Below are 57,125 nucleotides of genomic sequence, written 5' to 3' on the forward strand. Positions count from 1 at the left end.
TCAGTTGCACGGCGACTCCGGCGCCGACTCCGATTCCGGCGCCGCCATTCCCCAACCCGTCCGCGTGCCCTTCTGATGACATCTCATCTCCTGTTCCCGCACACCGCGCGCCTCCTGGCCTGTGCCGGCCTGACCCTCGCGCTGGCCGGCTGCGGCATGAAAGGCGATCTGCGCCTGCCCGACCCACCGCCGCCGGCCGACGCCGCGCTGGCGGCCCCGCCCACCGTCACCCCGGCGCCTGCGCCGGACTCACGCCCAGTTTCGCAGCCCTGACACCCATGACCGTAGACTCCCAGTTCCCCCTCCGGGACGGCATCCTGCATGCCGAGAACATCCCGCTGCCTGAACTCGCCGACCGCTACGGCACGCCGTTGTACGTCTATTCCCGCGCCGCGCTGCACGCCGCCTGGCACCGCTACGCGCAGGCCGTCGCCGGGCATGACGCGCTGATCTGCTACGGCGTCAAAGCCAATTCCAATCTGGCCGTCCTGCACGAATTCCAGCGCCTGGGCGCCGGTTTCGACATCGTCTCGGGCGGCGAGCTCGAACGCATCCTGGCGGCGGGCGCCAACCCCGACCGCGTCGTGTTCTCCGGCGTGGGCAAGCAGGGCTGGGAAATCCGCAAGGCGCTGGCCGCCGGGATCAAGTGCTTCAACGTCGAATCGGCCGCCGAGCTCGAACGCCTGGCCGACATCGCCCAGGAACTGGGCGTGCGCGCGCCGGTGTCCCTGCGCGTCAACCCCGACGTCGATGCGCGCACCCATCCCTACATCTCCACCGGCCTGAAGGAAAACAAGTTCGGCGTGGACATCCGCCGGGCCCCCGAACTGTACCGCCAGGCCTTGCAACACCCGGGGCTGGAGATCGTCGGCGTGGACTGCCACATCGGCTCCCAGATCACCCAGATCGAGCCCTACCTGGACGCGCTCGACAAGCTGCTGGACCTGATCGACACCCTGGCGGCCGACGGCATCGCCCTGCGGCACCTGGACCTGGGCGGCGGCCTGGGCATCCGCTACACCGACGAAACCCCGCCCGACCCGGCCGAACTGCTGACGCCGGTCTTCGCCGAACTGGCGGCCCGAGGGCTGGACCACCTGCAACTGATCCTGGAGCCGGGCCGCTCCCTGGTCGGTAACGCGGGCGTGCTGCTGACCCGCGTCGAATACCTCAAGCGGACCGAGGCGCGCAATTTCGCCATCGTGGACGCCGCCATGAACGACCTGATGCGTCCGGCCCTGTACGAAGCCTGGCACGGAGTCGTCCCGGTCGCCCCGCGCGCCGGCACGCCCGTCGAGACCTATGACGTCGTCGGCCCGATCTGCGAAAGCGGCGACTGGCTGGCGCGCGGCCGTGCGCTGCCCCTGGAACAAGGCGACCTGCTGGCCATCCAGTCCGCCGGCGCCTATGCCTTCTCCATGTCCAGCCAATACAATACGCGCCCCCGGGCCGCAGAAGTCCTGGTGGACGGCCAGGATTCCTGGCTGATCCGACCGCGCGAAACCCTCCAGGACCTGTACGCCCAGGAACGGATTCCCCACCGCCCCTGAACCGCCTAAACTTTCCCTGTTTCCGGACGTCAATCGACCATAGCCCCGGTTTGTGCGCGACCGAACCGGTCTTTGCCTAATCTTTCCGTTTCATGGCGACCAAGACGCTCCCTCCCCGCTCGCCCGGTCCCTTTACCCGCTCCGCCGCCGGGCGCGCCTGGTCGTACCTCCTGTATGTCGGCATTCCGGTCCTGATCGGGCTGGGGCTGCTCGCCGCGCTGCTGCAGCCGCGCCTCGGCGATTACGCCGGGCAGCCGCTGACCGCCCGTTTCCTGCACACCGACGTCAGGCTCGATCCGGCGCAGGCGCTGGAACAGCTCCTGTCGCGCCCCACCCGGCTCGCCGAATCCGCGCCGACCGGCCAGGTGTGGCTGCTGGCTGACTTGCCCGCCGCTCCGAACGCCGACGCGCCCGATCGATTTTCCCTGCTGCTGCCGATCCATCCAGCCGGTGCGCCCGAATGCCGGCTGACCCACAGCCAATCCGGCGCCGAACCCCCATCCAGCGCCGCGTCCCGGCGCACACTCAAAATCCAGGACAGTCCGCTCGGGCAGCAGATGCAACGGCCCCACGCCTCGACAGCCGACCAGATCCTGTGCCAGGTCAGCCTGCCGTTCCCCACCCGGCTCTCCATCGAATACTGGCAGCGCCAGGAACTGGCCGCCACCACGACGCACACGGCCCAGGCCACCGGCCTGCTGGAAGGCGGGCTGCTGATGCTGGCGGCCTTCCTGGTCGTCATTTCCCTGACCACACGCGAACACCCCTACCTCGTGCTGGCCTGCTGGATCCTCTGCAATCTGCGCCTGGGCGCCTGGGCGCTGGGCTGGGACCATCAATTCCTGGGCGCGGCCATCCCGCCTGACGCGCTGACCTGGATCCGCAAGCTGACCGTCCTGATCTACTACATCCTGACGATCCAGCTCTTCACGACCCTGTTCCAGCCCAGCCTGGACGCCGCCACGGTGCGCCGCCTGCGCCTGGTCGGCCGCTCGACGGCGCTCTGCCTGCTGCTGGCCCTGATGGCGCTGCCTTACGACTGGTTCCAGCTCACGACCTTCCTGACCGCCTGGCTGACGACGGCCCTGGTCACGATCACCTTGATTCATGGTCTGTTCCGCTTCAATACGCGCTCTCAGCTCTGGCATACGATCGGCGTCTGCCTGGCCCTGGCCGTGCTGCTGACGGGCCTGGTCCTGATCGGGCTGGGGCGCGCGACCCTGATCGCGCCCTTCCCGGGCGCGGCCGCACTGCTGCTCTGCAACCTGCTGATCGCCCTGGCGGCCGCCGACAAGATGCGCGAAGACCGGCAACTGCGCCTGCGACAGCGCAACGACCTGATTGCCCGCGACACGCTCACGCCGCTGGGCCTGTTCACCCTGGGCGCCACCCGGCACTTCGAACACCTGAATCCAAACGCACGCGAAATCCTCGATCTCTCCCCGGAATCGGACCTGCATGCGCTCGCCTGGAACGATTTCTTTCCCAAAGTGGACTGGCTGGAAATCTCCGTGGCCACGGAACAGGGCCGCGACACCGAGATCCAGCGCCTCCAGACCTCGGCCGACACGCCGGCGCGCAATTTCCTGCTGCGCGCCACGCTGGTCGGCAGCCGCATCGAAGGCTCCCTGCAGGACATCAGCGCGCGGACCGAGACCATCCGCAAGCTGCGCCTGATGGCCGACAACGATCCGCTGACCGACACGCTCAACCGGCGCGGGATCGAAAAGACCATGCAGAAGGCCATCGAAAGCCTGCAGCAGACCAACACCCCCTGCGCCCTGGCCTTCCTGGACCTGGATCACCTCAAGCGCGTCAACGACCTGTTCGGCCACTCGACCGGCGACACCTTGCTGCAAATGGTCTGCGAACGGCTGAAATACTCGCTGGCCGACGAGCAGCCCCTGGGCCGCATCGGCAACGACGAGTTCATCATTCTGTTCCCCGGCATGCGGGCCGGCGAGGCCCGCCGACACGCCCAGGACATGATCGAGAGCCTGAACGGTTCAGCCCTGTACGTCGGCGAACGGGCCTTCCAGCTCAAGAGCGCCATGGGGCTGATCGACATCGACCGCAGCATGACGCCCAAGGACGCCATCTCCGCCGCCAGCCGCGCCTGCCGCGACGCCCGCAAGCAGCATCAGGACGTCGTCCTGTACGAGGAAAACGCCCGCGAGCTGTTCGACCACATCGACGAACTGCACCTGTTCGAGCAACTGGAAAACAAGGGCACGTCCGAGGACGTCTTCCTGGAGATGCAGCCCATCATGTCGCTGCGCCATCCCCTGCAGACCCTCAATTTCGAGGCGCTGCTGCGGGTGCGCAACACCGGCGCGCGGCCGCTCCAGACCGGCAAGATCATCCAGGCGGCCGAGGACAGCGGCATGATCACCGCCATCGACAAATGGGTCTTCACGACCCTGCTCGACTGGATGTCCAAGCATCACCTGAAGCTCGGCCAGACCCGCCAGGTCAACGTCAATCTCAGCGGGGTTTCGCTGAACGACGACCGCTTCATCAACGTCCTGTTCGGCATCCTGAACCAGCAGCCGCAATTCACCCGGCGCCTGTGCGTGGAAATCACCGAAGGCGTGGCCTTGCAGGACCTGGAGCGCACCCGGCAGTTCATGCGGCGGCTGCAGCGCATGGGCGCCCGCGTGGCCCTGGATGACTTCGGGGCCGGCTACACCTCGTTCTCCTACCTGAAGGAGCTGCCGGCCGACATGATCAAGATCGACGGCACCCTGATCCGCGACATGCTGGCCAGCGAGGCCAACATCGCCATCGTCAACAGCATCGTGGACCTGGCCCACAACCTGGGCATGGAGTGCATCGCCGAGTGGGTCGAAGACGTCGCCACCCTGCGCGCACTGGCCGACATGGGGGTGGACTATGTTCAGGGATATGTGATTTCGGGGTCACGGCCGCCGCTGGACATCCTGGCCTGCGACAACATCATGCCGCTGGTCAAGGACCCGGCCGCCCGCGCCTACATCGAGGAAATCAGCGGACGGCGCCTGTCGTAAGGCTCGTCCAGACGGGAACGCCTACGGGGCTGCCAGAGGCAGCCCCGATTCAATCACAGCTCGCCGTACGAGTGCAGGCCCGACAGGAACATATTGACGCCCAGGAAGGCGAAGCTGGTCACCAGCAGGCCCGACAGCGCCCAGTAAGCGGACATGGCGCCGCGCAGGCCCTTCATCAGGCGCATGTGCAGCCAGGCGGCGTAATTCAGCCAGACGATCAGCGCCCAGGTTTCCTTGGGATCCCACTGCCAGTAGGTGCCCCAGGCGTCAGCCGCCCACAGCGCCCCCAGAATCGTCGCCACGGTGAAGAACGCAAAGCCCACCGCAATGGCCCGGTACATGATGTCGTCCAGGATTTCCAGCGAGGGCAGGCGCCGGGCGATCGGCGCGCGGAACGTCAGAATCGTGCCCACGATCAGCGCGCCAATGCCGAAATACAGCATCCAGGTGGCGGACAGTTCACGCGAGCCGAAGATCAGCGGCTCGGCGCACAGCACCGCGCCCAGGAGGAACACCGGCACCAGCGGCTTCCAGGTGCGGGTCTCGCCGTGCGATTTGACCAGATAGGCAAAGCCCACCATGGCCGCCAGGCTGAAGGTGCCGTAGCCGATAAAATTCGCCGGGACGTGCAGCTTCATCCACCAGCTTTTCAGGGCAGGCACCAGCGGCTGGATCTGGTAGGCGTCGCGGGTGAAGGAATACCACAGCAGGAACACCACCAGGGAGCTGATGACCAGCAGCACGAAACCGCCCAGGGCGCGCGTGGCGTAGCGGCGTTCGTAGTACAGGTAGAACAGCGCCGTGATCAGGCACAGCAGGACGAAGACTTCGTACAGATTGCTGACGGGGATATGGCCGATGTCGGGCCCCAGCAGATGGCCTTCGCGCCAGCGCACCAGCAGCCCGGTCACCCCGGCGTAGACCGCCGTCCAGGTCAGGACGCTGCCCAGCCAGGCCGCCGTGTTGCTGGCGAAGCCGATCCAATAGCAGATCGTCGCCAGCGCAAACAGGGCGCACATCCAGAGGATGGCCGACTGCGAGGAGATCAGGTATTTCAGCAGGAAGACGCTCTCGGCCCGCGACAGATCGCCTTGCAGCAACTCGCCCGTGGGGCTGTAGAGCCAGACCGCCAGCAGCGCCGTCAGGCCGGCGGCCACCATCAGGGTCCGCAGCGGCCGCCACAACCAGCCCATCCAGCTGAACAGGCCGACCGCGCCGATCAGGATCAGCTTTTCGTAGTAATCCATGAACGTGCCGTAGTCCGTCAGCACGTGGGCCGCGCCCGCCGCCAGCAGCAGGAAGAAGCCGAAATCAGTCCAGTCGGGCCGGCCTCGTCGGCCGCGTCGGTCGCCGCTGGCGTTCATGTCTTGCGGCCAGACAGCCGCGTCGCGTGCGGCGATGGAATCAGACGTCATGATCGTGTCCTCCGGACAGGCGGCGCAGGGCATCTCGCAGCCGTTCAAATTCGTGGTTGAAATCCAGGGTGCGCCGCTGAGTCGTCATGGCGGCCAGCCAGGCGCTGCCCCCATCCTGCGGCCGGATCCACACCCAGACGCGGCGTTCGCGGATGTAGAACATCGAGAACACCCCCAGCACCAGCAGCAGGCAGCCGATGTAGACGACGGTCTTGCCGGGGCTGCGCGCCACCTGGAAGACGCTGGCCTGAACCTGCTCGAAGCCGGTCAACTGCAGGGCCACAGGGGCAGGATAATCCGGCAGCGTCGCCAGCGCCAGCACGGCCAGGCGCATCCACTGGCGCTCGTGTTCCGCATTGGGGCCCAGGGGATCGAGCGCGGGCTCGCCGGCCCGTGCCCGCGCCAGGTCGCGCAATTCGGTCAGGCTGAGCTGGATCATGGGTACGGCGAAGTTGAGGATTTTTTCCCGCTGCTCGGCGGGCGCGGCGTCGATGATGCCGTTGAAACCGTCGCGCGCAAAGGTCCGCAGCGCCCCGCGCGCGGCCTGGAACATCAGTTCGCGCTGCTCGCCCTCGGGCGCGTTGTGGTCCGCGAACCGCTGCGCCGCCTGATCGCGCAGATCGGCGTCATCCAGCGCCGCGCGCAGCCGCATGAATTCCGCCACCGTGCCCTGGCCGTCCGCCGGGATGCGCAGATAGCGATAGGGCTCCGAAGCCGTATCCCGCACCCCCATCAGGAACACCGGAGCGTCGTCGATCTTGACCGGCAGCAGGTACTGGTTGAATTCGTGCGCCTGGCCGTCGGCGCCGATCAGCCGGTACTGCACGCTGGGTCCGACGTTACGCAGGCCGTCGTTGCGGGGCCGGGCCGCGCTGCCGGTCACGGCGGCCACGTGCGCGACCACGTCGGTCGGCTGCGGATTCTGGCTGTCGCCCATGTTCTCGACGTTGATCACGCGCAGGCCGGTGTAGTCCACCGTCTGCCCGCCCAGGCTGCCGGGCAGCTTCGATTCGCCGCCGACCTTGCCGGACACGTCCACCGGCTGCGCGGCGGCGCCCTGCAGGGGCCAGGCCTTCAGTTGCAGGCTGCTGCCGCCGTCGTCGAAGCTGGACTGGTAGACGGTGACGCCGCGATAATGCAGCGGCTCGTTCACCTGGATCGTCTGGTCGAAGGTCTTGCCGGTCGCCAGATCGGTCACCGTCACGTCGCTGCGAAAATCGCTGGGCATGCCGGTGTCGTAGTAGGCGATGTGGAATTTATTGAGCTTCAGCGTGAAAGGCAGCGGCTGCAGCAGCACGCCCTGGCCCGCCGACACGATGCCCACGCTGCTCTGCTTGCCGTCGGGCACCAGCATATTGGCGCGGAAGCTGGGATTGCGCGCCGACAGGCGGCCGGACTCGGGCACGTCGGAAATCAGCATATTGCCGATCACGGGCTGCTTGTCGAACAGCCAGGTCTGCAGCCGCACCGGCAGTTCGCTGTCCAGCAAGCCGCCCAGGCAGATCACGACGATGGCCACGTGCGCAAAGATGTAGCCCAGGCGGTTGGCCGCGCCCTTTTTCGCAGCCACCATGCGGCTGTCGCCGTCCGCGCGCACCCGGTAGCGAAAGCCCTGGGCCTGCAGCAGCGCGCCCACCTCGGCACAAGCCTGGTCGGGCGTGCTGCCGCTGTCCAGCTCGACCCGGTGATGAAAGGCCTTGAGACTGGAGCCGCGCACGTATTCCCGGAACGAGCGCATGTCACGCAGCATCTTCGGCGCATTGCGCAGCACGCACAGCGTGGTCGACACCACCAGAAAGGCCATGATCAGCAGGAACCAGGCGCTGTTGTAGATGTGCCAGATGGAGAACTGATCGAACACTTCGAACCAGAACGGCCCGAACTGATCCACGTAAGTATTGGTCCCCTGGTTCTGGGGCAGCACGGTGCCGATCAGGCTGGCCACGCAGATGAACACCAGCAGGCTGATGGCGAAACGCATCGAACCCAGCAGTTCGATGACATCAGCGCCCAAGGCGCGGGAATGGGTGGAAGACGCCACAGCAGCCCGACTCGCAAAAAAATAGGGGGTGCGCTTGCGCGTGCCCCCCTCGATTCAAAAGTTTTAAGTTTTAACGATACTCCGGTGCGCGCCGGGATCCCCCCAAGACCCTGTACGCGACCGGGACATGCGCCCGGAGCCGGGACTAGCGCAGGCCTGCGGCGTAGTCCGCGACGGCAGCCAGGTCCTTGTCGTTCATGCGGTCGGCGATGTCGTGCATGATGCTGTTGGCCCGGTCGCCCGAACGGAACAGCTTGAGCTGATCCAGCAGGTATTCGGGATGCTGGCCGGCCAGGCGGGGGAACTCGGCCGGCAGGCCGGCGCCATTGGCCGAGTGACAGGCGGCACAGGCCGGGACCTGGCGATCCGCGATGCCGGCGCGCCAGATGGTCTGGCCGCGTTCCATGGAGGCTTCTTTGCTGGCGGTGCCGGCTTTGTCCCAGTCCATCTTCTGGTGCGACAAGTACAGCGACACGTTCGCGATATCCTGAGCCGTCAGGGCGGGCGCGATGGTGGACATGATGGACGGCGCACCGTCAGCGCCCGTACGCACGGCGGGCTTGTCGCCCTGCGGCGCGAAATCACGCAACTGCTTGGCGATGTATTCGTGCGGCATCGCGGCCAGGTTCGGATTCATGGGGATCGTGCTGTTGCCGCCGTCCCCGTGACAGGTGACACAGGCCAGCACGCCACGCGCGGGATCGCCGTTGACGAACAGTTGTTCGCCCGCCTTGGCATCGGGTTTTTGCGCGTCTTCGGCATGGGCCAGGCCGGGCAGAGCGCCGGCGAGAATCAGGCTGCCGGCCATGAACACACTGGAAAGCGCACGCTTCATGAGATCCTCGGTGGTGATTCGTTCACGACGCCGGAGGCCGGCGCCTGACAGAGCCGGCGCGGGTATCCGCCCGGGATACGCGCTGCGCGGCAACATTCAATCTGAAATTATACAATAGGCTTCACCCGCCCTCCTTGTCGAGCTCACCCCCGTGTCTCTCCTCCATCGCGCCCGGTTCACGGTGTCCGCCGCCCGGCTGGACCAGTTGCCCCCCCCGACCACCGCCGAAGTCTGTTTCGTCGGCCGCTCCAACTCGGGCAAATCGTCGGCCATCAATGTGCTGACCAACCAGCGGCGGCTGGCTTTTTCCAGCAAGACGCCCGGCCGCACACGCCTGATCAACCTGTTCGGCCTGCCCGACCCGATCGAGCCGGACGCCTGGCTCGGCTTTCTGGTGGACCTGCCCGGCTACGGCTACGCCGCCGTGGACCGCGCGGCGCGCGACGAATGGGCCGAGGTCCTGGGCGGCTACCTGCACGAACGCTCCAGCCTGGCCGGCGTGGTGCTGCTGATCGACATCCGCCGGGGCGTCACCGACCTGGACCGGCGCCTGTCCCGCTGGATCGCCCTGCGCGGCCTGCCGACGCTGGCGCTGCTGACCAAGGCCGACAAGCTGCCCTACGGCCAACGCGTCCAGGCTGTCGCGCGCGCACGCAAAGACCTGGCCGACATCGGCACGCTGACCGCGCTGCCCTTTTCCGCCACCCATCGCATCGGCCTGGACGAGGCCGCCGTCCACATCGAAAACTGGATCTCGCCCCAGGCCGTGCCCTGAGCGCGCCGGCGTCCCCAGCCCTTTCATCGCCCCGCCCGCGCGGCGGGTGTTTTCCGGAGTTCCGCATGACCGCCTTCCTGCCTCCCGTCGACTTCCCCACCGCGCGCCTGCGCCGCAACCGGCGCGACGACTTTTCCCGCCGCCTGGTGCGCGAAACCCGCCTGTCCGCGGACGACCTGATCTATCCGGTGTTCGTCTGCGAAGGCCGCGACGTGCGCGATCCGGTGTCCTCGATGCCGGATGTGGTGCGGCAATCCCCGGACGTGCTGCTGCGCACGGCCGAACAATGCCTGGAACTGGGCATCCCCGTACTGGCCCTGTTCCCGCACATCGATCCGTCCCTGAAGACGCCCGACGGTCTGGAGGCCGCCAATCCGGACGGCCTGATCCCGCGCACCGTGGCGCTGCTGAAATCGAATTTCCCCGAACTGGGCGTGCTCACCGACGTGGCGCTTGACCCCTACACCAGCCACGGCCAGGACGGCCTGATCGACGCCGACGGCCAGTTGCTGAACGAGCCCACGGTCGCCATGCTGGTACGCCAGGCCCTGACCCATGCCCAGGCGGGCGTGGACATCGTCGCCCCCAGCGACATGATGGACGGGCGCATCGGCGCCGTGCGCCAGGCGCTGGACGCCCAGGATCGCATCCACACCCGCATCATGGCCTACTCGGCCAAGTACGCCAGCGCCTTCTACGGCCCCTTCCGCGATGCGGTGGGCTCGGCCGCCAACCTGGGCGCGTCGAACAAGTTCACCTACCAGATGGACCCGGCCAACCGCCTGGAGGCCCTGCGCGAAGTCGCCGCCGACATCCGCGAAGGCGCCGACATGGTGATGGTCAAGCCCGGCCTCCCCTACCTGGACGTGCTGCGCGAGGTCAAGAACGCCTTCGGCATGCCGACCTACGCCTATCAGGTCAGCGGTGAATACGCCATGATCAAGGCCGCCTCGGCCAACGGCTGGCTGGACCACGACAAGGTGATGATGGAATCCCTGCTGGCCTTCAAGCGCGCCGGCGGCGACGGCATCCTGACGTATTTCGCCGTCGCTGCGGCAAAGATACTGCGCGCGCAAGGCTAAAGCGCACTACGTCGGGGACGGCTCCGCCTCACCCCCGGCCTCCTCGGCCTCTTCGGCGCCGTGGACACAGTACCGGTTGCGGCCCTGAGACTTGGCCTGATAGAGCGCCTGGTCGGCATGCGACAGCAGCTTGGCCAGACCGGCCGGCGGGCCCTGCCGGTCGTGGACGATGCCGATGCTGACCGTGAGCCGCAGGGGCTCGTCGCTGTCGAGGTAGAGGCGGATCTTTTCCACGCAGGCGCGCAGGCGCTCTGCGATCTCGGCGGCGTCCTCGGGCGAACAATCGGGCAGCATGAGGCCGAATTCCTCGCCGCCCAGCCGCCCGAACAGATCCTCGGGACGAATGGCGTCGCGGATGGTGCGGGAAAATTCGCGCAGCACATTGTCCCCGGCGGCATGACCGTGCTGGTCATTGAGCAGCTTGAAATGATCAATGTCCAGCATCATCAGCCCATTGCCGTACGGGGCCGGGGGAACCCGCTGGAGATATTCCTGAGCGCCCCGCGTGAACGCCGGCCGGGACAAGGCCTGCGTCAGGTCATCGTGGTCCAGTGCGCGGTTCAGGGACACGATCAGGTCGCTGCGCGCGGCCAGCGCGCTGGACATGAGCAGCGGCACGATCATCAGCAACAGGACGCCCATCTGCAGCGAGATCCGGCTCCAGGCGAACAGCGACAGCAGGCCGCCCGGCACCAAGGCCCAGCCGGCCTCGAAACCGAGCAGGACGCCCAAGGCCGACAGCAGCGCCAGCCAGGCCGCCGTCCATTGCTGATACGCATGCGTACAGTACAGCAGGGCGGCGAACGGCAGCAGCAAAGCGCCGGGCCCGCCCAGCAGAAAACACAAGGCCAGGCTGGCCGCCAGCAGAAACCCCGGCATGCGCGCAGGCCAATCCCACAGGTGCTGCAGCAGTCCTCGATCCCGATGGCGGCGGTCGGCCCCGGACGGCGCCATCCCGGGCAGCAGCAGGATAGGCAGCAGGAACAGGCAATAGCCCAACCATTGGCCGAACACGCTGCCGACGATGTTTTCCAGAAGCGCCGTAGCAGGAGGCCGCCAGAAGCCGGTGAGCAGACCGAGGGCCACGGTGACCGCTGCCGCTGACAGGCCGGCCAGCAGCATCCGGACCACGGCCCGGGGCGTGCGCAGATTGTCCAGCGGCCAGAAACGCGCCAGGATGAGCCAGGCCACCCCGACGCCCGCCAGGTCCGCCAGGCCGCCGGCCAGGGCCTGGGCCGGGACCGCGCCCAGGCTCAGGCGCGCCAGCAGCAGGCCGACGCCCATCAGCGCCCACGACAAAGGGCGGACAGGCGCCCCGTGCCGCAGCAGCAGCCCCACCAGAATCGCATTCGCCGGCCACAGGGCCGCCCGGGCGAACGCCGGCTGGAGCAGCAGGCTGGCCACGGTCAGCAGAAACGCCGCAACAGCGACCCACGCTGCCTGAATGATCGTCGTATCGAGGGAAATGGTCTGCGGGCGCATCGTCCTCATGCCGTTCGGATGCCGCCTGAAGCCGTCCGCCGGACGGCCCCATCGACATCGCAACAGCCTTGTTCCGAATGTAACCGCCAATGATAGCCAGTTTCCGCCCTCGTGGAAATCACATTCGTAATGCGAAACGCATCCCCCGATGATGAAACCGGTTCCCGTCGATCAGCCGTCGCACATGCGAAAAGGCCGCCCCGAATTGGGCGGCCCGACATCAAAAAGACAGCGCTCAGTCCTCTCTGCGCCGCGACTGGGCCAGCATCAGCAGCCCGAGCGCCAGCAGCGTCGGCAGCAGCATCCATTCCGGCGCCGGCCGGTCGTTGGGCACCTCCAGGCCGGTGATCGAGTAGCCCTGGCCGACGCCCATCCGGTCCGCCTGGCTGCCGAAGCGCACGGCGATGATATCCAGCCGGTCGCCGTTGACCAAGGTGCGCAGTCCCGTTTCCTGCAGCCGCGCGGGCGCGGGTCCCGGCTTGCCCAGGGTCAGCAGGACGCCCTTGGAAATCAGCCTGCCGTCCAGGTCTTCGCCTTCGATCCAGAGCCGCAGCGGATGCTCCGCAGGCGCTTCCTCGACGACCGCCATGACGCGGCCGGCGGGTTCCAGCGTGTAGGGCGGAATCCACAGGTCCATCCAGAACCCCGGACGGAACAGCGAAAAGGCGATCACCAGCAGCGCCAGGGTTTCATACCAGCGGTTGCGTGCCAGGAACCACCCCTGGGTGGCCGCCACGAAGACCAGATTGGCCGCAATGGCGGAGGCGATCGTAATGGCCAATTGCACCGGACCGCCGATGTCGATCAGCAGCAACTGCGTGTTGAAGATGAACATGAACGGCAGCACCGCCGTCCGGATGCTGTAGCCAAACGCCGTCACGCCCGTCTTGATCGGGTCGGTGCGGGCGATGCCCGCGGCGGCGTACGAGGCCAATCCCACGGGGGGCGTGACATCGGCCATCAGGCCGAAGTAGAACACGAACAGGTGGACGGCGATCAGGGGCACCAGCAGCCCGCTTTGCGCACCCAGTTCCACCACCACGGGCGCCATCAGGGTGGAGACCACGATGTAGTTGGCCGTGGTCGGCAGGCCCATGCCCAGGATCAGGCAGATGACCGCCACCATGATCAGCATGATGAACAGATTGCCGCCCGAAATCAGCTCGACGAACTCGGTCATGACCAGCCCCACGCCGGTCAGCGTGACCGTGCCGACAATGATGCCGGCCGCCGCAGTCGCCAAGCCGATGGAGATCATGTTGCGCGCCCCGGTGACCAGTCCGCCGAGCAGATCGCAGGCGCCCCGCCGCAAGGGCGCAACCAGATCCTCTTGCCCCCGAAACCAGGCCGTCAGCGGGCGCTGGGTGAGCAGGATGAAGATCAGGAATATCGTGGCCCAGAAGGCCGACGTGGCGGGCGAGAGCTGCTCGACCATCAGGTTCCAGATCAAGGCCACCACCGGCAGCAGGAAGTACAGGCCGGATTTCAGGGTCGGCCCGATGTCGGGCAACGCCTCCAGCGGCTGTTCCGGGTCGTCCATCTGCAATTCCGGATAGCGCGTGCTGAATTTCAGCAGACCGACGTAGGTCAGCCCCAGCAGCAGGGCGGCGATCAGCACCGAGGCGTCGCCCGCAACGGTCTTGATCCAGCCAAAGCCGTAATACACGATCGCGGCCAGGATGATCAGGCCGCTGATCGTCATGCCCGTGGAGATCAGGCGCTGCCTCCAGGGAGCGATATGCGTGCGCGGAATCCCGTGGATGCCGGCTTTGACGGCCTCCAGGTGCACGATGTAGAACAGCGCGATGTAGGAAATCAGGGCGGGCAGGATGGCGTGCTTGACCACCTCGGAATACGGGATGCCGACGTATTCCACCATCAGAAAGGCGGCAGCGCCCATGACGGGCGGCATGATCTGCCCGTCGACCGAAGCCGCCGATTCGACCGCGCCGGCCTTGTCCGGCCGGTAGCCCACCCGCTTCATCAGCGGGATGGTAAAGGTGCCGGTGGTCACCACATTGGCAATCGAGGACCCCGAAATGACACCGGTGGCCGCCGAGGCCAGCACCGCCGCCTTGGCCGGACCGCCCCGCAGGCCGCCCAGCAGCGAAATCGCCGACTGGATGAAGTAGTTGCCCGCACCGGCTGTCTCCAGCAAGGCGCCGAACAGCACGAACAGGAAGATGAAACTGGTGGACACGCCCAGCGCCACACCATAGACGCCTTCAGTGGTCAGCCACAGGTGGGACATGCCCTTGTTCAGTGAAATCGCCTGGTGGGCGATCATCTCGGGCATATAGGGGCCGAGGAAGATGTAGCCGATGAACACCACCGCCATGATGACCAGGGGCATGCCCAGGGCACGGCGGGTGGCCTCCAGCAAGGTGAGCAGGCCGAGGACGGCCACGACCAGGTCCTGGGGGGTCGGCAAGCCCGGCCGGCCGGACAGGGCATCGTAGAACATATACAGATAGCCGGCGCAGAAGGCGCCCACGACGGCCAGCACCCAGTCTGCGACGGGAATCTGTCGGCGCGACGAACGCTTGAACGCGGGAAACAGCAGAAAGCCCAGGAAAACCGCGAACGCCAGGTGGACGGCGCGCGACTCGGTGGTATTCAGCACCCCGATGCCGAAGGTGAACGGCAGCGGCGAGGCAATCCAGAGTTGAAACAGCGACCAGGCCAGCGCGGTCAGCATGACGAAGCGGCCGATGACGCCCTGCGGGGAGCGTCCCCCCGTATCCGCTTCGGCCACCATCTGCTGCAACTGTTCGCGGCTCAGGCTCGGGGAAGCGGTTTCATGATCGTGTGGGAGGGCCAAACGTCAGTCTCCTGTGACAAAAGGCGCAGCCCGCGTCAGCAGACCGCACCCTGGGTAGATGGCGTGAAGCGGCGTGGAATTACATCCAGCCCTTTTCCTTGTAGTACTTGACCGCGCCTTCGTGCAGGGGCGCCGACAGACCGTCCTTGATCATGTGTTCGGGCGCCAGATTGGCGAAGGCCGGGTGCAGTTTCTTGAACTCCTCGAAATGCTCGAACACCGCCTTGGTCAACTGATAGACGACGTCGGGCGAGGCCTTGTCGGAAGTCACCAGCGTGGCCAGCACGCCGTAGGTCGTCACATCATCCGGATTATTGGCGTAGGTGCCGCCCGGGATGGTGGTGCTGGCGTAGTAGGGGTACTCGGCGACGAGCTGGTCGATGGCCTGCCCGGTGACATTGACCAGTTGGGCCGCGCACGTGGTGGTCACGTCCTGCAGGTTGGCGGACGGATTGCCCACCACATAGGCGAAGCCATCGATCTTGTTGTCGCACAAAGCCGCGCCGTGCTCATCCGCTTTCAGTTCGGACGCCAGGGCGAAGTCCGACTTCTGCAGGCCCAGCTTCGGCAGCAACTGGTCGACCGTGGCGCGCTGGCCCGACCCCGGGTTGCCGATGTTGAAACGCTTGCCCTTGAAGTCCTGGAACTGCTTGACCCCGGATTCCTTGCGGGCCGCGACCATGAGCGGTTCCGGGTGGATGGAGAAAATGGCGCGCAGGCCGTCCATCGCGCCCTTGTCCTTGAACTGGCCCTCGCCCTTGGTGGCGTTGTACTGGACGTCGGACTGCACGACGCCGATATCCAGTTCACCGGCGCGGATGGTGTTGACGTTGTAGACGGAGCCGCCCGTGCTTTCCACCGAGCAGCGGATCCCGGTCTGGGCGCGGTCCTTGTTCATCAAACGGCAGACGGCGCCGCCGACGGCGTAATAGACCCCGGTGACACCGCCCGTGCCGATCGTGACGAACTGGGTCTGAGCCGATGCAGGGGTGGCGCCAAGCGCAAGGCCGGCGGACAAAGCAGCAGCGGCCAGGACGTTCAGTTTGATCATGTCATCTCTCCCTCATGGATGGATTGAAACGTTTGTTGCGATGCAGCCCAGTTTACGCAACAAAAAATCCGCGTCCATCCGGGATTTCCAGATATCCGACACCTCAAAATAGGGATTTGCGTTTCCGCCCGGAAACGAAAACGCCGCCCTGAATGCACGGGGCGGCGTTTCGCATGAATCGGACTGGTGCCGGCTAGAGGAATCGAACCCCCGACCTTCTCATTACAAGTGAGCTGCTCTACCAACTGAGCTAAGCCGGCCAAGGATCGTCATTCTACAGGACTGGAATATCCTATTTGACGACCTTCAAGTGAGACGGCTTGGGGGCGTCCGGGCCGTCATCCGACGGGGCCGGGGCGACGCCGGGCGCAGGTTGCGGCGCGGGTTGCTCATCGCCGCCCGGGTAGGGGCGCGAGGCCACGACCTCGAAGCCCATGCCGGCGCCGGTTTCGCGGGCATAGACCGCTGACACGGCCCCCACGGGAATGAACAGGTGTTCCACCGCGCCGTTGAAGCGGGATTCGAATTCGATGTATTCGTTGCCCAGCGTCAGACGGTTGGTGGCCAGATGGCTGATGTTCAGCGTGATCTGCCCGTCGTGGACGTGGGCCGGCGGCACCACGGTATTGTCATCGACGGTGACCACCAGGTAGGGGGTGTAGCCGTTGTCCGTGCACCACTCGTGCAGCGCACGGATCAGATACGGTTTGGTCGAAGATTCCTGCATGTTCAGCGGCGCATGACCTTTTCGGACGGCGTGAGCGCCTCGATGTAGGCGGGACGCGAAAACAGGCGCTCGGCGTACTTCTGGATCGGCGCGGCGCTCTTGGGCAGTTCGATGCCGTAATGGCCCAGACGCCACAGCAGCGGGGCGACGGCCACGTCCAGCATGGAGAATTCCTCACCCAGCATGAACTTGTTCTTGACCAGCAGCGGGGCCAGTTGGGCGAGGCGGTCACGGATGTTGGCGCGGGCCACATCACGGACCTTTTCGTCGGTGATGCCGCGATTTTCCAGCGTGGACACGTGGACGAACAGTTCCTTTTCGAAGTTGTACAGGAACAGGCGGGTGCGCGCACGCATGATCGGATCGGCCGGCATCAGCTGCGGATGCGGGAAGCGCTCGTCGATGTATTCGTTGATGATGTTCGACTCATACAGGACCAGATCACGCTCGACCAGGATGGGCACCTGGCCGTAGGGGTTCATCACTGCGATGTCTTCGGGCTTGTTGTACAGATCGATGTCACGGATTTCGAAATCCATGCCCTTTTCGAACAGCACGAAGCGGCAGCGTTGCGAAAAGGGGCAGGTCGTTCCGGAATAGAGCACCATCATGTCGTGGGTTCCAATGCAAAAAAAGACGAAGAACGCGCGCGGTCCTGAAAACGCAAGCCAGGCGTGGCAACGCCTGGCTGGCATCCCGGCCCGCGCGGCCGGAGGGTCATGGCCCCGAAGAGCGCAGCGATCCCTTAGCGGACGTGTTTCCAGTATGCCGCATTCATGCGGATGGCGACAAACAGGAACAGGAACAGGAACAGCATGACCCAGACACCGATCTGCTTGCGCTCCAGTTGGCCGGGTTCCGCCATCCAGCCCAGGAAGTTGCTGAGATCGGCGACGTCGCTTTCGAACTTGCTGAAGGTCTTGGCGTCGGCGGAGTCGAAGCGCGTCACGTGCGAGGCTTCGCCGGTGTAGTCCTTCAGGGGTTCGGACTTGGCGGTCGGGATGCCATCGGCATCATAGACCGTGGTGGTGCGTTCCCAGTGCTCGTTGCCCTGGGCGTCGGCGACCTGATGGACCGCAATTTCGGTGAAGCTGCGCGGGCCTTCGAGCTCCCAGAGCACGTTGGGCATGCCGACGCTGGGGAACACGACGTTGTTCCAGCCGGTCTTCTTGGAGGAATCGCGGTAGAAGGTGCGCAGATAGGTGTAGATGTAGTCCACGCCGGACGGGCCGAAGTTGGCGTTCTTGGCGCGGGCGATCACCGACAGATCCGGGGGCGCGGCGCCGAACCATTTCTTCGCGTCTGCGGGAGTCATGGAGATCGTCATCAAGTCGCCGACCTTCTCGCGGGAGAAGAGCAGGTTCTTCTTGATCTCGTCTTCCGACAGACCCAGGTCCATGAGCTTGTTGTAGCGCATGGAATTGGCGCTGTGACAGTTCAGGCAGTAGTTGACGAACAGTTTGGCGCCGTTTTGCAGGGCCGCCAGGTCGGTGATGCGGTCCGGGGCGCGATCCAGGTGCGCACCGCCCTCGGAGGCGAGAGCCAGCGTGCAGGTCAGGGACAGGGCCAGGGCACCGAGCAGTTTTTTCAGCATGATCTTTCCGTGACAGTCAGTGGTTCGGCCTTCAGTGGGCCCGGAAGGTGACGCGGTCAGGCACCTGCTTGAAGGTGCCCAAGCGGCTCCAGACGGGCATCGCCAGGAAGAACGCCAGATAGATGACCGTGCCGATCTGGCCGATGAGCGTGGCGGTCGGGGACACCGGCTGCGTACCCAGCCAACCCAGGATCAGGAAGTTGACGATGAAGATCCCGTACAGCACCTTGTGCCAGTTGGGACGGTAGCGGATCGACTTGACCGGGGAATGATCCAGCCACGGCAGGAAGAACAGGATGACGACGGCGCCGCCCATGGACACCACGCCCCAGAACTTGGCGTCCAGGACCTTCAGCAGGATGGCGACCACGACCAGAATGCCGGGCACGACCAGGCGCCAGATGCCGGAGAGCTTGCCCTTGGCGAACAGCGCCACGGCAGCCAGCAGGGCGCCGGCGGCCAGCACCCAGGTGAAGTCGCTGGTGGTGGCGCGCAGCATGGTGTAGAACGGCGTGAAATACCAGACCGGCGCGATGTGCGGCGGGGTCTTCAGCGGGTCGGCCGGGATGAAGTTGTTGTACTCCAGGAAGTAGCCGCCCATTTCAGGGCCGAAGAAGATGATCGCGGCGAACACGATCAGGAAGCCCGCCACGCCCACGATGTCGTGCACCGAGTAGTAGGGGTGGAAGGGGATGCCGTCCACGGGGTGGCCGTGCTTGTCCTTCGGACCCTGCTTGATTTCGACGCCGTCGGGGTTGTTGGAACCCACTTCGTGCAGCGCGATGATGTGCGCCACGACCAGGCCGATCAGCACCAGCGGGATGGCGATCACGTGGAAGGCGAAGAAGCGGTTCAGGGTGGCGTCGGACACGACGTAGTCGCCGCGGATCCACAGGGACAGTTCCGGGCCGATGAAGGGGATGGCGGAGAACAGGTTCACGATCACCTGAGCGCCCCAGTAGGACATCTGGCCCCAGGGCAGCAGGTAGCCGAAGAAGGCTTCGCCCATCAGGCACAGGAAGATGGCCACGCCGAAGATCCAGACCAGTTCGCGCGGCTTGCGGTAAGAGCCGTAGAACAGGCCGCGCAGCATGTGCAGGTAGACCACGACGAAGAACATCGAGGCGCCGGTGGAGTGCATGTAGCGGATGAACCAGCCGCCCGGCACTTCGCGCATGATGTATTCGACGGACTCGAAGGCGAAACGCGCATCGGGCTTGTAGTTCATCACCAGGAAGATCCCGGTGACGACCTGGATCACCAGCACCATCAGCGCCAGCGAACCAAAGAAATACCAGAAGTTGAAGTTTTTCGGAGCATAGTATTCAGACATATGCTCTTTGAACATTTTGGTCAGGGGAAAGCGGTTGTCCACCCAGCCCAGCAACCCGGTCGTCTCGACGTTTTTATCGGCCATGAAAGGCTCCTAGATTCAATATCGCAAAAGGATGAACGCGGACGTCCATCAGGCCTTGTTGTCTTCGTCGACGCCGATGGTGATGCGGGTGCCATCGGCGGAGAAGACGTAGGGCGGGATTTCGAGATTGTCAGGGGCCGGCTTGTTGGCGAACACCCGGCCGGCCAGGTCGAACGTGGAGCCGTGGCAGGGGCACAGCCAGCCGCCGGGCCAGTCGCTGGGCAGACCCGGCTGGGCGCCGGTCTGGAAATGCGAGGTCGGCGAGCAGCCCAGGTGGGTGCAGATGCCGATGCAGACGAAGTATTCGGGGTTGCGCGAACGATATTCGTTCTTGGCCCATTCCGGCGTGTAGCCGGGACGGTCGGATTGGGGATCGGCCAGTTCGGCGTCGTGCTTGGGCAGGTCTTCGAGGGTGGCCTTGGTGCGGCGCACGATCCAGACCGGCTTGCCGCGCCATTCGACAGTCATCATCTGGCCTTCGGCCAGCCCGGAGATATCGGCCTCGACCGGCGCGCCGGCCGCCTTGGCCTTTTCGGAGGGCGCGAACGAACCGACAAAAGGCACGGCCGTCGCGACGCCGGCGACTCCGCCCAGCGTACAGGCCGACGCGACCCAGAAACGGCGCGAAGGATCGGGGGGCAGGTTCGGGTCGACTGCGCCCTGCTCGTCGGACTGTGTCGGATGCTGACTCATTCTGGTATCCCTGGTTGCCGCCCGGGGGCGGAGCGTTTTGAACGTGATCTGCCTGTGCGCGGGACTGCTCGGACGCCGTCCCACAAGGTTCTTCAACCGCGTATTATAGCGTTACGCCCAATGGGGTAAACGGATAGAGGGATACCAAAATGAGCGCAGCCAGGGGTTTTATCAAAGAATTCCGAGAATTCGCCGTCAAAGGCAACATGATGGACCTGGCAATCGGGGTCATCATCGGGGGCGCTTTCGGCAAGATCATCGACTCGGTCGTCGCCGATCTGTTCATGCCGCTGATCAATTTCGTCCTCGGCGGCAACGTCAATTTCGACAATCTGTTCTGGGTGCTGCGCCTGCCCGAAGGCTACGCCGGCGCCATGACGATGGCCGAACTGAGCAAGGCCGGCGCGGTGGTGTTCGCCTGGGGGCACTTCCTGACCATTTTCGTCAACTTCCTGCTGCTGGCCCTGGTGGTCTTCATGATGGTGAAGCTGGTCAACAACGCCCGGCGCCGCTTCGAGGCCGAACCGGCCCCCGAAGCCCCCCCGGCTACCCCCGAGGACGTTCTGCTGCTGCGCGAAATCCGCGACGCCTTGAAAAAGTAGGCCGCAGCCCGCTCACAATCACGCCCGCCACGATCAGGGCCGCGCCCAGCAGCGCCAGGGCCGGCAGCCGTTCCCCGGCCAGGCGCCCGATCACGCCGCCCCACACCGGTTCGCCGGCATAGATCACGGTGGCGCGCGTGGGCGACACCGATTTCTGCGCCCAGTTCATCGTCCACTGGATGACCGCGCTGGCGAGCCCCAGCCCCAGCGCGCTGCAGAACCAGACCCACGAAAAGGCGGGCACCGGCTCGCCCGCCAGCGGCATCAGCAGCAGGGACAGCGCGCCCGCCGCCAAAAGCTGGACGACCGTGACGCGGCGCGTATCGACGGTGGGCGCAAACCGGCTGATCAGGATGATCTCCGCCGCGATCGCCCCCGTCCCCGCCAAGGTGGCGATCTCGCCCGGGCTCAAGGAAAACGCCCCGGCTTGCGGCCCGGCCAGCAGCCACAGGCCGACGAAGGCAAACAGGATCCCCAGCCAGCCCATCGCATGCGGCGGGCGGCGCAACACCAGCCATTGCAGCAGCGGCACCATCGGCACAAACAACGCCGTGATGAACGCAGACTGGCTGCTGGGAATGGTTTGCAGCCCATAGGTCTGCAGCTCATACCCCAGAAAGATAGCCACGCCGATCGCCGCGCCCGCACCCATCTCGCGCCGCGTCAGACCCGCCAGGCAGCGGCGGAACACCAGGGCCATCAGCAGCCCGGCCGCCAGAAAGCGGATGCCCACGAAGAACAATGGCCCGCTGGTGCGCATGGCGAGGTGAATGATCAGATACGTGGCGCCCCACACCATGGTGACGGCCACCAGGGCCAGTTCCTGGCGGGACAGGCGCCATGCGGAGGATGTACGAGAGGGGGGATGCACTGGGAGCGGCTTGGCGGTGGCAGGCCGCATCCTAAACCGGATTGTCGATGTCCACAAAGGTGCAGGGCACCCCAAAGCGGGCCTCGACGGCCGCGCCCAGCGCCTGCACCCCATAGCGTTCCGTCGCATGGTGGCCGGCGCTGAGATAGGCCGCGCCCGTTTCGCGGGCCAGATGCACGGTGGGCTCGGAGATTTCTCCGCTGACATAGCAGTCCGCGCCGGCGGCCAGGGCCGCGTCCAGCATGCCCTGGGCGGCGCCGGTGCACCAGGCCAGCCGCCGCACGGGGCGCGCGGGATCGCCGATCACCAGGGGTTCGCGGCCCAGCCGACGGGCCACGTCGGCGGCCAGCGCGCCCACCGTCAGGTCTCGGGCGGGGGCGCCCAGCCAGACCAGATCGTCCGGCCCGCAGCGCCGGGGCGCACCGTCGGCACGCCGATCCGGCACCCAGTCCATGACGCGCGCCAACTGGGCGTTGTTGCCCCATTCCAGGTGGGCGTCCAGAGGCAGATGGTAGGCGAACAGATTGAGCTCGCGCGCCATCAAGGCCGTCAGGCGGCGATGTTTGGTGCCGCGGATGCAGGGGTCCTCGTTTTTCCAGAACCAGCCGTGGTGCACCAGGATGGCGTCCGCGTCCTGGGCGACGGCGGCTTCGATCAGGGCCTGCGAGGCCGTCACGCCGGTGACGATACGGCGGATTTCGTCGCGCCCCTGGACTTGCAGGCCGTTCGGGCAATAATCACGAAAGCGTTCCGGCTGCAACACGTCGTTCAGCCAGTCCGCCAGAACCTGGCGGGATACGTGGGCGCTCATAGGATGTCCTTTACTTTAGTATGTGCGTGTCGCCGCGTCCGAACGGCGGGCGACCACCCCATGACAAATTGAGATCATTCATGCTCATCAAGCGATTGTGGCTGATTTTCGCCCAGACCGTGACGATCTGCCTGGGCATCCTGTTCCTGGTGGCGACCTTGCGGCCCCAGTGGCTGCCGGGCGGCGCACCGATGCCGGGCGTTCTGGACGGCGCGCCTGCGGCCCCCCTGGCCGGCCCGGTCACCGCGCCGGCCAGCTACGCCGCCGCCGTGGCGCGGGCTGCGCCGTCGGTGGTCAACATCTACACCTCCAAGCACGTGGACGTGCCGCTGGTGCCGCTGCCGGCCGACCCGCGACTGGAGCAATTCCTGCGCGGCCTGCCGGGGTTCACGCGGCGCGAGGCATCCACCAGCCTGGGCTCGGGCGTGATCGCGCGGGCCGACGGCGCGATCCTGACCAACTACCACGTGATCGAGGCCGCCGACGCGATCGAGGTGCGCCTGCGCGATGGCCGCCGGGCCCCCGCGAAGCTGATCGGCGCGGACCCCGAAAGCGATCTGGCGGTGCTGAAGATCGACCTGCCGGACCTGCCCGCGATCGCCTTCGATCCCAACCCCTCGGTGCAGGTGGGCGACGTGGTGCTGGCCATCGGCAACCCGTTCGGCGTGGGCCAGACCACGACCCAGGGCATCGTCTCCGCCGTCGGGCGCAACCGCCTGGGGCTGAACACCTACGAGGACTTCATCCAGACCGACGCGGCCATCAATCCGGGCAATTCAGGCGGCGCGCTGATCGACACCCGGGGCGAGCTGGTCGGGATCAACACGGCGATCTATTCCGAAACCGGCGGTTCGCTGGGGATCGGGTTCGCCATCCCGGCGGCCTCGGCCCACCGCATCCTGGACGAGATCCTGGCGCACGGCCGCGTGCGGCGCGGCTGGCTGGGCCTGGAACCGCAAGACATCACGCCTGATCTGGCGCAGGCCTTTCACCTGAAAGACACGCGCGGCGCCATCGTCGCCCGTGTCCTGCCGGGCGGACCGGCGGCGCGCGCCGGCATCCGGGTGGGCGACGTCCTGCGCCAGTTGAACGACCAGCCCGTCGAAGACGCCTACGACCTGCTCAACCGGCTGGCGCCGCTGCCGGCGGACTCGACGGCCCGGCTGGCGCTGCTGCGCCAGGGCCGGACCCTGACGCTGGACGTCAAGGTCGGCATCCGGCCCGCGGCGCGCGGGCCGGCGCGCTGAGAACCGACACACGCCTGTCATCTCCCGTCCCTAGACTGCGGATTCCTCCCTCGTTTCTCCAGGAAGAGTCCATGCAGTTTCTCCGTACTCCCATTCTGGCCATGGTCGTCGGCTGCGCGCCCTGGGCCGTGATGGCCCAGCAGGCGGCGCCCGCCGTCCTGCAAGGCCACGCCGTGCTCCCGGCCGCCAGCTTCGTGGCGCCGCCCGCCGACGCGCCCGCCGATCTGACGGTATCCGGAAAATACACCAGCGGCATCCGGGTCGAGGCCCCCGGTTCGGTCATGGGCCTGTCGGCCGACCGCGCCACCGGCATCGCCCTGCCCGTCAAAGGCCAGATCCGCCAAGGCCATTCGGGCGTGAAGGTCATGCCCGACGGCACCGTCTGGGTCCTGACCGACAACGGCTTCGGCAGCAAGGCGAACTCCATGGACGCCATGCTGTACCTGAACCGGTACCGCATCGACTGGCAGGCCGGCACGCTGGCGCCGCAGGACACGATGTTCCTGCATGATCCGGACCGCAAGATTCCCTTCCGCATCGTCCATGAAGACACCGCCGAACGCTACCTGACCGGCTCCGACCTGGACACCGAAAGCTTCCAGCCGATCGGCGAGCATTTCTGGATCGGCGACGAATTCGGCCCCTACCTGGTGAAGACCGACCGCACGGGCAAGGTGCTGGCCCTGTTCGAGACCCAGGTCGACGGACGGACCGTCCGCTCGCCCGACCACTACGCCGTCGCCACGCCCGGCGCCCCGGGCCAGACCTACCAGGGCGTGACGCTCAAGCGCTCGAAAGGCTTCGAAGGGATGGCGGCGTCGAAGGACGGCAAGTTCCTCTACCCCCTGCTGGAAGGCCCGCTCTGGGACGAAAAGGCAAAGGCCTGGGAACAGGCGGACGGCAAGACGGTCCTGCGGATCCTGGAATTCAGCGTCGCGGACGAGCACTGGACCGGCCGCTCGTGGCGCTATCCGCTGGAAGGCGCGGATCACGCCATCGGCGACTTCAACATGATCGACGCCACGACCGGCCTGGTGATCGAACGCGACAACGGCGAAGGCACGCCCGACAAGGCCTGCGAAAAGGGCGCCGACACGAAGACCTGCTTCTCGAATCCGCCCCGCTTCAAGCGCGTCTACAAGATCGAGTTCTCGGACGCGAACGCGGGCCAGGCGGTGCGCAAGCCGGCCTACGTAGACCTGCTCGCCATCCAGGATCCCGACAAGAAGGCGCGCAAGCCCCTGACGGACGGCGTGCTGCAGTTCCCGTTCTTCACCATCGAGAACGTGGACGTCGTGGACGCCGAACACATCATCGTCGGCAACGACAACAACTTCCCGTTCTCCTCCAGCCGGGAACCGAACCGCCAGGACGACAACGAATTCGTCCTGCTGCACACCCCTGAACTGCTGCGGAGCCGATAAGCCATGAAAACCTTCGATCTCGACGACATCCCCGCCAACCCCTCGACGGCGGAACCCCTGGACCGGATCCTCGCGCGCCTGGACGGCCGCCGCCGCTTCCTGAAGGGCGGCCTGGGCCTGGGCGCCGTGAGCTTCCTGGGCGGCATGCTGCCGGTCGCGCGGGCGCTGGCGGCCGACGCCGGCCCGGCTTCCGCCCCCCTGGGCTTCCAGGCGATCCCCATGAGCACGGCGGACACCGTGGTCGTCCCGGAAGGCTACGCCCACGCCGTCCTCAACCGCTGGGGCGACCCGCTGACGGCGGCCGCGCCGGCCTTCAAGGGCGACGCGAGCGACGACGGCGAGGCCCAGGCCGCGCAGGTCGGCTACAACCACGACGGCCTGCATTTCTTCCCCATCGACGGCAAGGACGGCGTCTCGGGCAGCAGCACCGAGGGCCTGCTGGTCACCAACCACGAATACGTCACCCCCCACTACTTCTTCCCCAAGGGCGTGCAGCCTGGCGGGGCAGGCTGGTCGCCGGACTGGATCCGCAAGGCGCAGCACGCCCAGGGGGTGTCCGTCACCCACATCCGCCTGGATGCCCCGGGCCAATGGCGGCGGGTGCAGGATTCGTCCTATAACCGCATGATCCACGCCAACACCCCGATCCGCATGACCGGCCCCGCCGCCGGCCACGCCCTGCTGCGCACGCAGGCGGACCCCGAGGGCAATCAGGCGCTGGGCACCTTCGGCAACTGCGGCAACGGCTGGACGCCCTGGAACACCTACCTGACCTGTGAAGAGAACTTCACCGATTACTTCGGCACCGGCGCCCACCCGGCGGAACAGGCGGACTATCCGGACGAAGCCTACCGCCAGCACATGCTGCGCTACAAGGGCGGCGGCAAGACCGCCGATCCCGAATACGCCTGGGATACGCATGACGCCCGCTTCGACTGGACGCAAACGCCGAACGAATACCACCGCCACGGCTGGATCGTCGAGATCGACCCCTTCGACCCCTCGGCCGCGCCGCGCAAGCTGACCGCCCTGGGCCGCTTCAAGCACGAGAACGCCGCTCTGACGCTCGCCGGCGACGGCCGGGTGGTGATCTACATGGGCGACGACCAGCGCAGCGAATACATCTACAAGTTCGTCTCGGAGGACGCATACCGGCCCGGCGCGGACAGCAACCGGACGCTGCTGGAGCGCGGCACCCTGCACGTGGCCCGCTTCGGGGACGACGGCAAGGGCGTCTGGATCCCGCTGACGCTGGACACGCGCGGCACGGACGGCCGGCGCCTGGGCGAGCATTTCAACGAAAGCCTGGGCGAACTGCTGATCAAGACGCGGCAGGCCGCCGACGCCGTGGGCGCCACGCCCATGGACCGGCCGGAATGGATCGCCGTGCATCCGCGCACCGGGGAAGCCTACGCGACCCTGACCAACAACACCGATCGCGGCAGCGGCAAGGCGCGCTGGCCGGGCGGCCCGAAGCATCCCGGCGCGGACGCGGCCAACCCGCGCGACAAGAACATCTACGGCCACATCGTGCGCTGGCGCGAAGCGGGTCGGGATCCGCGCGGCACCGCGTTCGAATGGGACATCTTCGCCCTGGCCGGCAACCCGACCCGGTACGCGGACGGCGACCCGCGCCGGGGGTCGGCCAACATCTCCGCCGAAAACACCTTCAACAGTCCCGACGGCCTGGGCTTCGACGCCCAGGGCCGGCTGTGGGTCCTGACCGACGGCAACTACGGCAACGGCGGCGACTACGAAGGCCAGGGCAACAACCAGATGCTGGTCGCCGATCCGGTCTCGGGCGAGCTGCGCCGCTTCCTGACCGGCCCGAAGGGCTGCGAAGTCACCGGCATCACCTGGACGCCGGACCAGCGCTTCGTCTTCGTCAACATCCAGCATCCGGGCGAAGGGCCGGACCTGGACAAGGCCCAGTCCGACCCGCTCTCGGCCTCGACCTGGCCGGACGGCCCCCGGGCGACGCGGCCGCGCCCCGCGACGGTCGTGATCTGGAAAAAGGACGGCGGCACGGTCGGAAGCTAGCGGATCCGGACGATCCTTGACCCCCATCAATACGGGGAATCAATGACCATGTTCCCATTGTGGATATAACCACTCCACAAGGGGAACCTCATGAAACAACACGCCTCCCTCCTGCTGGCGGCCGGCCTCGCCCTGAGCAGCAGCACCGCTCTGGCCGCCGGCGCGCCCGCCGCCGACACGGTGCGCCAGACCGCAAAACAATTCTTCCAGCCCATTCCCACGGCCGAGGCCGTGATCCAGGAACGCCACATTTCCGCCGACAGCATCGAACTGGGCCGCTGGCTGTTCTTCGAGCCGCGCCTGTCGCGCAGCCACATCATCAGTTGCAACTCCTGTCACAGCGTCGGCACCGGCGGGGCGGACAACATCCAGACCTCGATCGGCCACGGCTGGCAACACGGGCCGCGCAACTCGCCGACCGTGCTCAATGCGCTGTTCAACGGCGCCCAGTTCTGGGACGGCCGCGCCGCCGACCTGAAGGAACAGGCCAAGGGCCCCGTGCAGGCCAGCGTCGAGATGAACAACACCCCGTCCCAGGTCGAGGAAACGCTCAAGAGCCTGCCGGAATACGTCGCCCTGTTCGAGAAGGCCTATCCGAAGGACAAGGACCCGGTGAATTTCGAGAACATGGCCCACGCCATCGAGGCCTTCGAAAGCACGCTGGTGACCCCCAACTCGAAATTCGACCAGTTCCTGGCCGGCGCCGACAGCCTGGACGACATCGAGATCAAGGGCCTGGACCTGTTCATGAACAAGGGCTGCGTGGCCTGCCACCAGGGCATCAACGTCGGCGGCCAGGGCTACTTCCCCTTCGGGGTGGTGAAAAAGCCCGGCGCGGACATCCTGCCGCCGGACGACAAGGGCCGCTTCACCGTGACGAACACCGCCAGCGACGAATACGTGTTCCGCGCGGGGCCGCTGCGCAACATCGCCCTGACTGCGCCCTACTTCCACAGCGGCGACGTCTGGTCGCTGGAGCAAGCCGTGGCCATCATGGGGTCCAGCCAACTGGGCCAGGAACTGAACGGCGACGAGGTCAAGGCCATCACCCGCTTCCTGCACACCCTGACCGGTGAGCAGCCCCAGGTCGTCTACCCCACCCTGCCGCCGAGCACGGACGCCACGCCGCGGCCGCAGAAGTAGGGTCCGGTTCCGCCCGCGCGCGCCGGTCCCGGAGGGCGGCAACTCCCTTTGCGCCCACGGGACAGGCTCGCGCAGGGCGGACCACCGTTGGTTCGCCTCGGGGACGGAATCTTCAAGACTTGTTCAGAACGCGCCGGCAGCAAGCGCGTCGCCGGACTTGAGCGTCGCTCGCAAGATGTCCAACGCCTTGTGCAAGGCATCCTGCGATCGCGGTGCGCCCACGTTCAGGCGAACGGCCGGGCAGGCTTCGTCAGCGCCCTCCAGCGTAAAAAGATCACTGCCCAGCACCGCAACCCCCCTGCGCCGAGCGGCCACGACGAAACGGGCCGTCGACCATCGTGCGGGCAATTTCAGCCAAGCATGCGTGGACGTGTGATACGTATTCAGATCAAACTCACCCAACATGCGGGTGAGCAACGCCTGCCGCTGAGCAAGTTCGGCCTTCTGTTGCCGGATGATGTCCCGCGCCAGCCCTGACTCAATCAGATAGGCCGCAATCCACATCCCCAGGGGATTGGCACACCAATTGTTGATACGCAACGCCGTGGCGATGGCTGCTGCCCCATCGGGCGGTGCCACGATGAAGCCCGTCCGCATCCCAGGGGCGATGCTTTTCGAGAAACCGCCGATGTAGTAGGTCTGTGCAGGCGCCAGACTGGCGAGGGACGGACCTGGATCATCGTGCAAGTCACGATAGACGTCGTCTTCAATAATCGGGATCGCGTGCTTTGCAGCGACCCTGACCAGTGCCTGGCGCCGCTCGGCGGACAGCGTGATCGCGGTAGGATTGTGCAGCGTGGGCACGAGTACGATGGCCTTGGGCCGTTCTACCCGGCAAGCCGCATCCAGGCTGTCGGGCATCATCCCTTCGTCATCCATGGCAACACCCACCAAACGGAGATGATGCATGGCACACAAACCGACCACGCCTTGGTAAGTCACCGCGTCGGCCAGGATATAGTCGCCCGGCCGGCACAGGCTGCGCAGGATGGCGTCGAGCGCGTGCTGCGCACCGGACGTCACCAGGATCTGCTCCTCGCGCACATGGCCCAGCCCCTTGGTCGCGCACAGCCAGCCAGCCAAAGCAGACCGCAACCAGCTTGCCCCTTCTGGGGGCTGGTAATCCTGCAAAGTGGCATGGCGGGGGTCTGACGGCAGAAATTTCAGGATGTCCGGCAATACCGTCAAAAACGCATCCGTTGCAGGACGGTTGACCGTCAAGTCCAGCATGTCCGGCTGAGGTGCAGAAGGATAGTCGGTACGCTCCGGCCCAGACACAGGCACAACGACACAAGAGCCTCGCCCCGCCTTGCTGACAATCAATCCCTTGCGACTCAACACACGGAATGCGCGAGTCACAGTCGTCAGATTGAGGCCCAAGCGCTGCGCAAACTCGCGTTGCGCAGGCAAGCGGTCGCCCACTTTGAGCTCACCTGACTGGATTTGCGACTCGATATGTTCCGCCAATGCGGCATAGAGCGGCTGGGCTCCATCTCGCTTCAGCACCAAGCTCGACACCGAGTCCGGCTTCATAAGCGTCTAGCCTCCCTTGTGGGGGTCGTTTCTGGATCTCGTTACCGGTAGGCGGCCAACCGTCCAGCGTGAGTGTGGTTCACAGCATAATGCATGACATTGCCCTAAATGTCATCCTACATGTTTACCCTATACCAGTCAAATAATGACATACATTATCTGTATTGCATGATAGATTAATAACCATGCCTGCCGCGTGAGTTCCGGTCGGCGTTATCCGTGACGGACACAAGGAGGAGATGCCATGTCAGTCTTGAAACACTCATTGAAGGCAGTATTCACGGGGCTCGCACTGGTCGCATTCGCGAGCTCGGCCTGGGCTGCAACAACGTTGCGCCTGTCAACGCTGGACAAACCCGGCTCCGATGGTGAAATCGCGGCTCAAGAGTTGGCAAAGCGAGTCGAAGCCGGCACCGATGGCCGAGTGAAGATCAAGGTCTATCCGGCCAGCCAACTGGGCGATTGGGTCGAGGTCCACGATCAGGTGGTGGGCGGCGCAGTCGATATCGCCATGCAGCCTCTGGCCACCTCGTCGGATCGGCGCTTGGCAATCGGCTGGTTCCCTTACCTGTACACCAGCTACGAAGAAGCTGAAAAGGCCAATATCCGTGGCGGCTTCGTCGATGAAATCGTCAGCCAGGTCACGGCCGATCAAGGGCTGAAGCTGCTGGGGATCTTCGGCGTCGGCATGGGCGGCGCAGGCTTTGCAAAGGACGTCGCCGATCCCGGCAATCCAGATGTGAAGCGCACGCTGAAGGTTCGTGTATGGCCAGGCGGCACCACGCACCGCGTCATGATGGAACGCTTCGGCTACAGCGTCGCCACCGTGCCCTGGGCGGAACTGTTCACCGCCATGCAGACCGGGGTGGTGGACGGGCAGATCGGCGGCACCGCCGAAATGACCTATGACAACCTCAAAGAAGCGACCAAGACCTGGGTCCAGTTCAACGACCACTTTGAAAGCAACTGGATTTTCATGAATGCCAAGCGTTTCCAATCCCTGGATCCTGCAGACCAGAAGGTGCTGGAAGACGTGGGGCAGCAAATCACCAAGGAACGCTTTGCTCAACTCAAGGTACGGGATGCCGAGCAATTGCAGCGCTTGAAGGACTTCGGCGTCAAGGTCGTGGAACTGGATCAGGCTCAACTCGACGCACTGTCCAAGGCCGTGCGCAGCGACGTCTGGCCAAAGATCGCCGATGAGCTGGGTGACGAGGCCTATCAACGCGTCAAGCAGGCGGTGGGTTCAGGCGGCTCCTGAACACCCCCGGCACAGGGCCGGGCCGTAGCCGGGCAGGCGCGGCCCACGAACCAATAGACCAGAGGAAGACGTGATGGAACCCTCCCCCTCAGGTGATCCCCTGTCCGCGATGCGGCTTGCTCGCGACCGGGTGCAGGCGCAGCGCGAACAGCGTGCGGCCCGCCCGGGCCGGCTGATCATGCTGCAACGCTGCGTGATGGTCGCGACCGGGGTCGCCGTAACCACGCTGATGTCCATCCAGATCGTCACGCGATACCTGTTCGGCTTCAGCATCTACGGCATCGAAGAATTGATGAGCTTCATCGCCGTCTGGCTCTATTTCATCGGCAGCGCACACGGCGCCTGGGGCCGGGGCCAGATTTCGGCCAGCCTGCTGGACGTCGCGCTGCCGTTCGGGCAAATGCAACAAGCCTGCCGCACGCTGGCCTGCCTGGTGACAACAGTGCTGTGCGGCTGGATGACCGTGTGGTCGGCGCAATATTTTCTGAACTCGGTGCACCGGCACCTGATGTCCCTGGAGGTCGGCATCCCCATGGCCTGGGTCAATATCTCAATGCCGATTGGCCTGGCGCTGATGACGTTTTACTTCCTGATTGAAACCCTGGAAGAATTCTCGATTTTGCGGGGACGCACATGAGCAGTCTGATCATCATCGACACCCTGGTGCTCATCGCGCTGCTTGTGATGGGCGTCCCGGTGCCCCTGAGCTTTGCCGGTGCCGTGCTGGTGCTGGTCTGTTTCGGCGACCTGGGCAATGCAGCTTTCCTGATCGGCGCGGGCTACGGCAAGGTTTCCTCGGTCATCGTCATCGCGCTGCCCCTCTACATCCTGGCCGGCAACCTGATGAGCCAGGGCGGGATCGCCAACCGGCTGATTGACTTCGCCGACAGCATCTTCGGCAGAATGCGGGGCGGGCTGGGCATCGTCGTGGTCATCACGACCGCCGTGTTCGGCGCCATCTCGGGCATGGCGACCTCGGCGGTCGCAGCGATCGGCACCATCATGATCCCGCGCATGGTCGAGCGAGGCTATGACCGCGCCTACGCCACCACCCTGGTAGCGGCTTCATCCGTCCTGGCCTTGCTGATCCCGCCCAGTGCGTCGATGATTCTGTACGGCTGGGTCACCGGCACCTCAATTGCGGCGTCGTTCCTGGCACCGATCATTCCTGGGCTGCTGCTGATCCTGCTGTTCATCTTCTGGAACCGGGTGTTCGCCAGCCGGATGAGGATCGAGCAGACCCAGGCGCCTGCCGGGATGACGCCGTTCCAGAACGTCCGCGCCAAGGGCCGCCGCGCAAGCTGGGCCCTGCTGATGCCGATGGTCATCCTGGGCTGCATCTACGGCGGTGTCACCACCCCGACCGAGGCGGCGGCCATCGCCGTCGTCTACGCGATCCCGGTCAGTCTGTTCATCTACCGCGACCTGAAACCGAAAGGCTTGTGGCAGGTATTCTGGTACAGCGCCGAGACCACGGGCGTCCTGATGATCCTGGTCTTCTTCGCAGCCATGTTCAGCCGCCTGCTGACCATGGAAAACGTCCCCCAGCAGATCCTGGAAGTCTTTCTGATGGTCAGCGACAACCCCATCGTGCTGCTTCTGCTGGTCAATCTCTTTCTGATCATGATCGGAATGCTGATGGAGGACGTCAGCGGGATCCTGCTGGCGGCGCCGATGCTGCTGCCCGTCATCAAAGAAATCGGCATGGATCCGGTACAGTTCGCGGCCATCATCGCCACCAATCTCGGTATGGGGCTGATCACACCGCCCACGGCACCCATCCTGTATTTCGCGGCACTGGTTGGCAAAGCCCCCTTGGCACCCATGCTGCGTTACATGCTGGTCTTCGTCTTTCTGGCGTACCTGCCCGTCGTGCTGCTGACCACCTACATCCCGGAACTTTCATTATTCCTGCCACGCCTGCTGCTCGGCAGATAACACACGATGCCACACACGACACCACACATGGCCTGGCCGGAACTGACCCCGGCAGGCGCGGATGACAGAAAACGGGTGGTCGTAGCGGGCGCAGGCTTGGTGGGACTGTCCTGTGCCCTCTGGCTGCAGCGCGCCGGTCACGAAGTCTTTCTCGCAGACCGCCACACGCCGGACGAAACCCAGGCGTACCGGCACTCGGCCAGTTACGGCAATGCCTGCACCATCGCCTTCGGCGCCTGCCTGCCCGTCGCCATGCCCGGCATCCTCGGCCAGGTCCCGGGCATGCTGCTGGACCGGGCCAGCCCTCTGTCCATTTTCTGGCGCGATCTACCGCAGCTTGCCCCCTGGCTGATGTCCTTCGTACACGCCAGCCGCAGGGACCAGGTTGACCGGATCGTCACGGTGCTGGGCGCCCTGCTGCGCGCCACGGAACCGGGGCTGGAGCCTCTGATCACAGCCGCCGGCGCCACCGGCTTGTTGCGGCGAACGGGTTGCCTGTACCTGTACCGCAACGAAACAGAATTTCTTCAGGCCCAGACAGGGATCGCCTTGCGTGAACGTGAAGGCGTGCGCATGAGCATCCTGAACGCGGCTGAAATCCAGGCACGCGAGCCACATCTGGCCCCGCTGTATCACAAAGGGCTCGAATTCCTGGACGCCTACAGCATCGATACGCCACGCGCCTATGCACTGGCCCTCTACACCCTGTTTCTACAGCAGGGCGGGCATTTTCTGCGCGGAGAGGTTCAGGGGGCGACACGCACATCTGAGGCGTTGACGGTCCTGTTGGGCGACCGGACACAGCAGGCCGATCGCCTGGTCATCGCCGCAGGTGCCTGGTCGGGCCGTCTGGCGGCCCGAGTGGGTGACCGCGTCCGACTGAACACGGAACGCGGCTACCACGTCCTGTTCCCGCACGCGGGCACGCTGCTGAGCGCACCGACATGCTACCCGGCACACGGCTTCTACATGACGCCCTTGGGCGAAGGGCTGCGGGTGGCTGGCACGGTCGAACTGGGCGGCCTGGATCAGCCCGCCCGCCGCGTCCGGACCGACGTGATCGCCCGCAAGACCCAAACCTTATTGCCGGATGTCGGGGCCGCAACCGATACCTGGCTCGGCTTCAGGCCCTCCATGCCGGACTCCCTGCCGGTGATCGGCCCCTCGCCGACGGACCCGCGCATCATTCACGCCTACGGGCACGGTCACATCGGCCTGACCCTCTCGGGCATCACGGGGCGCATCGTCGCCCACCTGATCAACGGACAGAACACACCCATCGACCTGCACCCCCTCAGGCCCAACCGGTTCTAAAGGAAAAACCAAATGCCGCGCTACATCGTCAGACGACAAGCGGAAAGCTATGGCCATGACATCGGCATCTTGCTGCTGGACTGCCGCACCCCCTTCATCCCCGGGGATGTGGGCAATGCGCGCACCTATGGATTCCCCGTCCTTTACCGGACGATGCCGGGCGTCACTCTGGACCGCCTGATCAACCAGGCGGATCGCTCAATGGAACAGGTGATCGTCGAAAATGCCCGCACATTGGAGCAATCGGGTGTCTGCGCCATCACCAGCGATTGCGGCTACATGATGCATTTCCAGGAAGTTGTCGCCGCCAGCGTGCAAATCCCGGTGATGCTCTCCAGCCTGCTCCAGCTACCGTTCGTCAGCGCCATGCTGGGTCCGGATCAGGCTGTCGGCCTGATCTGCGCCAACCGACAGCGTCTGACGGAGGATCTGCTGGCCCCCTTGCGTGCCTCAATGCGTTGCAACCTGCACATCACCGGCCTGGAACACGCACCGAACTTCCGTGGCCCCATCCTGGACGAAACCGACGTCCTGGACTCCGACGCCATCGAAGGCGAAGTGGTCGCGGCAGCGCTTGATCTGAAGCGCGAGCATCCGGAAATCGAGGCCTGGCTGCTCGAATGCTCCAACCTGCCGCCCTATGCACATGCGGTCCAGGCGGCAACAGGTAAGCCGGTCTTCGACTTCGTCACCATGATCAACTCGGTCCAGGCCGCCGCCCGGCGCCAACCGTTCAACGGATACTACTGATTCCGATCCGGCGCCAGCGCGCATTCGGCCAGGACTTCATAAAAAGACCCATCCGGGCGCGGCGCCGAGGCCGCCAGCACGCAGCGGCGCGGCGTCCAGTCCAGGGGCTCGGGTATCGGCAGCGCATCCAGATCGCCCGGCGCCGCCCGCCGCAACAAGGACACGTGCGGGCGGAAAGGTTCGTCCGGCCGGCCGAACCCCCGGCGCGCCAGCGCCCGCCACAGCCATCCATGCAGCGCATCCAGCCAGGGCGTCGTCGCCGACGGGCCGGCCCAGACGATCTGAGGGCCGCGAAAACGTCCGTAGCGGTCCAGGCGCAGGGTGCCGCCGATCAAGGGGGCTTCGTCCAGCAGGGCCGCCAGTTCCGCCACCCGGTCGTGGGGCACCAGACCCAGGAAAGCCAGGGTCAGGTGCAGGGTGTCGGGCTGCATGACACGCCCGCCGAACGCCGCATGGGCGCACTGCGCCCAGCCGGACAAGGCCTGAACGGTCGCTTCATCCGGCCACAGGGCGAAAAACACGCGGCGGCCGGCGGCCTCGCCCCGGGACGTACGGGTCGGACCGCCCGTCATGATCCCCCCGGCACAGGCGCGGACGCGGCGGACGGCGCGGCCTCGGTCGTCTCATCCTCGTGCAAACCGATGATGATCCAGCCAGCGACGGGCTGCAGTTCCTGGTCCAGCGTGAACGGCTGCGCGTAGCCCTTGGGATTCAGCGCAAAGAGCGGGATCACGGCATGGTCCGGGCGGGCGGCCAGGAACTGCGCGAAATCGAAGCTGTCCGACAGGCGCGTGGCTTTGATCCGGGCGCCGGCCGCCAGCCGGGCGGACAGATTCCAGTAGCCCAGATCGGGGGCGAACAAGGTGCGGCCGCGATAGGCCGCATCCAGCAGATGCTTTTCGGCCTGACCGGCATCCCGCGACCGGGGCAGGCTGAAGACCTTGCGCTTGCCGAACTCGTCGCGGGCGCGCGCCGTGATCACCTGATTGGCCTCATCGCGCGCCCCCAGGGCCAGCAGGCGGCCCAGGCCGGTGGTGTCGAGGTTGCGCTGGGCATGCTCGGAGACCGGATTGCCGTGATAGGTGGGCAGGCCCATCATGCGGGCAAGCGACAGGCTGTACCAGTCGCTGTCGCACAGGCGCACCGGCACGCCCTGCTCGTGCAGCGCCTGGCCGATGGCCCGGGCCACCGGGTTGGCGCCCGCGATCAGGAACCCCACCCGGTCCGGCTCGGCCGCCTTCAGCAGGCGCGCCACGGGCCGCGCGGTCAGGCTCTGCCAGATCACCGTGCCGATGATCAGCAGAAACGTCATCGGCAGCAGCCGGTCGGCGTGGGGCACGTCCATCTTCTCCAACCGCAGGGCGAACAGGGCGGACACCGCCGCCGCCACGATGCCGCGCGGCGCAATCCAGGCCAACAGGCTGCGTTCGCGCCAGTTCAGTCCCGATCCCCAGGTGGAAAACAGCACCTTCAGCGGCCGCCCGACCCACAGCATCACCACCAGCACCGCCAGCGCGGGCCAGCCCAGATCGAACAACTGGCTGGGCGCCACGCGCGCCGCCAGCAGAATGAACAGCGCCGACAGCAGGATCTGACTGAGCGTTTCCTTGAACTCCAGGATGTCGCGCACCGGCACGCCCGGCCGGTTCGCCAGCCAGATGCCCATGACGGTCACGGCCAGCAGGCCGGATTCGTGCTCCAGCGCGTTGGACAGGGCGAAAGCGCCGAACACCAGCGCCAGCACCGACAGATTGATCAGGGAGTCCGGCACCCAGCCGCGCCGCAGCAGCGTGCCCAGCAACCAGCCGGCGGCCACCCCGACGCACAAGCCCACGACCAAGGTGGCGCCGAAGGCCCAGAGGGCATGGCTCCATTCGTGGGTCATGCGCAGGGCCACCATCAGGTCGTAGGACACGACCGCCAGCAGGGCGCCGATCGGATCGATCAGGATGCCTTCCCAGCGCAAGGCATGGGCCACGGGCGCCACGGGGCGCACGGTCTTGAGCAGCGGCGCGATGACGGTCGGCCCGGTCACGGCCGTGATGGCGCCGAACAGGACGGCCAGGTCCCAGGGAAAATCCAGGAAGACATGCACCGCCACGGCCGCCACGGCCCAGGCGATCAGCGTACCGCCCGTCACCAGCCGCCGCACCACCCGCTCCAGTCCGCGCGTCTGGTGGAATTCCAGCGTCAGGCTGCCTTCGAACAGAATCACCGCCACCGACAGGGACACGAGGGGAAACAGCAGATCGCCGAACAGGGCGTCCGGGTCCAGCCAGCCGGCCAACGGCCCCACGGCAATGCCCGCCAGCAGCAGAAACAGAATCGCCGGCACCCGCAGGCGCCAGGCCAGCCACTGGGCCCCCATGGCGGTCAGGCCGATCCCGGCCAGCATCAGTTCAGGACTGGGCATCGTTCCGGTCTCCTCCGTCGGCGGACCGCCCGGCACCCAGCCAGGCCCGCCAGCCTCGCGTCTGCATCTGGCGCCAGCCCTTGAGCAGGCCGTAGGACAGGCGCGTCTTTTCCTGGCCGACCGGGATGTCGGGCCGCACCCGCATCCAGGATGACTTGGCGTATCCCAGGCGCTGGTCCGGATAGACGCTGCGGTGGCCGATGATCAGGTATGCGGCGATGGCCGAACCGGCCGCGTACAGTGTGCCGACCGCGCCGCCGAACAGTTCAACCCCCATCAGGATGGCGGCCAGCGGCGTGTTCGACGCGGCAGCCACCACCGAGACCAATCCCACGGCGGCGCCCAGCGTAGGACTGATGCCGAACAAATGCGCGAAGGCGTTGCCCGCCACGGCGCCGATGACGAACTGCGGCGTGACGATGCCGCCGTAGAACCCCGAGCCCAGCGTCACCGCCACCAGGATCGTCTTCCACAAGAAACCGGCGTAGGGCATGGTCTCGCCCGCCAGCGCCCGGTCCATGAGCGGCAGGCTCAGGCCCAGATAGTCCGTGGGAATGGCGAAGGAAACCAGCAGCGCCAGCACCAACCCCCCCATCAGCGGCATCAGCGGCGGCCATATGGCCCAACGGGCCTGCAGCCGATGGCAGGCGTTGCGCACGGCGTAGATCAGGTCCACGAACACGCGCGCCACCAGCCCGCACAGCATGCCGACCAGGATGGTGCGCAGGAACAACGACTCGGAAAACACCGGCAGCACGTCGACGGCGTAATGCTCGTAGGGAATGCCCAGCGCCTTGCTGACCTGGTACGAAGTCACCCCCGCGATCAGCGCAGGAAACAGGAAATCGTGCCGGATACGGCCGATGATCAGCATTTCCACCCCGTACAGGGCGCCGGCAATGGGTGTGCCGAACACGCTGGCGAAGCCGGCGCTGACACCGCAGGCCACGATGCGCTGGCGCAGATCGGCGTTCAGGCGGAACACCTGACCGATCACGGCGCCCAGGGACGCCCCCAGATGCGAGCAAGGGCCTTCCTTGCCGGCCGAACCGCCGCTGGCCAGGGTGATGACGGCCGCCACCGGCTTGATCCACAGGGTACGCCAGGGCATGCGGCCGCCCTGCTCGTGCACGGCGGCGAAAATGGAATCCTTCAGGCCCGACGCCTCCAGGCGACGGCGCGCATAGCCCATCAGCAGGCCGTTTGCCAGGCCCGCCAGGGGCAGCAGGAGCCAATAGATCCAAAGGGGTACGGACTGGGTGCGGCCGGTCGAGAAGAACAGCACATGCAGGAACAGGCTGGTGCCGGCACCGACCACCAGCCCGGTCAGGGAGGCCAGGATCAGCCATTGCAGCACCGTCGCCAGCATCACGGCGGGTTCCAGCAGATCGATACGGGGTGCGGAAGGCAGTTTCATGGGACGGGCGGCGGACGCGTCCGGTGCAGGCCTGATCCAGGGCAGTATAGCAATCCCCTCTTTTTTCTAGGGTGATTACGGAGTGGTGCGACGGGCGACCCTTGGTACCATGCAGGTTCTCATCCCCATCGCAACAGAAGAGGAACCCAACCATGTCCATCAACAAATGGCTGGCCGCGTGCGCGGTCGCGGTCACCACCGCCATCGCCGCCGCTCCCGCGCAAGCGGACACCAAGTTCATCAATATCCTGACCGGTGGCCAAAGCGGCGTCTACTACCCGCTGGGCGTGGCGCTGTCCCAGATCTACAACAAGCACATTCCCGACGCCAAATCCACCGCCCAGGTCACCAAGGCATCGGCCGAGAACATGAACCTGCTGCAGAGCGGGCGCGGCGAGCTGGCCTTCGCGCTGGCCGACACCGTGGCCGACGCCTACACCGGCAACGCCGAAGCAGGCTTCAAGGCCCCGCTCGACAAGCTGCGCGGCATGACCGGCACTTACAACAACTACATCCAGATCGTCGCCAACGGCGATGCCGGCATCAAGACCCTGGCCGACCTCAAGGGCAAGCGCATCTCCGTGGGCGCCGCCCGTTCCGGCACGGAACTGAACGCCCGCGCCGTCCTCAAGGCCGCCGGCCTGACCTATGCAGACTTCGACAAGGTCGAATACCTGCCCTTCGGTGAATCCGTCGAACTGATGAAGAACCGCCAACTGGACGTGACCCTGCAGTCCGCCGGCCTGGGCGTGTCCTCCATCCGCGACCTGGCGACCTCGGTCAAGATCGTGGTCGTGCCCATCCCGGCCGACGTCATCGCCAAGATCGGCAACGAAGCCTACCAGGCGGCCACCATCCCCGCCGGCACCTACGAGGGCCAGACGGCCGACACGCCCACGGCGGCGGTGCCGAACTTCCTGGTGACCGCGTCGACGGTGCCCGACGATCTGGTCTATCAAATGACCAAGGTCTTCTACGAACAGCTCGACACCCTGAAATCCGCGCACAACGCCGCCAAGGCCATCCAGCTCGACAACGCCCTGAAGGGCATGCCGGTGCCCCTGCACCCGGGCGCCGAGCGTTACTACAAGGAAGTCGGCCTGATCAAATAATGATCCGGTTCGTTCGGACACCGCCCCACCGCCGGGCGGGTCCTTCGGGGGCCTCGCGCCCCATGCCCTCCGGGCGGTTCGGACCTGCGTCTGAACCGCCTTTTCAGTTCTCAGGTTCCTGCTTATGAGCTCCCCCCACGACATTGCGGCCCAACCCCTGCCGCGCAGCATCTTCTGGATCGCCGTCGTCTTTTCATGCTTCCAGATCTGGACTGCGGCCTACAGCCCTCTGTCCAGCCAGGTGGTCCGCTGCATCCACGTCGGCTTCGTGCTGCTGATGGTCTTTTCCCTGTATTCCAGCGGCGGCCGCGCCAACCGGACGCTCGGCTGGGTCCTGGGCATCCTGGGCTTCGTCCTCAGCCTGTACCACTGGGTCTATGAATCCGACCTGACGGCGCGCGCCGGCCAGATGACCGACGCCGACATGGTCGTGGGCATCCTGACCGTGGTGCTGGTGTTCGAGGCCACCCGCCGCATGATGGGCTGGGCGCTGCCCATCATCTGCGGCCTGTTCCTGGCCTACGGCCTGTTCGGCCAGTACATTCCCGGCCCCTTCATGCACCGGGGCTACGGCTTTGACCAGATCGTCAGCACCCTGGGCTTCGGGGTCGAAGGCATCTACGGCACGCCGACCTACGTATCGTCCACCTATATCTACCTGTTCATCCTGTTCGGCGCCTTCCTGGAACAGGCGGGCATGATCCAGTTGTTCAGCGATTTTTCCATGGGCATGGTCGGCCACACGCGCGGCGGCCCGGCCAAGGTCTCCGTGGTCAGTTCCGGCCTGATGGGCACCATCAACGGCTCGGGCGTGGCCAACGTCGTCACCACCGGCCAGTTCACCATCCCGCTGATGAAGCGCTTCGGTTATTCCTCCGCCTTCGCCGGCGGGGTCGAGGCCACCTCCAGCATGGGCGGGCAGATCATGCCGCCGGTGATGGGGGCGGTGGCCTTCATCATGGCCGAAACGCTGAACATCCCCTACGTGGAAGTCGTCAAGGCCGCCCTCATCCCGGCCGTCCTGTACTTCACCACCGCCTTCATCTCCGTCCACCTGGAAGCCGGCCGCCGCGGCCTGCACGGCCTGGACAAGAAGGACTGCCCCGACCCCTGGAAAGCCGTCCGTGAACGCTGGTACCTGCTGCTGCCCCTGATCGGCCTGGTGGCGCTGCTGTTCTCCGGCTACACGCCGCTGTTTTCCGGCACCATCGGCCTGGGGCTGACGGTGATCCTGATCTTCGGCGCCGCCGTCATCCAGGGCGCCTCGCAGCCCGTGCTGCGCTACGTCTTCTGGCTGTTGCTGGGCATCGCCTGCGCAGGCTTCGTCCAGTTCGGCGTCACGGACTTCTTCGTCATTGTCGCCGTGCTGGGCCTGGCGCTGATGGTCCGCAAGCACGGCCGCGACACCCTGCGGCTGGCCCTCAATTCCCTGGCCGAGGGCGCGCGCAACGCCCTGTCGGTCGCGGCGGCCTGCGCGCTGGTGGGGGTCATCATCGGCATCATCAACCTGACCGGCGTGGCGGCCGAGTTCGGCGGCCAGGTCATCGCCATCGGCGAGAACAATCTGTTCCTGGCGCTGTTCCTGACCATGATCACCTGCCTGGTGCTGGGCATGGGCATCCCGACGATCCCGAACTACATCATCACCAGCTCGCTGGCCGCACCCATCCTGTTGAAGCTGGGCGTGCCGCTGATCGTCTCGCACATGTTCGTGTTCTATTTCGGCATCATGGCCGACCTGACCCCGCCGGTGGCGCTGGCGGCCTTCGCCGCCGCGCCCATCGCCCGGGAAAACGGCCTGAAGATCAGCATCCAGGCGCTGCGCGTGGCCGTGGCGGGCTTCGTCATCCCCTACATGGCCGTCTATTCGCCGGCCCTGATGCTGCAAGGCGGCGATGCGCTGGACGTGGTCTACATCGTCTTCAAGGCCCTGGTCGCCATCACGCTGTGGGCGGCCGGCGTCACCGGCTTCCTGCTGACGCCGATCGGCTGGTTCGCACGGCTCTACGTCATCGCCGCAGCTCTGCTGCTGGTGGCGGCGCTTCCGCTGACCGATGAGGTCGGCTTCGCGGCCACGGCGCTGTTCCTGGCCTGGCACGTGGTGCACGCACGCCGCGCACGCGCGGCCGCTACGACGACAGCGGCCTGATGGTGCTGGGCGCACTGGGGGTCTGCCTGACCCTGGCGGCGGCGCCCGGCGTGCCGCCGCGCTTCGTCCCGGTCCGAGCCTTCACGCTGGCCTGGACCCATTCGATCGAAAAGATCCGCTGGGAAGAGGACTACACCGTCCAGGCCGATCCGGACGGCCGCCCGCGCCTGGTCCCCGGGCAGGCGCGCATCCGGGGTTCGGGCGCGGGCATGGAGCCGCCGCCGGACGCCGTGCTGCGCCACGACGGCTGGTACGTCTACCAGCCGCATACCCGCCCGCTGGACGAACTGCGGCTGACACGCTCGCCCTACGTGGCCGACTACGACTGGTGCACGGACGGGCGCTGCGAACCCCTGCGGGCCGTCATGCCGACCGATGGGGATGTGACGCTGCTGCGGCCTTGCTCGGGGCCGCAGCCATCCGCACACAGCGGACCGGTTCAGTAGGTCGCCCGACCGCCTGAGGCATCAAAGGTGAAGCCCGTCGTGAAGGAGCACTCCGGGCTGGCCGCAAATGCCGCCACGGCCGCCAGTTCCGAAATCTGCAGCAGACGGCCCATCGGAATCTTGGCCTTGCTGCGCTCGATATGCTCCGGCGTCATCTGCCTGAGCAGATCTGTTTCGACCATGACCGGCGCCAGGCAGTTGACCAGAATACCGGTGTCGATCAGCTCACGAGCCAGCGATTTGGTCAGGCCGATCACCCCGGCCTTGGACGCCGCATAGGCGGCGATCCCCGGCACGCCTTCCTTGCCCGCGATCGAAGCCACGTTGACAATGCGCCCATAGCCGCGCGCCCGCATGGCGGGCACGGCCGCGCGGCAGCACAGAAAGACGCCGTCCAGGTTCACCCGCAGCACCCGCTGCCACTCCTGGAAGGCATAGTCCTCCACATCGGCGACCCGGCCGTTGATCCCGGCATTGTTGACCAGGATGTCGAGCCGACCCAGCCCGTCAAGGACGCGCCGCATCCCCGCGGCCACGGAGTCCTCGTCGGTCACGTCCACCTGATCGAGCCCGGCGGGCGAAAACCCGGCAGCCTCGGCGTCGAACCCCTCGCGGTCCACGTCCCAGAGCACCACCCGCGCGCCCTCCTGGGCAAGCCGCTGGGCGATGCCCAGGCCCACACCCCGCGCGCCGCCCGTGACGATGGCGACCTGACCGTCCAGTCTCATTCCGCGCCTCCCCATCCGGCGGTCACCGACACGGCCTGCCGATAATCCTCGATGGTGCCCGCAATGCCCTCATGCAGGCCGCGCGCCGACCAACCCGGCAACAGAGCGCCCGCCCCCTGAAGGCCATCGGGCAGCCGAATCGGCAAGGGCGGTCCCTCGGCACGCACGACGGCGTCGGGTACGGCCTCGCGGAGAGCCTCGATGACCTCTTCGGCCTGCACTCTCTGGCCCAGCAGATCGACATGATGCGCCTGCGTCAACGGGGCCTCCAGGGCGGCTTCGAAAGCCGCGGCGACATCATCGACATGGATGATGTCGAACACGCCGGTAAAAGGAATCACGTAGGGCTGTCCACGCGCCGCCGCACGGCAGGCCAGGCTGGGCCCGGCTGACAGGCCGTCTTCACGGCCCAGTCCGTACACCACGTAGGGCCGGAAGCCGACGCTCAACATCTGATCGTCTTCCCAGAACGCTGCGGCGCTGCGCTCCGCAGCCAGCTTGAACGCCCCGTAGTGCGTCGTGGGAGACGGCGCCTGCCCGCCATCGGGACCAAAAACACCGGCGCTGCTCATGTACAGGACCCGCTCGATGCCTTCGGCGCGAGCAGCCAGGAACACATTCAGCAGACCGATCAGATTGACCTTGGCGCCCAGCACCGGATCGGCGCGGCAGCCAGGGGTCAGCATCCCCGCCAGATGAATCAGAACGTCGCAACCCCGAGCAGCCGCGTGCACAGCCTCAGTATCCGCCACATCGGCCGCCACCCATTCGAAGCGATCCGCAACGGCCGCGCCGCAGACCAGGTCAATGATCTTGCGCTGGATGCGCAGATCGAAGATACGCACATTCACACCCTTGGCCGCCAGGCGCTTGGCGATCCAGGCGCCGATAAAGCCGCACCCTCCCGTCAGCAAGACCCGCATCAGGCAGCCCCCGACAGCGCGTCTGCATCCGACAACACATGCTGCGTGCGATACAAGGTCGCGACCGCGCTGTTGCGCTGGGCATCGGGCAGCGCCGTCAGGACTGCGGTCAGCGCCTCCTGGGTACAGTCCCGATCCAGGCCGTCGATCAGCAAGGCCAATGCCACGGTACGATCCGGCTCGCCACCGCTTTCACGGAATACTTTCTCCGCAGTCGGCTGCTGCCCAAGGCTTGCACTGCCGCGCAACACGTGCGCCCCCAGGATGCCGGGCGCTTCCGCCGCCTCATGCATCCTCGAGACCAGCCAGTCCTCATCGGGCGAGGCAGCCGCATCCCGGCCGAACTGCACGGTCGCCAGCCATCCGCCCGTCCCCCGGCCAGTGCTGGCCAGCACCTCGCACACCGTGCGCGACGGAGCGATATACACCGACAGGATGCGCCGCGTCCAGGGCGTCGGGTCATTGAGCCGGGCCAGATAGGGCGCGGAGACGAAGATCTGCGGCTCGTCGGCCTCGTACATCATGAAATAGCGCAATGACGCCGGCGTCCCGTCGACCGCCTGACAGCGCCGGCCGCGCCGGAAACCAGGCACGGACAACCGCTCGGGCATGTGCTCCAGACTGTGCCAGGCGTTGTAATCCACCTCGGAGGCGGCTTGCACACCTCCCCAATTGACCAAGACACCGCGACCCAGCAAGCCGGACATGGCATGTACTCCTTCGAAGATTCGACGACGTGTTCAATAGAACAGAGAGGGCAGGAACAGGCTGATCTGCGGCAGATAGGTCACCAGCAGCAGCGTGATCAGATTCACGACCAGGAAAGGCAGCGAGGCGCGCGCCAGCGCGAGGAGATCCACCTTGGCGATCACCGCCCCCAGATACAGGCAGTTGCCCACGGGCGGCGTCACCAGGCCGATCCCCAGGTTCATCACCATGATCACGCCGAACTGGATGGGATCCACGCCGACGGCCTGCACTACGGGCAGCAGGATGGGGGCGAACAGGATCAGGGCCGGGACCAGATCCATCACCATGCCGACGAACAACAGAAAGACGTTGATCGTCAGCAACACCATGATCTTGCCGAACTCCATGTCCTGGAAGAACCCGACCAGTTCCTGGGGAAACTGCTCGACGGCCACAATCCAGGCGGCGACCGAGGTGGCCGACAGCACGAAGACGGGAATCGCCGTATTGATGGCCGAATCCACGAAGATCCGGAAGAAGTCCCTGAGGGGATAGTCCTTGTAGACGAACCCGCCCAGGATGAAGGCGTAGACCACGCCGATCACGCCCGCCTCGGTCGCCGTGGTCAACCCGGTGATGATGGCGCCCAGCAGAAAGACCGGCAGCAGCAGTGACAGGATCGCCTCGCGGAATGCCTTCCACAATTCCGGCAGCGGCGCACGCTGGGCGCGCTGGGGCCAGCCTTTTTTCCTGGACATGGCATAGACCGCCCCCATCAGCATGACCCCGGTCAGCACCCCTGGCACCAGCCCCGCCAGGAACAGCGCGCCGATGGACGAGCTGACCGTCACGCCATAAAGCACCATGGGAATGCTCGGCGGGATCAAGATGCCGATCGGCGACGAGCAGATCGTGATCGCCCCCGCGTCACGGCGCGAATAGCCTTGCTTCTCCATCGCCGGGATCATCAGGCTGCCGATGGCCGCCGTATCGGCCACCGCCGAACCCGAAATGCCACCGAAGAAAATCGACGAGGCCACATTGACGTGCCCCAATCCGCCACGGACGTGCCCCAGCAGCGCATCGGCAAAACGGACCAGCCGCCCTGCGATGCTGGTCTCGCCCGCCAGTGCGCCGGCGAGGATGAACAACGGCACCGCCACGAGCGGAAAGGAGTTGACCGCATTGACCATCTTGTGGGGCACGATCTCCAACGGAAAGGAACCATCCAGGAAGATCGCGACCACTGTCGCAAAGCCCATGCCGAAGGCGATGGGCACGCCGATCACCAGCGTGATCAGAAATACGAGCGCAAGAGTGAGTATCATGATTCAGTCCCGGAGCCGGCGCACCGAGGCGCGCAACTGCCCCAGAGCGCTGATGATCATGAAGGCCGAGCACAACGGCAGGCAGGCGTAGAGATAGCCCTTGGGCATCTTCAAGGCATCCGAGAGGCTGTGCATCGTGTCCTCGACCACGACCGCACCGCTATAGGCCAGCACCGCGAGCAGCGCCAGCACCACCAGAATCACCACGCACTCGAGCAGCGCCTTCCGGCGCCCGCCCATGGCGTCGCCCAGCAACGTAAAGGCGATGTGTCCCCGCTCGTGAAAAGCCACCACGCTGCCGAGCATGACGATCCAGACCATCAGGAAGTTCGGCACCTCGGTCGCCCAATACAGGGATTCCCGCAACGCATAGCGGTAGAAAATCCCCAATGCGACCACACCGACCAGCATCACCATCAGCAGGCCCACGAGCACCCGCAAGGCCCGGCATAGCGTCGTCATGGCTTGCCTGCATCGACCACGGCCTGGATCAGCGCCGCCCCGATCACGTCGCCGTACTGGGCATAGGTCTTTTGAGCGCCTTCACGGAACGAATCCCGATCGACGTCATCGACGATCGTCATGCCCTTATCGCGAAGCTGGCTGATGAGGCCCGCATTGGACTCGCGCGACAGGCGGACCTGGGCGTCGCGGCTGACCGTCGCCGCCTGCATGACCGCCGTCTGCAGATCCCCGGGCAGTTTTTCCCAGAACCGGCGCGACACGACGAACTCGCAAGGAATGCTGGCGTGGTGCGTCAGGTTCATGTATTTCTGCACCTCGTAGAATTTCGAGGTGTAGATGATTTCGGGCGGATTTTCCTGTGCGTTGATCACCCCCTGCTGCAAGGCCGAATAGACCTCGGAGAAATCCATGGGCGTGGGATTGGCCCCCCATTGCTTGAAGGCATACAGCCAGGGCGCCACATTGGGAACCCGGATGTCGATGCCCGCCAGGTCGGACGCCTTGCGCAGCGGCTTGTCGCGCGTCGTGATGTCACGGAAACCGAGTTCGCCCCAGCCCAGGACCTTGTAGCCCTTGTCATACATGATCTGGTCGAGCTGCTGGTTCAGCGCCGAACCCGAACGCATGACCGCGTCCTTGTGGGCCTCGTCGCGGAAGATCATGGGCAGGTTCAACACATCCAGCCGGGGATCGATCTGGCCATGGCGGCCCACCACCGCGCCGTCCAGGGTGCCGAGCTTCATGCCTTCGAGATATTCGGTTTCCGTGCCGAGCTGCGCGCTGGGAAACGCCTTGACCTCGATCCGCCCGGGGGCCAGTTTGTCGAGTTCCGTCCGGAAGCCCTCGACCCATTTTTGATAACTGTGGCTCTCGGGCATGGCATGCGCCACCCGGAGGACGATGGCCTTGGCCGCGAAGGCGCTCGTCGAGGCCAGGCCCGCAACGCACGCGAGGGCCAGCCCTGCAATTCGCACTCTCATGTCTACTCCTGTTCCGTTCTTGTCACCCCCCGCTGTGGAGGCCTGTGGGCTAGATTATTAGCTGAGGTACTGTATGTCAATTGCTATTTTTACGGAACTTGGTTTTTCTTGACAGAACCATGCGCGCAAAAAAGAGCCGGGCTCCTTTCGGAAGCCCGGCCCCAGTAGCGAAATCCGCAGGTCGTCAAATCATCAGGGGATCACACAGGCCGCCCTATTCCGCCTCGGATGATTTCTTCAAGGCATTGAGCGCACGCGTGTAGTTGCCTGCCATGGCACCAATATGGCCGTCCAGCGCCTTGCGTAGCGCAGGACGATCCCCCCGGAGGAAAGCCGCCGCAATCTCCTGATGCTCGGCGAACGTGCGATCGCGATGCATTTCAAGGACGCCGGACAGATGCGCCCGCAGCGCCGTCACGCGCCCCGAACAGATCTCATACGCCTCACGGACGTAGTGATTGCCGCAATAGTCGAAGAAGACATTGTGAAACACGCGGTCGGCATCGGCGTATTTCATCGCGTCACCCTCTTGGCGCGCCTCGACCATCATCTGAATCGCGCGCTCCAAAGCTGCAGACGCCCCGTCGGGATCATGATCCAGGGCCATCGGAGCGGCCTGGGTTTCGAGCATCCATCGATACTGGACCAATTCAGCCATATCCCGCACGTCGGGTTTGAACACGATGCTGCCGCTTTGCGGAACGATCGTGATCAGGCCCTGCAACTGCAGCAGGGTCAACGCCTCGCGCACCGGCGTGCGGCTCACATTCATGGCCGTCGCGATTTTTTCTTCAGACAGCACCTCGCCCAGCGCAAGCTCGGTGCGAAAAATCGCCTCCCGAAGCCGCTCTGCCACAAGCACCGCAAGAGATTTCGGCCTCGAAATCTTGATCGCCTCCATCTGCTTCCCTTTCCTGCCCGCCATCACTCATTCTCCCCGCGCATGCCGCTCCAACCCCGCTATTCTAGCGAGAGGCGGCTGGAAGGCTTTCGAAACCGCTTGCCATTCCCATGAGAAAAGATGATAATCATTCTCATGTATATTTGTGTATGCAATGCGATCAGCGAACGCCAGGTCCAGGATGCCATCGCGCAAGGCGCGGCTGACCTGGGCGACCTCCAGGCCCACTTGGGCGTGGCGACTTGCTGCGGCTGCTGCGCCGAGACCGCGACGGAATATCTGCCCGGCGGCCGCTATGCGGCCGAGGTCGGCGCCGCCGCCGGCGGACTGACCGGCGAGGTCGAAGTCACCGTCCTGTCGCGCACCGCCGTCCGCCGCGTCGCCTGATCGGCGCTGCGCTCTTTTCCCGCCCCCCGTTCCCGGGGCGCGCGGGTCGTGCTAGCCTTGTCATTTAGGCCTGTCCGATTCCGGCCGGGCCGCGCACCAAGGAGGCACAGGCCATGCAAGGCGACAAAACCGTCATCCGCTACCTGAACCAGCAGCTGAAAAACGAGCTTTCGGCCATCAACCAGTATTTTCTGCACGCGCGCATGCTGCGCCACTGGGGCTTCGACGCGCTGGGCGAACACGAATACAAAGAATCCATCGGTGAAATGAAGCATGCCGATCTGCTGATCGAACGCATCTTCATGCTCGACGGGCTGCCGAACCTGCAGGATCTGCACAAGCTGCTGATCGGCGAGGACGTGCCCGAGATCCTGGCCTGCGACCTGAAGCTGGAAACCGCCGCCCAGGCCACCGTCAAAGAAGCCATGGCCTACTGTGAATCGGTGCAGGATTTTGCCTCGCGCGACATCTTCCTGACGATCCTGAACGACACCGAGGAACACATCGACTGGCTGGAAACGCAGATCGGCCTGGTCGAGCAGCTCGGCCTGCAAAACTACCTGCAATCGCAGATGTGATATTCGGATGGATGAGCTTGTCAGGCAAGGATAAGTCGGGACATAGGACAGTCCACTGTGGACTGTCCTATGCCAGACGAATCGGAGCGGCATACTAGCCGCGACGTGGGTGCCGGCCGCGAGGATTTGCAACGCCGCATGGCGAGCTCAGGCGCCGAATCAGAAACCGGATTTCTTCGCGGGGCAGTCGGCGACCTTCCCCCAGGCGCCGTTAGGTTCGCAATACTTGTTGCGAGCCGCCCACGCGCACGAAGGCCGCGAGAAGAATCCCAGCGCTTCGCAGGCCTTGAGTTCCTGCTGGAAGTCGGCCTGCCAATGGCCGCTGGTTGCGGCGGCCTGGGCCATCGCCGGAGGCGGCGGCTCCGTCGTGACGTCGATGGGCTGCACGACCTGGCTGCCCCCCAGGGCGCCGAACTGGGCGATGCCCTGCAGCCCGTCACCCAACTGGTTCTGAGACGCGAGCTCGATGGCCTCGTCCATGGAAATCGTGGTCGTCGCCAGCGCGATCGGCCTGCCGTCATGCATCAGGGAATCCTGCTGGACCTTCCAGTCCACGGGCGGGGCCAATTCCGGCACCCCCTGGCGGCCGTCCGGCAGCACTTGCGGAGCGGAAGCGACGTAGGGCTTGCCATTGGCGTCCAGCACGGCGCCCTGGTCCAGTTCGGGGTGCGGCGCCGGCATCTGGATCTGGGCCGGCCCGTGCGAGATCAGCCAATCGCCCAACTGCAGGCCGCCCCAGGCGGATGCGCCTGCGGCCAAGAGCAGAAAAGCGAAAATCAGACGCCAGGACATGGACGGATCGCCTCGTCGATCAATGCAGATTCTGCATTGTATAGGATGCCCCGTCGACGGCCGGAAACGGCTTGTGTCCGGCATGGGAAGCGCTCCCTCCTCGCGGCTTTATGCAAACACCCGTCCCGCATGTTCGCGCATGGCGTGGAATTCGATGTCGGGGTAGCGTTCCTGGGCGACCCGCAGCTGGGCGGGCGAACTGGCCAGGAAGGCGACCGCATCCACCACGTCATAGGCGATGTTGGCGGCGTTGGCGTCCATGAATTTCTTCAGGGCCTTGGGATCGGTGCTGGTGATCCAGCGCGCCATGTTGTAGCGCGCGGGCATCAGGCGCGCGTCCACGCCGTATTCGGTCTTCAGGCGATGGGCGACCACTTCGAACTGCAACTGGCCCACGGCGCCCAGCAGCAGCGCGCCGCCGGCGGCCTCGGGCCGGAACACCTGGATGGCGCCCTCCTCGCCCAGTTGCGTCAGGCCGGTGCGCAACTGCTTGGTCCGCAGGGGGTCCTTGACCTCGACCGCCTGGAACAGTTCCGGCGCGAAGAACGGCAGGCCCGTGAACGTCAGGGCTTCGCCCTCGGTCAGCACGTCGCCCAGTTGCAGGATGCCGTGGTTGGGGATGCCGATGATGTCCCCGGCGTAGGCTTCCTCGACGATCTCACGCCGCTGCGACAGGAAAGACACCACGTTGTTCGGGCGGATTTCCTTGTTGTTGCGGGCGACCTTCAGGCGCATGCCGCGATCGAACTTGCCGGAACTGACGCGCACGAAGGCCACCCGGTCGCGGTGCGCCGGGTCCATATTGGCCTGGACCTTGAACACGACACCGGTGAACTTGGGCTCGGTCGGCAGCACGCTGCGCTCCAGCGCGGCGCGCGGACCGGGCGCCGGCGCCAGTTCCACCAGGGCGTCCAGCACTTCGCGCACGCCGAAATTATTGATCGCCGAGCCGAAGAAGACCGGCGTCTGGCGGCCCTCCAGGAAGGCGGCATGGTCAAACTCCGGCACCGCGCCGGTGATCAGCTCGATTTCCTCGCCGGCCTTGGCATAGGCGTCGCCAAAGCGCGTCGCCAGTTCCGGATTGTTCCGTCCGTCGATGGTCTCGTCATCATCCCGGTGGCGCTCCGCGCCCGGGCGGAAGACCCGCATCCGGTCGTGGCGCAGGTCGAAGACTCCGCCGAACTGGCGGCCCATGCCCACCGGCCAGGAGAACGGGATCGCGTCCATGCCCAGATGGCCCTCGATCTCGGAGAGCAGTTCCAGCGGCTCGCGCACCTCGCGGTCGAGCTTGTTGATGAAGGTGATGATGGGCGTGTTGCGGGCGCGGCAGACCTGCAGCAGGCGGATGGTCTGGGGCTCGACGCCGTTGCCAGCGTCGATCACCATCAGCGCGGCATCCACCGCCGTCAGCACCCGGTAGGTGTCTTCCGAGAAGTCCTGGTGACCCGGGGTGTCCAGCAGATTGATGATGCAATCGCGGTATTCCATCTGCATGACCGAGGAAGCCACCGAGATGCCGCGCTGCTTTTCGATCTCCATCCAGTCCGAGGCCGCATGGCGGCTGGCCTTGCGCGCCTTGACGCTGCCGGCGATCTGGATGGCGCCTGCGAACAGCAACAGCTTTTCGGTCAGGGTCGTCTTCCCGGCGTCGGGGTGGGAAATGATGGCAAACGTGCGTCGGCGGGCGACTTCGTCGTTCAGGCTCATGGTCAGTCGGCCTTACGCAGCAAGGCGGAACGCCCGGACGAGCCCGGGCCCGAACGACCGTCCCGGCGCGGGGCCTGGGGTGCACCGCCTTCGCGGGCCGGGCGGCTGCCCGGGGCGCGGCCGCTGCCGCTGCTGCGGCGGCCGTCCGGGCCGGAGCGGCGGTCGGCCGAGGCCGGGCCCGAACCGGGACGACGCCCGTCACGGCCCGACCCATCACGGCGGCCGCCGTCGCTGCGCCGTCCGCCCTCGCCTCGACCGCCGCTGAAATCACCTTGCAGGCGCGCGATGGCGCGCTTTTCGCGAGCGTCAGGAGCGGAATCAGCCGTCACCATGGCCGGGTTCCAGCCTTCCACGGCGATCGGCTCGATGGTCTGCTTGATCAGGCGCTCGATGGCGCGCAGCAGCTTGACCTCGGACGTATCCACCAGGGACAGGGCGGAACCGGTGCTGCCGGCGCGGCCGGTGCGGCCGATGCGGTGCACGTAGTCCTCGGGGACGTTGGGCAGCTCGAAATTGACGACTTGCGGCAACTGGTCGATGTCCAGACCGCGAGCGGCGATGTCGGTGGCCACCAGCACGGCGACCTTGCCGTCCTTGAAGCCGGCCAGGGCCTTGGTGCGCGCGGCCTGGCTCTTGTTGCCGTGGATGGCGGCGGCGGTCAGGCCGTCCTTCACCAGCTTTTCGGCCAGGCGATTGGCGCCGTGCTTGGTGCGCGTGAACACCAGCACCTGATGCCAGCCGCTTTCACGGATGATGTGGCTGAGCAGGTCGCGCTTGTGCGACTGGTCGGTCATCACCACACGCTGGCTGACCAGCTCGGACGCGGTGTTGCGACGGGCGACGGAGACTTCGCCGGGGTTGCGCAGAATGCCCTGCGCCAGGCCGCGGATCTCGTCCGAGAAGGTCGCCGAGAACAGCAGGTTCTGGCGCTTGGCTGGCAGCAGCTTGAGCACGCGGCGGATGTCGTGGATGAAGCCCATGTCCAGCATGCGGTCGGCTTCGTCCAGCACCAGGATCTCGACGCCGGACAGGTCCAGCGTCTTTTGCTGCGCATGGTCCAGCAGACGGCCCGGGGTGGCCACCAGGATGTCCAGGGGCTTTTTCAGGGCGGAGATCTGGGGATTGATGTTGACCCCGCCGAACATCACCATGGAACGCACGGACGTATGCTGACCATACAGGCGCACGGATTCCTCGACCTGGGCGGTCAGTTCGCGCGTCGGCGTCAGGACCAGCACGCGGGGACGGCCGGCGCGGCGCTCGGCGGCGGGATGCGTCAGCAGGTAATGCAGGATCGGCAGCGTGAAACCGGCGGTCTTGCCCGTCCCGGTCTGGGCGGCGGCCAGCAGGTCGCCGCCTTCCAGCACGCGGGGGATGGCCTGGGCCTGGATCGGGGTGGGGTGGGTATAGCCCGCGTCGTGAACGGCGCGCAGCAGGGGTTCCGCCAGGCCGAGCGAGGCAAAGGTAATCGAAGTATCCAAGAAAATGACTCCAGCGACCGCCTATCGCTCGAGTCGAGAGATACCAATCAAGGCCGACGTATGAAGAATGCCAGGGGATGTGCCGCCGGCGGAGCGTATGCCCGCAGGGGCCGGTGATGTCGCGCGGCGACTGGTTGGCCGAGCGAAGCCTATGATTATAGCGCGTGAAGGCAGAGACCAACACTCATTTTGCACATGCCGGATTCGAGCGTGCCGGCCGATGCCATTCCGAAGGCCGCGCCCCGAACCGGGCCTTGAATGATTTGCTGAAGCCGGACTGATCCGCAAAGCCGCAGCGCCAGGAAATCGCCCCCAGGTTCGGGCAGGCGGCTTGCTCGATCATTGCGCGGGCGCGCTGCAGGCGCATGTCGCGCAAGGTTCCCATGATCGTGACGCCTTGCGCGGCAAAGGCTGCGTACAAACGGGTGCGCGAACAGCCGACGCCCTGAGCAATCGCCGCCGCATCCAGATCATGACGATGGAGTTCACGCGCCATGAAGCGCACCGCCGCCGCATGGCGGCCCCGGTTCAGGTCTTCCGTTTCGTCGGGCAGATCCATCCCATGGCGGCCCAGATTGCGCAAGGCCAGCAGCGCCAGCATCCGCGTGCTTTCCAGCAGGCCGGCGTATTCGGCGGCATCGATGCGGTGCGGCTGGCGCGTCATCCGCGCCAAGTGGTTCAACTGATCGGCCAGCGCCGGGACCAGGACGCAGTGTGCCGGCGCAATGGCCAGATTGCCGGGGTCACACCCCAACGCCGCCCGCACTGCGGATCGCGGCAAGGCCAGAAAGGCCTCACGCGATCCTTCGCTATACGCATAACGTCCCATGCGCCAGGGGTCGTACAGGCCCAGCGAACCCGGCCCGTTCCGCCCGCGTTCCCCAGGCGCGGCATCGCGCCGCAACTCGCCTGCCTGCATCAAGACCAGCACCACCATGTCTGGCGCATGCGCCAGACGGCGCGCCGCCGCTTTCATCTCGTAGGCTGTCGAACGCATCGTGCCGAACACGCTGCCGCCGCCGCGCAGCAGCGTCAGTTCGGCCTCCAGTTCGACCCCTGGTTGCGGGGGCAGCATTTCCACCCACTGGTGCGCGCGTTCGCGCCAGGCGTCGAAGCGCAGCGCCGGTTCCACGTCATGCGTATGGAGGCGCTCCAGGACGCACGGTTGCAGGGATTGGGATGACATGCTGCAGAATAGCAGGCCGCCCATGCGCCTGCCATGATTTTTATCGCCCGGATCGCAGTGCGAGTTCAGAACCTCACATTGAAATCCGCGCGCACGGACTGGCCGCTGACGCCGGAGCCGAACTGGCCGTCGTAGGCGATGCCCAGGGTGGCGTTCGGTGACAGGGCATAGTCCAGGCCGGCCCCGATCACCGCCGTGTCGCGGCCGATCGGCGCACCGCTGATGGTAAAGGCGTCGCCGCCTGCAAAGCGCATGGCCGCGTCCGGGGTGCGGTCGCCCAGGGCGTGACGCCAGCCGATCGTGCCCTTGGCGGTCACCGTGGCGCCGTTCAGGTCAACATGGGTCGAGGCGCGCAGGCCCACGGTCGAGAACGTCGCCCGGGTGCGGCCCGAATCGCCGGTCAAGGCCGCTGCGCCGCCCTGTTCCGTGAAGCCGTCGGTCCGGACGTTCACATGGGCCAGGCTGCCGAAAGGTTCCAGCGCGATCCGTCCGGCTTGTATTTGATAACCGAGTTCGCTGAAGACCTGCGTGGTGTGGGCGGTATAGTCGCCCTTCAGGCGGTCCGCGAGGCCGGGCAGGGCGATCGAGCGGTGGGTGCTCAGGTCGTGCAGGGTATAGGCGGCCCCGGCGCGCAGGGCCAGATTGCCCCAGGCAGTGCCGCCGTACAGACCAAGATGGTAGTTGTCGTCCGATCCGGAGGACAGCCGATCCTGCGCGTTGAAGTGCGTGCTGCTGATGCCCGCGATCACGCCCACGCGGCCGTGGCGCGACACCGAGGCATCGGCGCCGACGAAAAAGCCGTTGGTCTTGCGGCTGAGGGATGCGGCGTTGCCGTCGCTGCCGGTGCGGTCCCAGGCGCCAAAGCCGCGCCCCCAGAACACGGGGCGGTCGCTGTCCGCCGACACCGGCGTCGGCCGGCCGTCGGCATAGGTGACGACGGGATCGGCGCCTGCGCCCGTGCGGTCAAAGGCGGCCAGCAGGCGGTCATTGACGGCCTGGCGCAGGAAGCGACTGTCTTCGATCAGCGTGGTCCGGGCCGAGGCGTGGACTTCGCCGGATAGCTGGTCGAATGCCTGCCGGGTGGCGGCCGGGTCGGTGGCCAAGGCGACTGAGCGCCAGATGGCGCTGGTGCTGCCCAGGCTTTCGATGCCCCGGGCGGCGGCGCTCTGGTTGCGCGTGTCCCCGACCTGAGCAAAATCCAGATTGTTGCGCATGAGTTGCAGCGTGACGTCGTTGCCGTCGCCGCCTGCATAGTTGATCAGCGTATCGAGGAACAGCAGGTTTTGGGTGATCGGGTTGAACCTGCCCGTCACGGCGCCGACGCTTTGCTTGTCGATGATCGTGAAGGGGCCGGCCAGGGCTGTCCACCCCGAGGGGTCGGTCGGAGACAGCACCAGATCGAGGGTGGCGCCGGTGATGTCGACCGCGCCGCCGACGACGATCTGGTCGGCGGCCGTGGGGGTGGCCTCGATGCGCAGCATCCCGTGGTTGGCGTAGTCCCCCGCGATATGCTGCACGCCGATGGAGTTGCCGGGGGCATGCACCGCGCCGGGGCCGATCCACAGCAGCGAGCCGGCCGAGCCGATGGTGCCGGTGCCGCCCAACACGCTGCCGGCAGTCGTCGTCATGGATCCGCCCAGCGCGCCGTTGACGGACAGGGTGCCGCCGTTGACCGTCGTGGTGCCGGTGAATGCGGAAGAATCCCCCGTCAGCATCCAGGCCCCCGCCCCGGATTTGAACAGGGAGCCCGGGCCGGACAGCGCGCCGCCGAAGCTGCCGCCGCCGGCCTGGTCGATCGTCAGCGCGGCCCCGCCCAACGCCACCGTCCCGCCTGTACCGGATAACGAGGACATGGTCAGGTGATGCCCAGCGAGGTCCAGCGTGCCGCCGTTGACCACATAAGCCGTATGGTCGACGAAACCGCCGGCCGAGCCGGCGACCAGCCTTCCGCCGTTGACGGTCGTTCCGCCGGTATAGGTATTCGTGCCGCTGAGGGTGA

At 65.9% G+C, this 57,125-nt stretch carries 50 protein-coding genes and 1 tRNA gene (2 of these 51 cut by a window edge); 21 read left to right on the forward strand and 30 right to left on the reverse strand.

Features of this window, described 5'->3' with window-relative positions:
• From ACFO0J_RS12140 to ACFO0J_RS12155, 4 genes are all read left to right on the forward strand, one after another.
• A protein-coding gene (locus ACFO0J_RS12140) for a penicillin-binding protein 1A (RefSeq protein WP_376813352.1) crosses the window boundary here: on the forward strand, positions 1-76 show its 3' portion. It extends 2,381 nt beyond the left edge of the window; only the last 76 of its 2,457 coding nucleotides appear in the window; its start codon lies beyond the left edge, outside the window; the stop codon is at positions 74-76.
• On the forward strand, positions 76-273 hold the full coding sequence (gene lptM / locus ACFO0J_RS12145) for an LPS translocon maturation chaperone LptM (RefSeq protein WP_376813353.1): 198 nt from the start codon (positions 76-78) through the stop codon (positions 271-273). The genes ACFO0J_RS12140 and lptM overlap by 1 nt, the downstream gene beginning before the upstream one ends.
• 5 nt (positions 274-278) lie before the next feature.
• The gene (gene lysA, locus ACFO0J_RS12150) at positions 279-1,550 is read left to right on the forward strand and encodes a diaminopimelate decarboxylase (RefSeq protein WP_376813354.1); all 1,272 of its coding nucleotides are present in this window, start codon (positions 279-281) and stop codon (positions 1,548-1,550) included.
• Between the two features lie 92 nt (positions 1,551-1,642).
• The gene (locus ACFO0J_RS12155) at positions 1,643-4,576 is read left to right on the forward strand and encodes a putative bifunctional diguanylate cyclase/phosphodiesterase (RefSeq protein WP_376813355.1); all 2,934 of its coding nucleotides are present in this window, start codon (positions 1,643-1,645) and stop codon (positions 4,574-4,576) included.
• A 53-nt stretch (positions 4,577-4,629) separates the two neighbouring features.
• Here ACFO0J_RS12155 and ccsB read toward each other — a convergent pair whose 3' ends face one another.
• From ccsB to ACFO0J_RS12170, 3 genes are all read right to left on the reverse strand, one after another.
• Positions 4,630-5,940, reverse strand: a complete 1,311-nt coding sequence (gene ccsB, locus ACFO0J_RS12160; RefSeq protein WP_376813537.1) for a c-type cytochrome biogenesis protein CcsB — start codon at positions 5,938-5,940, stop codon at positions 4,630-4,632.
• A 40-nt stretch (positions 5,941-5,980) separates the two neighbouring features.
• A complete protein-coding gene (locus ACFO0J_RS12165; protein ID WP_376813538.1) occupies positions 5,981-7,972 on the reverse strand; it encodes a cytochrome c biogenesis protein ResB in 1,992 nt (663 codons plus the stop codon).
• Positions 7,973-8,177: 205 nt separating this feature from the next.
• A complete protein-coding gene (locus tag ACFO0J_RS12170; RefSeq protein WP_376813356.1) occupies positions 8,178-8,867 on the reverse strand; it encodes a c-type cytochrome in 690 nt (229 codons plus the stop codon).
• Between the two features lie 151 nt (positions 8,868-9,018).
• Between ACFO0J_RS12170 and yihA the strand changes: the two genes are divergently transcribed.
• Together yihA and hemB are read left to right on the forward strand one after the other, a co-directional pair.
• Positions 9,019-9,642: a ribosome biogenesis GTP-binding protein YihA/YsxC gene (yihA, locus tag ACFO0J_RS12175; RefSeq protein WP_376813357.1), complete on the forward strand. Its 624-nt coding sequence runs from the start codon at positions 9,019-9,021 to the stop codon at positions 9,640-9,642.
• 65 nt (positions 9,643-9,707) lie between these two features.
• Positions 9,708-10,724: a porphobilinogen synthase gene (gene hemB, locus ACFO0J_RS12180; protein ID WP_376813358.1), complete on the forward strand. Its 1,017-nt coding sequence runs from the start codon at positions 9,708-9,710 to the stop codon at positions 10,722-10,724.
• 6 nt (positions 10,725-10,730) lie between these two features.
• Here hemB and ACFO0J_RS12185 read toward each other — a convergent pair whose 3' ends face one another.
• The 9 genes from ACFO0J_RS12185 to petA all read right to left on the reverse strand — a co-directional run bounded on the left by ACFO0J_RS12185 (position 10,731) and on the right by petA (position 20,509).
• Positions 10,731-12,206, reverse strand: coding sequence for a GGDEF domain-containing protein (locus ACFO0J_RS12185; RefSeq protein WP_376813359.1), 1,476 nt, complete (start codon positions 12,204-12,206; stop codon positions 10,731-10,733).
• Positions 12,207-12,441: 235 nt separating this feature from the next.
• Positions 12,442-15,027, reverse strand: a complete 2,586-nt coding sequence (locus tag ACFO0J_RS12190; protein ID WP_376813360.1) for a TRAP transporter permease — start codon at positions 15,025-15,027, stop codon at positions 12,442-12,444.
• A gap of 79 nt (positions 15,028-15,106) precedes the next feature.
• Positions 15,107-16,078: a TAXI family TRAP transporter solute-binding subunit gene (locus ACFO0J_RS12195; RefSeq protein WP_376813361.1), complete on the reverse strand. Its 972-nt coding sequence runs from the start codon at positions 16,076-16,078 to the stop codon at positions 15,107-15,109.
• Between the two features lie 184 nt (positions 16,079-16,262).
• Positions 16,263-16,338: transfer RNA gene (locus ACFO0J_RS12200), tRNA-Thr, on the reverse strand.
• 32 nt (positions 16,339-16,370) lie between these two features.
• Positions 16,371-16,805 carry a ClpXP protease specificity-enhancing factor gene (locus ACFO0J_RS12205; RefSeq protein ID WP_376813362.1) on the reverse strand — a complete coding sequence of 145 codons (435 nt, stop codon included), beginning with the start codon at positions 16,803-16,805 and terminating at the stop codon, positions 16,371-16,373.
• A 2-nt stretch (positions 16,806-16,807) separates the two neighbouring features.
• Positions 16,808-17,416: a glutathione S-transferase N-terminal domain-containing protein gene (locus tag ACFO0J_RS12210; RefSeq protein ID WP_376813363.1), complete on the reverse strand. Its 609-nt coding sequence runs from the start codon at positions 17,414-17,416 to the stop codon at positions 16,808-16,810.
• Positions 17,417-17,550: 134 nt separating this feature from the next.
• Positions 17,551-18,399 carry a cytochrome c1 gene (locus tag ACFO0J_RS12215; RefSeq protein ID WP_376813364.1) on the reverse strand — a complete coding sequence of 283 codons (849 nt, stop codon included), beginning with the start codon at positions 18,397-18,399 and terminating at the stop codon, positions 17,551-17,553.
• A gap of 31 nt (positions 18,400-18,430) precedes the next feature.
• Positions 18,431-19,816 (reverse strand): cytochrome b, encoded by a 1,386-nt coding sequence (locus tag ACFO0J_RS12220; protein WP_376813365.1) that lies wholly within the window; start codon positions 19,814-19,816, stop codon positions 18,431-18,433.
• A 48-nt stretch (positions 19,817-19,864) separates the two neighbouring features.
• Positions 19,865-20,509 carry a ubiquinol-cytochrome c reductase iron-sulfur subunit gene (gene petA, locus ACFO0J_RS12225; protein ID WP_376813366.1) on the reverse strand — a complete coding sequence of 215 codons (645 nt, stop codon included), beginning with the start codon at positions 20,507-20,509 and terminating at the stop codon, positions 19,865-19,867.
• 149 nt (positions 20,510-20,658) lie between these two features.
• On the opposite strand from petA, the gene mscL reads away from it, so the two are divergent.
• Positions 20,659-21,111, forward strand: coding sequence for a large conductance mechanosensitive channel protein MscL (gene mscL, locus ACFO0J_RS12230; protein WP_376813367.1), 453 nt, complete (start codon positions 20,659-20,661; stop codon positions 21,109-21,111).
• Here the strand turns inward: mscL and ACFO0J_RS12235 are convergent.
• Together ACFO0J_RS12235 and ACFO0J_RS12240 are read right to left on the reverse strand one after the other, a co-directional pair.
• Positions 21,056-21,910, reverse strand: a complete 855-nt coding sequence (locus ACFO0J_RS12235; RefSeq protein WP_376813539.1) for a DMT family transporter — start codon at positions 21,908-21,910, stop codon at positions 21,056-21,058. The two genes, mscL and ACFO0J_RS12235, sit on opposite strands and share 56 nt — an antisense overlap.
• 103 nt (positions 21,911-22,013) lie before the next feature.
• The gene (locus ACFO0J_RS12240) at positions 22,014-22,793 is read right to left on the reverse strand and encodes a Nif3-like dinuclear metal center hexameric protein (protein WP_376813368.1); all 780 of its coding nucleotides are present in this window, start codon (positions 22,791-22,793) and stop codon (positions 22,014-22,016) included.
• 86 nt (positions 22,794-22,879) lie between these two features.
• Between ACFO0J_RS12240 and ACFO0J_RS12245 the strand changes: the two genes are divergently transcribed.
• The 4 genes from ACFO0J_RS12245 to ACFO0J_RS12260 all read left to right on the forward strand — a co-directional run bounded on the left by ACFO0J_RS12245 (position 22,880) and on the right by ACFO0J_RS12260 (position 28,647).
• Positions 22,880-24,040: a S1C family serine protease gene (locus ACFO0J_RS12245; RefSeq protein WP_376813540.1), complete on the forward strand. Its 1,161-nt coding sequence runs from the start codon at positions 22,880-22,882 to the stop codon at positions 24,038-24,040.
• A gap of 71 nt (positions 24,041-24,111) precedes the next feature.
• A complete protein-coding gene (locus tag ACFO0J_RS12250; protein WP_376813369.1) occupies positions 24,112-25,464 on the forward strand; it encodes an esterase-like activity of phytase family protein in 1,353 nt (450 codons plus the stop codon).
• Between the two features lie 3 nt (positions 25,465-25,467).
• Positions 25,468-27,504 (forward strand): PhoX family protein, encoded by a 2,037-nt coding sequence (locus tag ACFO0J_RS12255; protein WP_376813370.1) that lies wholly within the window; start codon positions 25,468-25,470, stop codon positions 27,502-27,504.
• 90 nt (positions 27,505-27,594) lie between these two features.
• The gene (locus ACFO0J_RS12260) at positions 27,595-28,647 is read left to right on the forward strand and encodes a cytochrome-c peroxidase (protein WP_376813371.1); all 1,053 of its coding nucleotides are present in this window, start codon (positions 27,595-27,597) and stop codon (positions 28,645-28,647) included.
• A 123-nt stretch (positions 28,648-28,770) separates the two neighbouring features.
• Here ACFO0J_RS12260 and ACFO0J_RS12265 read toward each other — a convergent pair whose 3' ends face one another.
• Positions 28,771-30,180: an aminotransferase-like domain-containing protein gene (locus ACFO0J_RS12265; protein WP_376813372.1), complete on the reverse strand. Its 1,410-nt coding sequence runs from the start codon at positions 30,178-30,180 to the stop codon at positions 28,771-28,773.
• A gap of 244 nt (positions 30,181-30,424) precedes the next feature.
• Between ACFO0J_RS12265 and dctP the strand changes: the two genes are divergently transcribed.
• From dctP to ACFO0J_RS12290, 5 genes are all read left to right on the forward strand, one after another.
• Positions 30,425-31,441, forward strand: a complete 1,017-nt coding sequence (gene dctP, locus ACFO0J_RS12270; RefSeq protein WP_376813373.1) for a TRAP transporter substrate-binding protein DctP — start codon at positions 30,425-30,427, stop codon at positions 31,439-31,441.
• Positions 31,442-31,514: 73 nt separating this feature from the next.
• Positions 31,515-32,078, forward strand: coding sequence for a TRAP transporter small permease (locus ACFO0J_RS12275; protein WP_376813374.1), 564 nt, complete (start codon positions 31,515-31,517; stop codon positions 32,076-32,078).
• On the forward strand, positions 32,075-33,379 hold the full coding sequence (locus tag ACFO0J_RS12280) for a TRAP transporter large permease (RefSeq protein ID WP_376813375.1): 1,305 nt from the start codon (positions 32,075-32,077) through the stop codon (positions 33,377-33,379). Before ACFO0J_RS12275 ends, ACFO0J_RS12280 begins: the two co-directional genes overlap by 4 nt.
• Positions 33,380-33,406: 27 nt before the next feature.
• Positions 33,407-34,693, forward strand: a complete 1,287-nt coding sequence (locus ACFO0J_RS12285; protein ID WP_376813376.1) for an NAD(P)/FAD-dependent oxidoreductase — start codon at positions 33,407-33,409, stop codon at positions 34,691-34,693.
• A gap of 12 nt (positions 34,694-34,705) precedes the next feature.
• The gene (locus tag ACFO0J_RS12290) at positions 34,706-35,443 is read left to right on the forward strand and encodes an aspartate/glutamate racemase family protein (protein ID WP_376813377.1); all 738 of its coding nucleotides are present in this window, start codon (positions 34,706-34,708) and stop codon (positions 35,441-35,443) included.
• Here the strand turns inward: ACFO0J_RS12290 and thpR are convergent.
• The 3 genes from thpR to ACFO0J_RS12305 are packed head-to-tail and all read right to left on the reverse strand — an operon-like array spanning position 35,437 to position 39,273.
• Entirely contained in the window at positions 35,437-36,015 is a 579-nt protein-coding gene (thpR, locus tag ACFO0J_RS12295) for an RNA 2',3'-cyclic phosphodiesterase (protein WP_376813378.1), read from the reverse strand. The two genes, ACFO0J_RS12290 and thpR, sit on opposite strands and share 7 nt — an antisense overlap.
• Positions 36,012-37,856 carry a cation:proton antiporter gene (locus ACFO0J_RS12300; RefSeq protein WP_376813379.1) on the reverse strand — a complete coding sequence of 615 codons (1,845 nt, stop codon included), beginning with the start codon at positions 37,854-37,856 and terminating at the stop codon, positions 36,012-36,014. Before ACFO0J_RS12300 ends, thpR begins: the two co-directional genes overlap by 4 nt.
• A complete protein-coding gene (locus ACFO0J_RS12305; protein WP_376813380.1) occupies positions 37,843-39,273 on the reverse strand; it encodes a chloride channel protein in 1,431 nt (476 codons plus the stop codon). The genes ACFO0J_RS12300 and ACFO0J_RS12305 overlap by 14 nt, the downstream gene beginning before the upstream one ends.
• Positions 39,274-39,425: 152 nt before the next feature.
• Here ACFO0J_RS12305 and ACFO0J_RS12310 point away from each other — a divergent pair, with 152 nt between their 5' ends.
• The 3 genes from ACFO0J_RS12310 (at position 39,426) to ACFO0J_RS12320 (ending at position 42,980) form a co-directional block, all read left to right on the forward strand.
• The gene (locus ACFO0J_RS12310) at positions 39,426-40,385 is read left to right on the forward strand and encodes a TAXI family TRAP transporter solute-binding subunit (protein WP_376813381.1); all 960 of its coding nucleotides are present in this window, start codon (positions 39,426-39,428) and stop codon (positions 40,383-40,385) included.
• Between the two features lie 124 nt (positions 40,386-40,509).
• Positions 40,510-42,534: a TRAP transporter permease gene (locus ACFO0J_RS12315; RefSeq protein WP_376813382.1), complete on the forward strand. Its 2,025-nt coding sequence runs from the start codon at positions 40,510-40,512 to the stop codon at positions 42,532-42,534.
• Entirely contained in the window at positions 42,534-42,980 is a 447-nt protein-coding gene (locus tag ACFO0J_RS12320) for a DUF1850 domain-containing protein (RefSeq protein WP_376813383.1), read from the forward strand. Before ACFO0J_RS12315 ends, ACFO0J_RS12320 begins: the two co-directional genes overlap by 1 nt.
• Here the strand turns inward: ACFO0J_RS12320 and ACFO0J_RS12325 are convergent.
• The 7 genes from ACFO0J_RS12325 to ACFO0J_RS12355 all read right to left on the reverse strand — a co-directional run bounded on the left by ACFO0J_RS12325 (position 42,974) and on the right by ACFO0J_RS12355 (position 48,995).
• Positions 42,974-43,708: an SDR family NAD(P)-dependent oxidoreductase gene (locus ACFO0J_RS12325; protein ID WP_376813384.1), complete on the reverse strand. Its 735-nt coding sequence runs from the start codon at positions 43,706-43,708 to the stop codon at positions 42,974-42,976. The two genes, ACFO0J_RS12320 and ACFO0J_RS12325, sit on opposite strands and share 7 nt — an antisense overlap.
• Positions 43,705-44,631 (reverse strand): NAD-dependent epimerase/dehydratase family protein, encoded by a 927-nt coding sequence (locus tag ACFO0J_RS12330; RefSeq protein ID WP_376813385.1) that lies wholly within the window; start codon positions 44,629-44,631, stop codon positions 43,705-43,707. Before ACFO0J_RS12330 ends, ACFO0J_RS12325 begins: the two co-directional genes overlap by 4 nt.
• Positions 44,631-45,338: a hypothetical protein gene (locus ACFO0J_RS12335; RefSeq protein ID WP_376813386.1), complete on the reverse strand. Its 708-nt coding sequence runs from the start codon at positions 45,336-45,338 to the stop codon at positions 44,631-44,633. Before ACFO0J_RS12335 ends, ACFO0J_RS12330 begins: the two co-directional genes overlap by 1 nt.
• 33 nt (positions 45,339-45,371) lie before the next feature.
• Entirely contained in the window at positions 45,372-46,649 is a 1,278-nt protein-coding gene (locus tag ACFO0J_RS12340) for a TRAP transporter large permease (protein WP_376813387.1), read from the reverse strand.
• 3 nt (positions 46,650-46,652) lie between these two features.
• Positions 46,653-47,111, reverse strand: a complete 459-nt coding sequence (locus ACFO0J_RS12345) for a TRAP transporter small permease (RefSeq protein WP_376813388.1) — start codon at positions 47,109-47,111, stop codon at positions 46,653-46,655.
• Complete coding sequence (locus ACFO0J_RS12350; protein WP_376813389.1) at positions 47,108-48,094, reverse strand: TRAP transporter substrate-binding protein; 987 nt, start codon at positions 48,092-48,094, stop codon at positions 47,108-47,110. Before ACFO0J_RS12350 ends, ACFO0J_RS12345 begins: the two co-directional genes overlap by 4 nt.
• Before the next feature lie 214 nt (positions 48,095-48,308).
• Positions 48,309-48,995 carry a GntR family transcriptional regulator gene (locus tag ACFO0J_RS12355; protein ID WP_376813390.1) on the reverse strand — a complete coding sequence of 229 codons (687 nt, stop codon included), beginning with the start codon at positions 48,993-48,995 and terminating at the stop codon, positions 48,309-48,311.
• A 135-nt stretch (positions 48,996-49,130) separates the two neighbouring features.
• On the opposite strand from ACFO0J_RS12355, the gene ACFO0J_RS12360 reads away from it, so the two are divergent.
• A complete protein-coding gene (locus tag ACFO0J_RS12360) occupies positions 49,131-49,382 on the forward strand; it encodes a (2Fe-2S)-binding protein (RefSeq protein WP_376813391.1) in 252 nt (83 codons plus the stop codon).
• Positions 49,383-49,495: 113 nt separating this feature from the next.
• Positions 49,496-49,960: a bacterioferritin gene (gene bfr, locus ACFO0J_RS12365; protein ID WP_376813392.1), complete on the forward strand. Its 465-nt coding sequence runs from the start codon at positions 49,496-49,498 to the stop codon at positions 49,958-49,960.
• 159 nt (positions 49,961-50,119) lie between these two features.
• Here bfr and ACFO0J_RS12370 read toward each other — a convergent pair whose 3' ends face one another.
• The 5 genes from ACFO0J_RS12370 to ACFO0J_RS12390 form a co-directional block, all read right to left on the reverse strand.
• Complete coding sequence (locus tag ACFO0J_RS12370; protein ID WP_376813393.1) at positions 50,120-50,752, reverse strand: hypothetical protein; 633 nt, start codon at positions 50,750-50,752, stop codon at positions 50,120-50,122.
• A 108-nt stretch (positions 50,753-50,860) separates the two neighbouring features.
• Positions 50,861-52,459 carry a peptide chain release factor 3 gene (locus ACFO0J_RS12375; protein ID WP_376813394.1) on the reverse strand — a complete coding sequence of 533 codons (1,599 nt, stop codon included), beginning with the start codon at positions 52,457-52,459 and terminating at the stop codon, positions 50,861-50,863.
• 2 nt (positions 52,460-52,461) lie between these two features.
• Complete coding sequence (locus ACFO0J_RS12380; protein ID WP_376813395.1) at positions 52,462-53,940, reverse strand: DEAD/DEAH box helicase; 1,479 nt, start codon at positions 53,938-53,940, stop codon at positions 52,462-52,464.
• Positions 53,941-54,124: 184 nt separating this feature from the next.
• Positions 54,125-55,126, reverse strand: coding sequence for a helix-turn-helix transcriptional regulator (locus tag ACFO0J_RS12385; protein ID WP_376813396.1), 1,002 nt, complete (start codon positions 55,124-55,126; stop codon positions 54,125-54,127).
• Between the two features lie 65 nt (positions 55,127-55,191).
• On the reverse strand, positions 55,192-57,125 hold the 3' portion of the coding sequence (locus ACFO0J_RS12390) for an autotransporter domain-containing protein (protein ID WP_376813397.1). It continues 1,849 nt past the right edge of the window; only the last 1,934 of its 3,783 coding nucleotides appear in the window; the start codon falls outside the window, past its right edge; the stop codon is at positions 55,192-55,194.

Source organism: Castellaniella hirudinis, assembly GCF_042651965.1.
Classification (GTDB): domain Bacteria; phylum Pseudomonadota; class Gammaproteobacteria; order Burkholderiales; family Burkholderiaceae_B; genus Castellaniella; species Castellaniella hirudinis.

Coding starts and splice junctions, on each gene's coding strand:
- ACFO0J_RS12255 (WP_376813370.1), top strand. CDS start 25,468: ATGAAAACCTTCGATCTCGACGACATCCCCGCCAACCCCTCGACGGCG.
- ACFO0J_RS12360 (WP_376813391.1), top strand. CDS start 49,131: ATGTATATTTGTGTATGCAATGCGATCAGCGAACGCCAGGTCCAGGAT.
- ACFO0J_RS12305 (WP_376813380.1), bottom strand. CDS start 39,273: ATGAAACTGCCTTCCGCACCCCGTATCGATCTGCTGGAACCCGCCGTG.
- ACFO0J_RS12240 (WP_376813368.1), bottom strand. CDS start 22,793: ATGAGCGCCCACGTATCCCGCCAGGTTCTGGCGGACTGGCTGAACGAC.
- thpR (WP_376813378.1), bottom strand. CDS start 36,015: ATGACGGGCGGTCCGACCCGTACGTCCCGGGGCGAGGCCGCCGGCCGC.
- ACFO0J_RS12265 (WP_376813372.1), bottom strand. CDS start 30,180: ATGAAGCCGGACTCGGTGTCGAGCTTGGTGCTGAAGCGAGATGGAGCC.
- ccsB (WP_376813537.1), bottom strand. CDS start 5,940: ATGAACGCCAGCGGCGACCGACGCGGCCGACGAGGCCGGCCCGACTGG.
- ACFO0J_RS12215 (WP_376813364.1), bottom strand. CDS start 18,399: ATGCTGAAAAAACTGCTCGGTGCCCTGGCCCTGTCCCTGACCTGCACG.
- ACFO0J_RS12385 (WP_376813396.1), bottom strand. CDS start 55,126: ATGTCATCCCAATCCCTGCAACCGTGCGTCCTGGAGCGCCTCCATACG.
- ACFO0J_RS12235 (WP_376813539.1), bottom strand. CDS start 21,910: ATGGTGTGGGGCGCCACGTATCTGATCATTCACCTCGCCATGCGCACC.
- ACFO0J_RS12330 (WP_376813385.1), bottom strand. CDS start 44,631: ATGCGGGTCTTGCTGACGGGAGGGTGCGGCTTTATCGGCGCCTGGATC.
- hemB (WP_376813358.1), top strand. CDS start 9,708: ATGACCGCCTTCCTGCCTCCCGTCGACTTCCCCACCGCGCGCCTGCGC.
- ACFO0J_RS12310 (WP_376813381.1), top strand. CDS start 39,426: ATGTCCATCAACAAATGGCTGGCCGCGTGCGCGGTCGCGGTCACCACC.
- ACFO0J_RS12290 (WP_376813377.1), top strand. CDS start 34,706: ATGCCGCGCTACATCGTCAGACGACAAGCGGAAAGCTATGGCCATGAC.
- ACFO0J_RS12370 (WP_376813393.1), bottom strand. CDS start 50,752: ATGTCCTGGCGTCTGATTTTCGCTTTTCTGCTCTTGGCCGCAGGCGCA.
- lysA (WP_376813354.1), top strand. CDS start 279: ATGACCGTAGACTCCCAGTTCCCCCTCCGGGACGGCATCCTGCATGCC.
- ACFO0J_RS12325 (WP_376813384.1), bottom strand. CDS start 43,708: ATGAGACTGGACGGTCAGGTCGCCATCGTCACGGGCGGCGCGCGGGGT.
- ACFO0J_RS12275 (WP_376813374.1), top strand. CDS start 31,515: ATGGAACCCTCCCCCTCAGGTGATCCCCTGTCCGCGATGCGGCTTGCT.
- ACFO0J_RS12210 (WP_376813363.1), bottom strand. CDS start 17,416: ATGATGGTGCTCTATTCCGGAACGACCTGCCCCTTTTCGCAACGCTGC.
- ACFO0J_RS12350 (WP_376813389.1), bottom strand. CDS start 48,094: ATGAGAGTGCGAATTGCAGGGCTGGCCCTCGCGTGCGTTGCGGGCCTG.
- ACFO0J_RS12185 (WP_376813359.1), bottom strand. CDS start 12,206: ATGCGCCCGCAGACCATTTCCCTCGATACGACGATCATTCAGGCAGCG.
- ACFO0J_RS12335 (WP_376813386.1), bottom strand. CDS start 45,338: ATGTCCGGCTTGCTGGGTCGCGGTGTCTTGGTCAATTGGGGAGGTGTG.
- ACFO0J_RS12260 (WP_376813371.1), top strand. CDS start 27,595: ATGAAACAACACGCCTCCCTCCTGCTGGCGGCCGGCCTCGCCCTGAGC.
- petA (WP_376813366.1), bottom strand. CDS start 20,509: ATGAGTCAGCATCCGACACAGTCCGACGAGCAGGGCGCAGTCGACCCG.
- ACFO0J_RS12345 (WP_376813388.1), bottom strand. CDS start 47,111: ATGACGACGCTATGCCGGGCCTTGCGGGTGCTCGTGGGCCTGCTGATG.
- ACFO0J_RS12375 (WP_376813394.1), bottom strand. CDS start 52,459: ATGAGCCTGAACGACGAAGTCGCCCGCCGACGCACGTTTGCCATCATT.
- ACFO0J_RS12315 (WP_376813382.1), top strand. CDS start 40,510: ATGAGCTCCCCCCACGACATTGCGGCCCAACCCCTGCCGCGCAGCATC.
- ACFO0J_RS12280 (WP_376813375.1), top strand. CDS start 32,075: ATGAGCAGTCTGATCATCATCGACACCCTGGTGCTCATCGCGCTGCTT.
- ACFO0J_RS12195 (WP_376813361.1), bottom strand. CDS start 16,078: ATGATCAAACTGAACGTCCTGGCCGCTGCTGCTTTGTCCGCCGGCCTT.
- ACFO0J_RS12340 (WP_376813387.1), bottom strand. CDS start 46,649: ATGATACTCACTCTTGCGCTCGTATTTCTGATCACGCTGGTGATCGGC.
- ACFO0J_RS12320 (WP_376813383.1), top strand. CDS start 42,534: ATGGTGCTGGGCGCACTGGGGGTCTGCCTGACCCTGGCGGCGGCGCCC.
- mscL (WP_376813367.1), top strand. CDS start 20,659: ATGAGCGCAGCCAGGGGTTTTATCAAAGAATTCCGAGAATTCGCCGTC.
- ACFO0J_RS12205 (WP_376813362.1), bottom strand. CDS start 16,805: ATGCAGGAATCTTCGACCAAACCGTATCTGATCCGTGCGCTGCACGAG.
- ACFO0J_RS12250 (WP_376813369.1), top strand. CDS start 24,112: ATGCAGTTTCTCCGTACTCCCATTCTGGCCATGGTCGTCGGCTGCGCG.
- ACFO0J_RS12285 (WP_376813376.1), top strand. CDS start 33,407: ATGGCCTGGCCGGAACTGACCCCGGCAGGCGCGGATGACAGAAAACGG.
- ACFO0J_RS12300 (WP_376813379.1), bottom strand. CDS start 37,856: ATGCCCAGTCCTGAACTGATGCTGGCCGGGATCGGCCTGACCGCCATG.
- ACFO0J_RS12165 (WP_376813538.1), bottom strand. CDS start 7,972: ATGCGTTTCGCCATCAGCCTGCTGGTGTTCATCTGCGTGGCCAGCCTG.
- lptM (WP_376813353.1), top strand. CDS start 76: ATGACATCTCATCTCCTGTTCCCGCACACCGCGCGCCTCCTGGCCTGT.
- ACFO0J_RS12170 (WP_376813356.1), bottom strand. CDS start 8,867: ATGAAGCGTGCGCTTTCCAGTGTGTTCATGGCCGGCAGCCTGATTCTC.
- ACFO0J_RS12220 (WP_376813365.1), bottom strand. CDS start 19,816: ATGGCCGATAAAAACGTCGAGACGACCGGGTTGCTGGGCTGGGTGGAC.
- bfr (WP_376813392.1), top strand. CDS start 49,496: ATGCAAGGCGACAAAACCGTCATCCGCTACCTGAACCAGCAGCTGAAA.
- ACFO0J_RS12355 (WP_376813390.1), bottom strand. CDS start 48,995: ATGGAGGCGATCAAGATTTCGAGGCCGAAATCTCTTGCGGTGCTTGTG.
- dctP (WP_376813373.1), top strand. CDS start 30,425: ATGTCAGTCTTGAAACACTCATTGAAGGCAGTATTCACGGGGCTCGCA.
- ACFO0J_RS12155 (WP_376813355.1), top strand. CDS start 1,643: ATGGCGACCAAGACGCTCCCTCCCCGCTCGCCCGGTCCCTTTACCCGC.